Source organism: Meridianimarinicoccus zhengii, assembly GCF_003254465.1.
GTDB classification, from domain to species: Bacteria; Pseudomonadota; Alphaproteobacteria; order Rhodobacterales; family Rhodobacteraceae; genus Meridianimarinicoccus; species Meridianimarinicoccus zhengii.
Genome location: NZ_QDFI01000008.1, coordinates 53859 through 98060 on the forward strand (window position 1 = coordinate 53859; position 44202 = coordinate 98060).

Here is a 44202-nt window from a genome sequence, read left to right on the forward strand (position 1 = left end):
TGATCGCGATCACTTCGCCGACCGGCACGTCTTCGCCCTCGGCAGCGAGCACGGCGGCAAGGTAGCCGTCATGGCCTGCGGGCACCTCCATGGTGGACTTGTCCGTCTCGACCTCCAGCAGCACGTCGTCCGCGCCGACCTTGTCGCCGGGCTTGACCGACCAGCCCACGATCAGCGCGCTGTCCTGCGCCATGCCGAGCGCGGGCATGATGATCTGGCGGCCCTCTGGCAGCGACGCACAGTCGCCATCCGTCGCCCCGGTGCCCCGGCCTTGCGCCGGGGTCTCCCGTGGTGCGTTCCCGGAGCCTTCAGGCGTCTCGGAAATCAGCGCCACGACATTGCCCACGGGCACGGCCTCGCCCTCGGTCGCCTGAAGGTCGGTCAGGTACCCGTCATGGGCGGCTTCGACCTCCATCGTGGCCTTGTCGGTCTCCACTTCCATGAGCGCGTCGCCGGCCTTGACCGGGTCGCCCGGCGATTTCAGCCACGCCACCAGCACGCCGCTGTCCTGGGCCATGCCGAGCGCGGGCATGATGACCTCATGCGGCATGGAACAACTCCCCCCGCACGGCGGCGCGGGCGCGGTCGGCCACGCCTTCGGGTGTCGGCACGGTCAGGTCTTCGAGCGCGGGCGAGAACGGCACGGGCACGTCCATGGCGCCCATCCGCAGCACCGGCGCATCCAGATGGTAGAACGCCTTCTCGGTGATCCGCGAGGCGATCTCGCCGGTGATGCCATAGCTCTGGTGGCCTTCGTCGATGACGATGGCGCGGGATGTCTTGCGCACGGAGTTGAGGATCGTTTCCTCGTCCAGCGGCACGATGGTGCGCGGGTCGATCACCTCGGCCGAGATACCGTCCTTGGCCAGCAGGTCCGCGGCCTTTTCCGCCACCTGCACCATGGACGAGGTGGCGATCAGCGTGATGTCCGTGCCTTCGCGCTTGATGTTGGCCTTGCCGAAGGTGATCAGGAATTCCTCTTCCGGCACCGGGGCCTTGTCCTGGTACATCAGCTTGTCTTCGAAGATCACCACCGGGTTGTTGTCCCGGATCGCGGTCTTCATCAGGCCCTTGGCTTCGTAGGCCGAGGACGGCATTGCCACCTTCAGCCCCGGGATATGCGCCACCAGCGCATGCAGGGATTGCGAGTGCTGCGCCGCCGAGCGCCGGGTGGCGCCAAGGTTCGTGCGCAGCACCATCGGCACGTTCAGTTTGCCGCCGGACATGTAGCAGGCTTTCGCGGCCTGGTTGCACAACTGGTCCATCACCAGGAAAATGAAATCCCCGAACATCAGGTCCACGATGGGCCGCGATCCGGTCAGGGCCGCGCCGACGGCCATGCCGACGAAACCCGGCTCGGAAATGGGGGTGTCGATGACGCGTTCGGTGCCGAATTCGTCCACAAGCCCCGCCAGCACCTTGAACGGCGTTCCGGCCTCGGCCACATCCTCGCCGATCAGGAAGACGTTCGGGTCGCGGCGCATTTCCTCCGCGATGGCTTCGTTGACGGCCTTGGAAAGTGTGATCTCGCGCATGTCTGTCTCTCCTCAGGCGGCGGGCTGGCCGCGCAGGGCGGCGTTGAGTTCGGGGCTGTCCACATAGACATGCATGTCCACCTCGTTCTCGGGCGGATAGGCGGCGGCCTCGGCATAGGCGACAGCGGCTTCGGCGTCGGCCTTCACCTCGGCCCCGATGGCGGCCAGATCGTCCTCCGAGGCGACGCCCTGTTCTGTCAGCCACTTGCCGAAGTTCAGGATCGGGTCGCGGGTGGATTTCCACTCCGTCTCCTCGTCCTTGGCGCGATAGTATTCGCGGTTGATGTCACCGACATGGTGCCCGTGATAGCGGTAGGTGGCGAGTTCGATGAAGAACGGCCCTTCTCCCTTGCGGGCCCGTGCCACCAGCTTTTGGGTCAGTTCGTTGACCGCCAGCACATCCTGCCCGTCGACCTTGTGCGCTTCGATCCCGAAGGCTTCCGCGCGCGCGGTCAGCGACCCCGCGGCGATCTCGGCGGTCTTCGTGTATTCGGAATAGCCGTTGTTCTCGCAGGCATAGATGACCGGCAGCTTCCACAGTGCGGCCATGTTCATGACCTCGTACCACAGGCCCTGCGCGGTGGCGCCGTCACCGAAGAAGCAGACCGTCACCTCGTCCGTGCCGCGCAGCTTCGCGGACAGCGCGGCCCCGGTGGCGATGCCCATGGACCCGCCGACGATGGCGTTGGCGCCCAGGTTGCCGTGGCTCTGGTCGGCGATGTGCATCGATCCGCCCTTGCCCCGGCAATAGCCCTCGGCCTTGCCCAACAGCTCGCAGAACATCGCCTTGAATTCCGCGCCCTTGGCGACACAGTGCCCGTGACCGCGATGGGTCGATGTGATCTTGTCGTCGTCGGTCAGGGCTTCGCAGATGCCGACCGCGACGGCCTCCTGCCCGGAATACATATGGGTCAGGCCGGGCATCTTCGCGGACAGGTAGAGCTGGTTGGCCTGGTCCTCGAAGGCGCGGATGCGCACCATCTGGCGATACATCCGCAAGTAGTCTTCGGCATTGCCCTTGGGCTTAGCGCCCGTCTTGGCTGCGGCTTTGGCGGCCATGGTGTCCTCCCGATGGGGGCCTGACCCCCGTGCATCTTCTGTCCGGAAAATATACCCGCCGGAGGCATGGCCCCCGGCTGGGCGTGTTCAGTAGCGGTTGGCGATCGGCAGATCTTCGGCGGGAAAGAGGCTGATCACCTCGCACCCGGTCTCGGTCACCACGACTTCTTCCTCGATCCGTGCGGCCGAGTAGCCGTCGGTCGCCGGGCAATAGGTTTCCAGCGCGAAGACCATGCCGGTCTTGATCTCCATCGGGTGATCGAGGCTGACCGCGCGGGAGATGATCGGACGCTCGTGCAGGGCAAGGCCCAGCCCGTGACCGAACTGCAATCCGAAGGCCGCGTCCTCGTTCGGGAAGCCAAGGCTTTCGGCGGTCGGCCAGACCTCGGCCACCTTGTCCGTGGTCACGCCCGGCTTGATCATCGCGATGGATGCGTCGATCCATTCCCGCGCCTTGACGTAGGCATCATTCTGCGAGGGCGTCGCCCGTCCGACGTTGAAGGTGCGATAATAGCAGGTCCGGTAGCCCTGGTAGGACTGCAGGATGTCGAAGAAACACTGGTCGCCCGGCCGGATCAGTCGGTCGGTGAAGTTGTGCGGATGCGGGTTGCACCGCTCGCCCGAGATCGCGTTGATCGCCTCGACATCGTCCGAACCCATCTCGTAGAGCAGCTTGTTCGACAGCGCCACGATGTCGTTCTCGCGCACGCCCGGCTTCAGCTCCTCGTAGATCATGTGGTAGACGCCATCGACCATCGCGGCCGCCTGCGTCAGAAGCTGGATTTCGTCCCAGTTCTTGATCTCGCGCGCCGCCAGCATGATCTGCTGGCCATCGACGACCTTGATGCCCTCTTCCTGCAGCGCATGGAACATCGCGGTCTCGGCATAGTCCACACCCACCGGCATGTCGCCCATGCCTGCATCCTTGATCAGTTGCGCGATCATCTTGGCGTATTTGCGCATCAGGCCGAATTCGGGCGGGATGGTGCCGCGCATGCCGACGACGCCCGCAAGACAATGGTCGGGCTCCAGCCAGTCGGAATACTTCTGGTGATGCACCGCCGCGCTGCCGAAGTCCCAGACATACGGGGAATCGTCGCCGGTCAGCAGGCAGAAGCGGCACATCTTGTCCCGTTCCCATTCCCCGATCTTGGTGGCGGACACGTACCGGATGTTGTTCACGTCGAAGAGCAGCAGCGATCCGGCGTTCGAGGCCTGCAGGGATTGCCGCGTGCGCGCGAGACGGTAACGGCGCAGGCGATCATGATCGATGCGGCGTTCGAAATCCACCGACATGTGGCCGGGTGATGGCAGCTTCGCTTCCCATTGCCAGTTGGGTTTGAGATCCTGCGGCGTCAGCAGGTTCGGCATCAGGGCACGTGACATGTGTGTTTCCTCCGGGGGCGGCCCGGTCGGGCCGCCGTTTTCATGGGTGATGTGTCTTGAACAGGTCGGGGCCGCTACTGGATGCACCAGCCGCCGTCGATATGGATCATCTGGCCGGTCATGTAGTCGCTGTCGGAGCTGCACAGGAACGCGGCGGTGCCCATCACGTCCTTGGGATAGGACACGCGCTTGATGTGCAGCTCGTTGTTCACGATGTCCTCGTAGGCTTGGCCTTCGCGTTCCTTGAACCCGATGTCGATCAGGTCCTTGTCGAGCTGTTCCCACAGCGGCGTCACCACGACGCCCGGCGCGTAGCCGTTCACGGTGATGCCGTGTTCCGCCAGCGCGATGGCGCCGCAATGGGTCAGCGCCAGACAGCCGTATTTCGAGGTGCAATAGACCGTCACGTCGATCAGCGGCTTGCGCGACGCGATCGAGCCCACGCAGATCAGCTTGTAGGGGTAGTCCTGCTTGCCCTGCTTGATCATCTGCTTGGCCACCGTCTGCATGCCAAGCCACATGCCCTTGGTGTTCACGTTCATGATCATGTCCCAGTTGTCTTCATCGATATCCATGAAGAACCGGGGCTTGTTCAGGCCTGCGTTGAACAGGCCGACATTGATCGACCCGAACGCCTCGACGCAGGCGGCGACGGCGGCCTCGTTGTCCTCGCGGCTGGTCACGTTCATCTTGACGGCGACGGCCTTGCCGTTTCCGGCCGCGTTGATCTTGTCGGCGAGCTGTTGCGCAAGATCGAGATCGAGATCGCCGAGGCAGACGTTCGCGCCCTGCGCGGCAAAATGTTCGGCATTGCATGCCCCCATGCCCTGCGCGCCGCCGGTGATGAGAATGTTCTTGCCCTTGAGGCGTTCGGTATCCATGGGTTCCTCCCTGTCGGTCTTCCGTGGTCTCTGGTGTCAGTCGTCGGTGCGCCCGAGCGCCCGTTCGGCGCGGGCCTGGGCACGTTGCAAGGCGGCGCGCGGCGGGCGCAGGCCGCGCAGCATGTCGTGCAGCTCCTCGCCGCAGATCGCGATGATGTCCGAGATCTTCGGGATCGGCGGCCGCGGCCAGAATTGCAGTTCGTCGCGCCAGGACATGGCGTCCACTGCTTCGAAGACGGGCGACAGGCGCCGCACGTCCGGGTCTGCGCCCACGGAATAGCGCGGCGCCGTGCGCGAGCCGTTCTGGGCGTAGAGCTTCTGCGCCTCGGGGGAGGTGAAGGCCACGAGCGCTTCGGCCGCCGCGGCCTGCCGGTCCGGCGCGAGGTTCGCCGGGATGCCCAGCACGTAGCCGCCCACGGGCGCGATGGGCACGCCCTGCGGCCCTGCGGGGTGGGGCAGGTAGCCCGTGTTGCCATGGGCGGGGCTTTTCGGGTCCAGCTCGAAATACGGCGCCAGCAGCGTGTAGCCGTAAGCCATCGCCACGCGCCCCGCCGCATAGGGGCGGATGCGTTCGTACCATGACATCGACAGGATGTTGGGCGGCGAGTAATCCATCAGCGCCAGCAGGTATTCGGCGGCCTCCAGCGCGCGGTCGGTGTCGATCAGGATCTCGGCGTCGCCGCGATGAAGCGCGGAGGCATCGAACCCGCCCGCGATACGCGGCATGGACACGATGGGCTGGCCGAAATCGGCGCAGGTCATGATGAAGGTATGCCCCAGCGCCGTGCCGCGCGCGGCGTTCCACGCGATGCCGTGGAAATCGCGGCCCGGACGGTGCAGGGCGCGGGCGCAATCCAGCAGGTCGCGCGTGCTGCGCGGCGGGGTCAGCCCGGCCTCGGCGAAGATGTCGGTGCGGTAGAACAGCAGCTCTGGCGTCGTCTGCGACGGCACGCCATAGGGCCGCCCGCCCCAATGCGCACCCTGCCAGCCCGCGGTGTGAAAATCGCCGGGATCGAGCCGGTTGACGTCGAGCAGCGTGTCGAGCGGCGCGAGGATCCCTTTTTCGGCGAATTCGCCGATCCAGGGCAGGTCCACCGCGATGATGTCGTAGCGCGAGGTGCGGCGCGCGGCGTTGCGCAGCGCTTCGTCCCGCAGCCGGTCGATGGAAAAGGCGCGCTGGTGGATGTCGGTGCCCAGCATCTGTTCGAACTGGCGCTTGAGATCCTTCATCACCATGAAGGTCGGATCGCCATGCACCAGACCACGCAGCCCCCCCGGCAGGGCCAGCGGTTCGGGCAGCACCTGCGGCGGCTGGATCGCCTGCGCCTCCATGTAGCTGCCGCCGAAGTAGTATTCGGAAAGGCTGTCGCCGCCATTTCCGAACCTTTCGAGGCTTAGCCGCCGGACCCGATCCGCGAGCCGGTCGAACTGGTCGAGCATGTCCGCCGAGGGATGCAGCGAGAAGGTCTTGCCTGACCGGGTGCGCGGGCGCTGTTCGATCAGCCCGGCGTCGAGCATGTCGCGCAGCTTGCGCATGCCGGTCGCGTAGGGCACCCCGGAGGCCGCCACGAGCGACGACCCGGTCACGAGCCGCCCTTGGATGTGGTGCTTGACGAGGTGATTGGCCATGTTGAGATAGGGGTTCGCCACGGACAGGTCGAACGCGGTGTCGATTTCCAGACGCAACTGGTCAAGATACTCGGTCAGCTCCAGCAGGACATCGGGGCGTGCCCGCCCGGCCGGGACTGGACGAGCGGTCCTGGGCCTGCCGGGATCGGGCAGTACCTGCGGTATGTCGAGCGTGTCTTTCAAACTGGACCTTCTTGTCCCGGCGGGCTGCGATCTGTCCGGAATGGATGTTCGGGGCATGGCTTTGCACCTCGTGTGCGATCAATGCTTGATTTGCAGGCTGCAGGGCACCGTCTATATGTCCATAATGGATACAGAAGTATCCAAAGTGAACTTTTTCGCGGTGCCGGAAAAATCGGCAATCGCGGATGGTCAAGTCGTCGCGGTGGGCGGATTCGCAAGATATCCGTTCCGGGCAAACGCCACGCGAAACCAATGATCCTCGGGAGGACGACCGACATGACCACGACGCTGAAGGCCCTTGTGGCCGGGACGACCGCGATGGCAGCCACCTGCGCCCTGGCGCTGGCTGCACAGGCGCAGGAATACAAGATCGGCATCACGCAGAACAACGTGGGTGTCGACAGCTACCAGACGACCTATGAGCAGGCGTTCATCGCCGCCGCCGAGGCGAACGAGAATGTCGAGGCCGTGGTGCTGGATGCGGGCGGCGATGTGGCCCGCCAGATCGCGCAGATCCAGGATCTGATCCAGCAGCAGGTGGATGCGATCATCATCTGGCCGACCAACGGGCAGGCCGTCGTCCCCGCCGTGCGGCAGGCGAAGAACGCGGGCATCCCGGTGATCGTGACCAATTCGAACATCGCCGAAGAAGGGTTCGATTTCATCGCGTCCTTCTCGGGGCCGAACAACATCCAGCAGGGTGCCAGCTCGGCCGAGCTGATGTGCGAGGCGCTGGATGGTGAAGGCAACATCGTGCAGATCAGCGGCCAGCCCGGCTACACGACCGCGATCGAACGCCAGCAGGGGTTCGAGGACCGCCTGGCCGAAGCCTGCCCCGGTGTCACGATCATGGAAACCCAGCCCGGCGACTGGAACCGCGAGAAGTCGCAGCGCGTGATGGAAGCGTTCCTCGTCAAGTATGACAACATCGATGGTGTCTATGCGGGTGACGACAACATGGGCGTCGGCGCGCTGAACGCCGCCAAGGCCGCGGGCCGCGAGGGCATCGCGTTCATCGGCGCCACCAACTTCTCGGTCGGCTACGAGGCGATGGAGCGGGGCGAGTACTATGGCTCGATCTACCAGTCGCCGGTGGACGATGCCGAGGCCGCGCTGCAGACGGCGATCGACATCCTGGACGGCAAGGACGTGCCCTTCCTCAACTACTTCGAGACGCCGAAGATCACGCAGGACAACATGGGCGAGTTCACCAAGCCGGTGTTCTGATCCCGAACGGCTGACAGCGGGGCGCGGCGGTGCGGAAACGCCGCCGCGCCCTTTGTGGCACGTGCAAGGCAAGTGCTGCGGAACGGCGCGCGGGGAGCGCGTGACACCGAAGCGGCGCGCGGTGCGCGCAGGCGGGCAGGACCGGAACCGGGGGGAGGAGTGACGCCATGGCGTCGGCACGATTGAAGGGCATCGGAAGCTTACTGGCGCGGCAGGGGATTCTCATCGCCTTCGCGCTGTTCCTGCTGGGGTTCGCGGCGTTCTCGGACAGTTTCAGCGATGCCGACAACCTGATGCAGGTGGTGCGCCAGTCGGCCATCATCGGGGTTATCGCCATCGGCGTGACGGTGGTCGTCATCAGCGGCAATCTCGACCTTTCGGTGGGGTCTATGCTGTCCTTCGCCACGGTGATGGTGGTGGACCTGCACGACAAGATCGGCCCGGTCCCCGCCATCGCGGTCATGCTGGTGGCCGTGCTGGTGCTGGGATGCATCAACGGGTTTCTCGTAGGGGTGCTGAAGCTCAACTCGCTGATCGTCACGCTAGGGATGCTTTCGGCCATCCAGGGTCTGACGCTGATCTATTCCGGCGGGCAGAACGTGGATATCGCGGACCAGGAGGCGACGTGGTTTTCCCTGATCGGGCGGGGTTCGTTCCTCGGGATCGCGCTGCCCATCTGGATATTCGGAACCCTCGCCATCTTCATGCATGTCGTCATGTCCACCACCGCCTTCGGGCGGCGCGTCTATGCGGTGGGCGGCAATCCCACGGCGTCGGTCTTTTCCGGTATCCGGCGCACCCATGTCGTGTTCGCCGCCTACATGATTTCCGCGCTTTGCGTGGGCATTGCGGCGTTGATCCTTGGCAGCCGCGTGGGCGGGTCGCAGAACAACGTGGGGCAGGGCTATGAATTGCAGGTGCTTGCCGGTGTGATCCTGGGCGGCACGTCGCTTCTGGGCGGGTCGGGCACGATCCTGAAGACGGTGATCGGGGTTCTGATCCTCGGCTTCATCCAGAACGGGCTGCTGCTGCTGGGCTTCGCCTATTACGTGCAGTGGCTGGTGACCTGGGTGGTCATCATCCTGGCTGTCTGGCTCGACATCGCGGCCAAGCGCGGCCGGCTTCTTTCCCCCATCGCCTGAGGACGCATCACCATGGCCACACTCAAGCAGAACGCGGCGTTGCGCTGGCTGACGGAGAACCCGATCTGGGGCTTCGTCGTGCTGATCTTCGTCTTCTTCAGCCTGTCGAACGAGTTCTTCTTCGACATGAACAATTTCCAGAACATCCTCGTGCAGACGTCCACTATCGGGCTGATCGCGCTTGGCATGACGCTGGTGATGATCAACGGCAATATCGACCTGAGCGTGGGCGCGGTCGTGGCGCTGGCCGCGTCGCTCATGGTGGACATACAAAGCTGGGACGCGTTTTCCGGCTGGGGCAACTGGCAGATGCTGCCCGCGCTGATCGCGGCGCTCGGGGTCGGCACGGCGCTGGGGGCGCTCAACGGGATCATCGTGTGGAAGACCGGCGTCGATGCCTTCATCGTCACGCTGGGTGCCATGCTGGGCGTGCGGGGGCTGGTGTTCGTCTACACCAAGGAGCAGTCTTTCTTCGCCATGAACTTCACCTTTTCCGACCTGGGCATGTCCACGGTCGGGCCGGTGCCGTCGCTTGCGGTGCTGTTCCTGATCGCGACGGTTCTTGTGCATATCCTTCTGTCCCGCACGGTCCATGGGCGCAATACCTATGCCGTGGGCGGCAACCGCGAGGCGGCGGTGAACGCCGGGATCCGCGTCGGGCCGCACATGGTCGTCAATTTCATGATCGTGGGATTCATGGCGGCGCTGGCGGGGGTCACGCTGTCGTCGCAGATGGGGGCGGCGACCCCGAACCTGGGCCGCGACTATGAATTGTGGGTCATCACCGCGGTCGTGCTGGGCGGCACAAAGCTGACCGGCGGGGCGGGCAGCATCATCGGCACATTCGGCGGAGTGCTCGCCATCGGCATCCTGCGCAACGGGATGAACCTGATGCAGGTGCCCGCGTTCTACGTGCTCGTGATCCTCGGCTCGATCCTGATCGCGGTGCTGATCCTCGACAAGCAACTGACGCGCAAGGGCGTGGAGGCGCTGAAAACATGACCGAACACAGCGAAACCCCGGCCCTGCGGCTGGAAGGCATCGTCAAGACATTCCCCGGGGTGCGCGCGCTTGACGGAGTGGATCTGGAGGTCCGCGCGGGCGAGGTTCACGCGCTTCTGGGCGAGAACGGCGCGGGCAAGTCCACGCTGATGAAGGTTCTGGCCGGCATGCATCAGCCCAACGAGGGGCGCATCATCCTCGAAGGGCGCGAGGTCCGCATGGCCAACCCGATGGACGCCAAGGCGCAGGGCGTCGTGCTGATCCACCAGGAACTGAGCCTGTGCGACGGGCTGAGCGTGGCCGAGAACGTCTATCTGGGCGAGCTGCCCCATACCAAGTGGGGCTTCGTGGACTGGTCCACGCTGCACGCCCGGACCGACGAGATCCTGAAGAAACTGAACTGCAATTTCGACGCGCGCACGCGGGTGTCGGACCTGTCCATCGCGCGCCAGCAGATGGTGGAGATTGCCCGCGCGCTGACGGTCGATGCCAAGGTGGTCGTGTTCGACGAACCGACCGCGTCACTGACCGACGCCGAAAAGGTCGTGCTGTTCGACGTGATCAAGGATCTGCGCGCGCGGGGCGTGGGCATCGTCTATATCTCGCACCGGATGGACGAGATCTTTTCGCTGTCCGACCGGCTGTCGGTACTGCGCGACGGCAGCTATCGCGGCACCAAGGTCACCGCCGAGACCGACGAGGACGAGGTGACGCGCATGATGATCGGGCGCAGCCTGACCCATGAGAAGAACACCGACACGGTGGAACCGGGCGCCGTGGCGCTGGAGGTCCGGGGCCTGTCCTGCGGCAAGCTGTTCCGCGATGTCAGCTTCGAGGTCCGGCGGGGCGAGGTCGTGGGGTTCTACGGGCTCGTGGGTGCGGGGCGCACGGAGATCGCCGAAACGCTGTTCGGCCTGCGCACGCCCACGGCCGGAACCATCCTGCTCGATGGCGAAGAGGTGCGGATCAGCGGTCCGCTCGACGCGATCTCGCGGGGGATTTCGCTGGTGCCAGAGAGCCGTAAGGAACAGGGGCTCGTGCTCGGCATGTCGTGCCGGGACAACATGACCCTGCCGCAGATAGGCGACCTGACCACGGGGCCGTTCGTGTCCAACGGGGCGGAGATCGCGATCTATGACCAGTACCGCGACCGGCTCGACATTCGGTCGCCGTCGTGGCGGCAGGCGGTGGGCAACCTGTCGGGCGGCAACCAGCAGAAGATCGTGATCGGCAAGTGGCTGGCGATGAAACCGCAGGTATTGATCGTGGACGAACCCACGCGCGGGATCGACGTGGGCGCCAAGGGCGAGATCCACAAGCTGATCCGGACCCTTGCATCACAGGGTTATGCGGTCATCGTCATCAGTTCGGAAATGCCCGAGGTGCTGCATGTGTCCGACCGCGTGATCGCCATGTATAGCGGCGAGGTGATCCGCAGCTTCGGCGTGGGCGAGGTCACCGAGGACAGCCTTGTGCAGGCGATCTCCGGTATCCGGCCGGACCGGGCCGCGTAATGCGGGTCGGCTTCGCCGGGCTGGGCCGGATGGGCGCGCATATGGCCGCCAATCTCGTGGCGGCCGGGCACGGGGTGAAGGTCTGGAACCGCTCGCCGCTGGCGGCGGCGCAGTTCGCGGCCCGCACGGGTGTCGCCGTGGCTGAGACCCCGCGCGATCTGGCGGCGGGGGCAGAGGTCGTCGTGACCATGCTGGCCGACGACGCGGCATCGGACGCTGTGCATCGCGGGCCGGACGGGCTGTTCGCCGCCGGGGGGCCGCGTGTGCTGCTGGAGATGGGCACGATGAGCCCCGGCCATATCCGCGCGCTGGCCGCCGACGCGCCGGTGGGCATGGAGGTGATCGACGGGCCCGTGTCGGGCGCTACGCAGGCGGCGGCGGAGGCGACGCTGCTGATTCTGCTGGGCGCTGACGGCGCGATGGCCGAACGGCTCGCCCCGGTGCTTGACGCGATGGGGCGGCAGACCATTCCGCTGGGGTCGGTGGGTGCGGGGTCGGTGATGAAACTGGCGATCAACGCGATGATCCATTCCATGAACCAGTCCGTGTCCGAGGCGCTGGTGCTGGCGGAGGCCGCGGGCATCGCCCCGGTCGCGGCCTATGACGCGATCGAGGCATCGGCGGCTGCGGCGCCCATGCTGCGCTATCGGCGCGATCTCTATCTCGACGAGGCGGGGCAGGACGTGAGCTTCACGCTCGACCTGGCGGCGAAGGACATGCGCGTGACCTGCGCTCTGGCGGAGGAATATGGCCTGTCGCTTCCGCAGGCCGCGCTGAATCTCGCCCGGCTGGACGCAGCGCGCGCCGACGGGTTCGGTGCCCGCGACATGGCGTCCCTGCTGGGCCATCTTCGAAAGGAAAACACATGAAGGCCGTTCTGTTTGCCGGGGGCTGGGAAGGTCACGACCCCAGCGCATTCGCCGACTGGTGCCGCGACCTGCTGGAGCGCGAAGGCTTCGACGTGACGGTGCACGACACGCTGGGGCCACTGGCAGACCCGGACAGCATGGCCGACACCGACCTGATCGTGCCGATCTGGTCGTCGGCCCGGTCGGGGCACCGGGAGGAGTTCGGCAACATGACCAAGCCGCAGGAAGACGGTCTTCTGAAGCTGGTGGGCAACGGCTGCGGCCTGGCGGGCTGGCACGGGCACATGGGCGACGCGTTCCGCGACAGGCCGACCTATCATTTCCTGATCGGGGGGCAGTTCGTGGCCCACCCGCCGGGCTGGCCCGACAATCTGCAACCGCGCGAGGATTACATTGACTACGACGTGACGATCACGCGGCCCGCAGACCCGATCGTCGCGGGGATCAAGAGCTTTCGGCTGCGGTCCGAGCAGTATTTCATGCTGACCGATGCCAGCAACGAGGTGCTGGCCACGACGACCTTCAGCGGCGACCACCTCTGGTGGATCGAGGGCACCGTCATTCCGGTCGTGTGGAAACGCCGCTGGGACAAGGGGCGGGTGTTCTACTGTTCCATCGGGCACGAGCTGGCCGACCTGAAGGTGCCGCAGGTCACCGAGATCCTGCGCCGCGGGATGCGGTGGGCTGCCGAGGGCAGCGCCGCCGCGACGGGCCGCGACGAGGCGGCCTGAGGCGCAGCGCGGGCCGGATCGGGCAGGATCGCCCGCCCATCCCGGTTCGTTGTGTCGGAGGTCGCGGTTCGGTCGGAAAAAAGGGGCGGGTGCATCGCTGCAACCGCCCCATTCTTCTGTCCGGTCCGATCACCAGGTCGGGCGGTCGAATTCCGTCACGTTGTCGGGCGTCACCTTCGGCGTTTCGATGCCCTGCAGGTCGGGCACGTCGATACCGTTGGCGACCTTGACAGCCGTCTGGATCGCGAGGATCGCGTCGTCTATGGGCGATTGCTTGTTCGACCCGCTGTGCCAGCCCGCCTGCATCGCATCCCAGCCTTCGCCGAACTGGTTGCAGGTCACGACCTTCACCTCGCCCGGTTCCTTGCCCGCGCCCTGAAGCGCCGAGATCACGCCCAGCCCCATGCCGTCGTCGAAGGCATAGACCCCGTCGATATCGTCGCCGTAACGGGTCAGGAAGGTTTCCATCACGGTCTGGGCCTTTTCGCGGTTCCATTCCGCCGTCTGGCTGTCGAGGATCGTGACCCCCGGATAGCCGTCCGCGATCTTGTCGAGAAAGCAGTTCTTGCGCAGGATCGACACGCTGTAGCCCGGCGTGCCCTCGACCACCACGATATTGCCGGACCCGTCCAGCGAGTCGCCCAGCATTTCGGCGGCCTGTTCGGCCTGCGCGCAGTCGTCGGGGCCGGTATGACCTTCGATGTAGCGCCGCCCGGCTTCGCCGATGGGCGAATTCGAGGTCACCACCGGGATGCCCGACCGCGATGCGGCCCTGATCGCCGGGATCAGCGCGTTCTGCGAGGTCGGCCAGACCACGATGGCATCCATGTTCTGGGACACCATGTCCTGGATCTGGTTGAACTGGGTCGCCGGGTCGCCCTGCGGGTCCATCACGGTCGCGTCGAGCCCAAGCTCGGCCGAATAGGCTTCGGCGGTTTCGGCATATTTCGCCTGATAGGCGTTGGAGCCGGGATAGAGCACGGTGATCCCGATCCGGGTTTCCGACAGCGGCTTCTGCAGCGGTCCGCCCAGCCAGTCCGGCGCATCCTGCGCCGCGGCAGCCGTGCCCAGTGCCATCAGCGCGCAGGCCAGCGTCGCCATCGGCGTTATTGGTCGTGTCATGTGAGTATCCTCCCGTTTTCTGGCGGTGTCCCGGCCGTTCGTGCCGGGTTCGCCACCTGTGTCCCATCATTCCGCTGCGGCACGGGGGAACAACGGCGATGATGTCCAGATCTGATTTTCGGGCAACCCGCCTGCTCGCGCGGCGGGGGTCGGTCCGTTCGGTGGCCCTTTGCGACCGGATCGCGGCGCGTTCGTCCATTCTGGATGCAATGCGGCTCGCACCCGGGCACGGACCCCCGTTAGCGTGGCGAAGGGGAGGACACGACATGACGATTGACTGGCAACAGGCGTTGCGGCGGCACGGGCTGATCGCGGCCTTCGGGCTGTTTCTCGCCGCGGTCGCGGTCGGGGCAGAGGGGTTCCTGACGCTCGGCAACATCCTCGACGTGCTCCGTCAGGTGTCGATTACCGGGACCATCGCGCTTGGCGTGACCTTCGTGGTGGTGACCGGGCGGCTCGACCTGTCGGTCGGATCCATGCTGACGCTGCTGACCGTGATCGTCGTGGACCAGCACAACGCGGTGGGACCCTTCGGCGCGATCGCGCTGACGCTGCTCGCGGGGCTGGGGATCGGCGCGGTGAACGGTGTGCTTGTGGGGCTGTTCCGGCTCAACGCGCTGATCGTGACGCTGGCGATGCTGTCACTGCTGCAAGGCGTGACGCTCTGGTATTCCGGCGGGTCCAACGTGAACGTCGCGGGGGCGGGCGAGACATGGTTCGCCGTCTTTGGGCGTGGCAGCCTGCTGGGCGTGCCGGTGCCGGTGCTGATTTTCCTCGGCGGGGCCGTCGTGGCGAGTTTCTTTCTCAAGCGCACGACGTTCGGGCGGGCGGTCCACGCGGTCGGCGGCAACGAGACCGCGAGCCGATTTTCCGGCATCGCCACCGCGCGCACGGTCGCCGCGGCCTATGTCGTGTCGGGGCTGGCCACGGCCATCGCCGCGATCATCATGGGCAGCCGGGTGATGGGCGCGCAGAACACCATCGGGCAGGGCTATGAATTGACGGTGCTGGCGGGGATCATCCTGGGCGGCACGTCGCTGATGGGCGGTTCGGGCAGTATCTGGCGCACGGTCATCGGCATCACCATGCTCGGGTTCATCCAGAACGGATTGCTGCTGCTGGGCTTCGAATACTATGTGCAATGGCTTGTCAGTTGGGTCGTCATCATCGCGGCGGTCTGGCTCGATCTCGCGGCCAAGCGCGGGCGGGTGCTGGCATGACCGCGCTGACATCCCGCATGCGCGGCACCACGGCGGACTGGCTGCTGCGCAACCATATCTGGCTGTTCCTCGCGCTGGCCGTGGCGGTGTTTTCCATGGCGAGCCCGTATTTCCTGACGGTGAACAACCTCGGCAACGTGCTGACGCAGGCGGCGTTCATCGGCATCCTCGCGGTGGGCATGACCATGGTCATGATCAACGGCGAGATTGACCTGTCCGTGGGTGCGACCCTCGCGCTTGCCTCGGCCCTCGCGATCGGGCTGCAACCGGCCATCGGTGTCTGGCCCGCCGTCTTTGTGGGCTTTCTGTCGGGTGTGGCGCTTGGCGCGCTGAACGGCACGCTGGTGGCGCTGTCGGGGATGCATTCCTTCATCGTCACGCTGGGTGGGCTGATCGGCATCCGCGGGCTGGTGTTCGTCTACACGGGCGAAGAGGCGCTGATGGTCGAGGATTTCGCCTATACCGACATCCCCGAGGTCTATCTCGGGCCGCTTTCGCTGACGGCGATGATCTTCCTCGCGCTCGCGGCGCTGTTCCAGTGGGTGCTGACAAGCACCCGGCATGGGCGCGAAACCTACGCCGTGGGCGACAACATCGCCGCCGCCCATGACGCTGGCATCCGCATTAAGCGGCACAAGATCATCAATTTCACCATCTGCGGCGCGCTCGCGGCCATCGCGGGGATCCTGCTGTCCATGCGGCTCGGTACTGCCGAACCCAACGCGGGCCGGATATGGGAGCTGTGGACGATCATCGCCGTGGTGCTTGGCGGCACGCGGCTGGCGGGCGGCTATGGCAGCATGTGGATGACCGTCGGTGGTATCCTGACGCTGGCCGTGCTGCGCAACGGACTGCGGCTGCTGAACACTCCGAATTACGTGGAACTGATGGTGATGGGATCGGTGCTGATCCTTGCCCTCGGGCTGGATCGCGTGCTCGCCGCGCGCAAGGGGGCCGCATGACCGACGTGATCCTGTCCGTTGCGGGCATCACCAAGACATTCCCCGGCGTGCGCGCGCTCGCCGATGTCAGCTTCGACGTGCGCGCGGGCGAGGTCCACGCGCTGATGGGCGAGAACGGCGCGGGCAAGTCCACCCTGATGAAGGTGCTCGCGGGGCTCTACAAGCCGGACGCGGGAACGATCACCCTGCGTGACGAACCCGTCACGATCACCTCGCCGCTCGTGGCGCGGGAAAAGGGCATCCTGCTGATACACCAGGAACTGTCGCTCTCGCCCGAACTGTCGGTGGCCGAGAACATCTATCTTGGCGCGTGGCCCACCAACGCGCTGGGGATGCTGAACAAGCGCAAGCTGCGTGCCGATGCGAAGGCGGCGCTTGACGCGCTGGGATGCGATTTCGGCCCCGATGTGCGGGTCGGCACGCTATCCATCGCGCGCCAGCAGATGGTGGAGATCGCCCGCGCGCAGGCGTTCAACGCCGACGTGGTGATCTTCGATGAACCGACCGCATCGCTGACGGATGGGGAGCGGCGGCAATTGTTCGCCACGATCGCGCGGCTGAAATCCGCCGGGGTCGGGATCGTCTATATCAGCCACAAGATGGACGAGATCTTCGAGATCACGGACCGCATCACCGTGCTGCGCGACGGGCAGGTGCAGGGCACCCGCATCACCGCCGACACCGATCTGGCGGGCATCACGCGCATGATGATCGGGCGGGATCTGGCCAGCTATTTCCATCGCGCGCGCGAAGATTTCCGCGACGAGGTGCTGCGGGTGGAGGGGCTGACCCATGCAAGTCTGTTCTCGGGCGTGGACCTGTCGGTGCGCGCGGGCGAGGTTCTGGGGCTTTACGGGCTTGTCGGCGCGGGGCGCTCGGAACTGGTGGAAACGATCTTCGGTCTGCGCCATGCCGATGCCGGGCGGCTGATCTGGAAGGGGCAGGAGATCCCGTTCCCGACACCCCGGCAGGCCGTGGACCTTGGCATGGCGCTGGTGCCGGAATCGCGCAAGGAACAGGGGCTTGTGCTGGGCATGGGCGGGCGTGAGAACGTCACGCTGCCGCATCTCGCGATGTTCTCAAGCGCGGGTGTCATGGACCGGGGGCGGGAGCGCGAGGTGTTCGACACATACCGCGATATTCTCGACATCAAGACGACCGGGCCGGAACAGCCCGTGGAAAAGCTGTCGGGGGGCAACCAGCAGAAATTCGTGCTCGCCAAGTGGCTGTGTGCCGCGCCATCGCTCATCATCCTCGATGAACCCACGCGCGGGATCGACGTGGGGTCGAAATCGGCCATTCACGAACTGATCGCGAAACTGGCCGAGGATGGGCTGGCGGTGATCGTCATCAGCTCGGAAATGCCCGAGGTGCTGGGCGTCAGCCACCGCATCCTGACCATGACCGAAGGCCGCATCAGCGGCAGCTTCACCGGCGACGGGATGACCGAACAGGCCCTTATCGACGCCGTATCGCAACCGGCCAATCGCGCCGTTCAGGAGGACATCGCATGACCAGCAAACCCGAAATCGGCATCGGCCTTGTCGGGGCCGGGTTCATGGGGCGCTGCCACGCCAACGCGTTCCGCAGCGTCGGCGGGCTGTTCGACGTGCCGATCCTGCCGCGCGCCGAGATGCTGGCGGACGTGTCCGAGGACGCTGCGCGCCGCAATGCCGCCGCGCTCGGGTTCGCGCGGCACACGTCGGACTGGCGCGATCTCGTGGCCGATCCGGGCGTGGGGATCGTGGCCGTCACGGCCCCCAACGTGCTGCACGAACCCATCGTGCTGGCCGCCGTGGACGCGGGCAAGGCCGTCTATTGCGAAAAGCCGCTGTCGGTCACGGCGCAATCGGCCCGGCGCATGATGGATGCGGCCGAGGGCGCGGGCGTCACGACGCTCGTGGGGTTCAACTTCCTGCGCAACCCGATGATCCGGCTGGCGCGCGACATGATCGCGGGCGGCGAGATCGGGCGCATCACCGGCTTTCGCGGGCGGCACGCGGAAAACTACATGGCCGATCCGGCGGCACCCCATTCGTTCCGCACCGACCCGCAGGGCGGGGGCGCGCTCGCGGATATCGGCAGCCATATCATTTCGCTCGCCCGGTTCCTGCTCGGGCCGATCACCGAGGTGAGCGCCGATTGCCAGACCCTGCATCCCATGCGTCCGGTCCGGGCTGGCGAGACCGAGACCGCGCCGGTGGAGGTGGATGACATGACCCATGCGCTGGTGCGCTTCGACAGCGGCGCGGCAGGCAGCCTGGAGGCGAACTGGGCCGCCACGGGCCGCACGATGGAATTGTCCTTCGAGATCTCGGGCGAGAAAGGCGCGATTGCCTTCACGCAGGAGCGGATGAACGAACTGCATGTGTGGTCCGGTGTGCCGGGGCGGCAGGGCTTCACCAAGATCGAGGCAGGACCCGCGCATCCGCCCTATGGCGCGTTCTGCCCGGCCCCCGGTCACGGGCTGGGGTTCAACGACCTGAAGGTGATCGAGGTCGCGGAACTGCTGAATGCGGTGGGCGGCGGCCCCGCCGTCTTCCCCGATTTCCGTGAGGCCGTCGCGGTGCAGGAAACCGTGGAGGCCATGCAGCGGTCGTCGGCAGAGCGGTCCTGGATGCGGGTCGACCTGCCCTGACACGGCCGCGGCTGGCCCGGCTTGACCGGGCCGCCGCGTGCGTGGGCAACGGCCGGATCGAGGGCAGGCGGTTGGCGCGGGCGGGCGGTTCAGTACCGCCCCGCCGCGCGCATCAGGGCATCCACCCGGTTCTGCGCCGCGGCGAGCGCATCGGGGATGGTGGCGTCGCCCGTCAGCATCCGGTGGATCTCCACCCCCAGCACGTCGAGGATGCCCTGGAATTCCGGCACCGGCGGCCGTGGCCAGATCTGCAACTCGCCGCGTTTCTCCATCGCGTCCACCCGGCTGATGACGCGGCTCATGGCCTGCACCTCCGGGTCGGCGGAGGTGGAAAAGCGCGGGCTCGTCAGGTTGCCGTTCTGGACATACCATTTCATCATCTCGGGACGGTTCAGGTATTCCATCACCTTCCACGCCCGCGCCGTGCGCGGCGTATCGAGCCCCGCAGGCAGTGCCAGCGAGAAACCCCCGATGGGCGACACGGGCCGCGCGCCCGCCCCCGACGGATGCGCCACGCAATCCACCCGGCCATGGGCGCGTGCCGTTTCGTCCAGCTCGAACGCCGCCGCGCGGATCGTCCAGCCATAGCACATGGCGGCCTGACCCGCGGCGAAGACGGCGATCTGCCGATCCCAGTTGCATTTCAGGCTGTCGCGGTGGCTGTAATCCAGCAATTCGCGCAGGAAATGCGCGCAGGCATGCCCGGCCTCGGTATCGATCATGGGGCGGAAATGCGCGCCCTCGATCCTGTCGGTGTCGAAATCCGGGCCCAGCGGTGCCAGGTCGATGACCGGCTGGCCGAAATCCGCCAGCGTCTGCACGAAGGTATGGGCGACCGGGATGCCGCGCCCGTAATTCATCACGATCCCCGACAGGTCGCGGGCCGACCGGTGCAGGGTGCGCGCCGCGAACAGCACGTCATCGGTGGAGGTTGGCTGGCCCAGCCCGGCCTCGGCGAACAGATCGGTGCGATAGAACAACACCTCGGGCGTGGGCTGCACGGGCAGGCCGAACTGCCGCCCGCCATAGGCCGATCCTTTCCACGCCGCCGAATGGAAATCCGAACTGGCATAGCGTTCGGCGGCGATGATGTCGTCGAGTGGCTGGATGATCCCTTCGCTTGCGAGTTGCCCGATCCACGGAAGGTCCACCGCGATCAGGTCATAGGCGGAATTGCTGCGCGCATGGTTGTCCATGATTTCGCGGTGCAGCGCGTCGAGCGGCAGGGTCACGACCTCGACATGGGTGCCGCACAGCTCGTTCAGGTTGGACGAGAAATCGCTGAGCGTCTTGAAGGTCGGGTCCACCGGCGACAGGATGCGTACCCGTTTGTCGAAGCCGACGCCCACCCGCATCGCCGCCGGGTAGGACAGGATGCGCGAGGCCATGTAGTAGCCGCCGAAATAGAAATCGTCCATCCCGTCGCCGCCCGACGAGAAGCCGAAGGTCTGGCCGACCAGTGCCTTGAGTTGCAGCGCGTAGGCTTCGAACTCGGCCACCAGCTTGCGCGTGGGGTGCAGCGAGAACGACTTGCCCGACACCGACCTTGGCCGCCGCAGCAGGTAGCCTTCGTCGATCAGGTCGGTGATCCGCCGCATCGCGGTGCCATACGGCACGCCCGCGGCACTGGCCGCCGACGTGATCGTCAGCAGCCGCCCGTCGAGATGCCGTTGCATCGCATAGGAGATGATGTTCCAGCGTGCATCCGTTCTGGACAGGGCGGTGCGGCTTTCGGCGATGCCGCGCGCCTTGTCCACGAAACTCAGGATACGCAGCATTTCCTCGCGTGTCATGATGTGCCTCCCCCTGCGCGGCGTTCAGCGATACCCGGACCCGTGGCCCGGGTGAAACCGAAACCTGTCCAGATCTGACATTTCCGCCGTTATGGCGGGGCGCCGGGTGTGAAACCCTGCCATCAAGGCGGTGCGCAGGCCGGGTGCAGACCCGGCGCTACAAGACGCCGCGAAGGGAGGACCGGAATGAGCGAGACCTACGATTTCGTCGTGATCGGGGCCGGGTCGGCGGGCTGCGTGGTGGCGGGTCGGCTGTCCGACGCCGGGCACCGCGTACTGTTGCTGGAGGCAGGCGGGCCGGATCGCAATCCGTGGATTCACATCCCCCTCGGGTATGCGCGGCTCTATGCCAATCCGAGCGTCAACTGGTGCTACACCTCGGAACCCGAACCCAACCTGAACGGGCGGCGGCTGTTCCAGCCGCGGGGCAAGGTGCTGGGCGGCACCGGGTCGATCAATGGCATGATCTACATGCGCGGCCAGCCCGAGGATTTCGACGGCTGGGTCGCCATGGGCTGCCCGGGCTGGAGTTGGCCCGAGGTGCTGCCCTATTTCCGAAAATGCGAGGACCAGGAACGCGGCGCGGACCAGTTCCACGGTGCGGGCGGCCCGGTGTCGGTGTCCGACTTGCCCACGCCCCACAAGCTGGGGGAGGCGTTCCACGCGGCATCCGAAAAACTCGGCAGCCCGCGCAACGACGATTTCAACGGCGCGGCCCAGCTTGGCACCGGCTATGTCCAGACGACCACGCGCAAGGCGCGGCGCTGGTCCACCGCGCAGGGTTATCTGCGGGGGCGCATGGCGCGCAATATCGACGTGAAGACCCGCGCGCTGGTGGAACGCATCAACGTCGAGAACGGGCAGGCCGTGTCGGTGACGTGGAAGGGCCCCGAAGGCCGCCGCACAACCGCGCCCGCGCGCGAGATCATCCTGTGCGGCGGGGTCTACAACTCGCCCCAGGTCCTCATGCGGTCGGGGATCGGGCCTGCCGACCACCTCAAGGCCCACGGGGTCGATGTGATCCACGACCTGCCCGACGTGGGCGACCATCTTCAGGACCATTTCGGCATCGGTGCGGAATACGAAAGCCGCGAGAAGAGCACGGTCAACGATATCTACAACAACCCGCTGAAGGGCGGGCGGGAACTGCTGCGCTATCTTCTGTTCCGCACCGGGCCGTTCGCGGACAATGGCAACTATTCCAACACCTTCATCCACACGCACCCGGACATCCCCACGCCCGACATGATGGTGACCTTCATGGCGTGGTGCACCGGCGAGGATCTGAAGCCGCGCCCGTTTTCCGGCTTCACGATCCTGGCCGAACATATCCGCCCCAATGCGCGCGGGCACGTCCGGCTGACCGGACCGCGCCCGACCGATCCGCCGTCGATCCGGTTCAACTTCCTCGAAACCGAAGCGGACCAAGAAGCCGCGATCGCGGGCCTGAAATTCGCCCGCGCCATCGCCCGAACGAACCCGATGGCCGCTTGCGTGAAGCGCGAACTGACACCGGGGCCGGAGGCCGAAACCGACGCCGATCTGCTGGCGCATTGCCGCGCGAACGGGCTGTCGCTGCTGCATGGCGTGGGCACCTGCCGCATGGGTCCGGCGGGGGCGGCGGTTGTCGATCCGCGGCTTCGGGTGCACGGTGTCGGCGGGCTGCGCGTGGTCGATGCGGCGATCATGCCGCGGATCGTGTCGGGCAATACCAACGCCGCGTCCATCATGATCGGGGAAAAGGGGGCGGACATGATCCTTGAGGATGCAAAGACAGGGGTGGCGGCGCAATGACCAAGACACTCGGGCTGGCGCTTCTGGGCGCGGGGCGCATGGCCCATGTCTATGGCCCCAAGATCGCGGCCCATCCCGACCTGCGGCTGGTGCGCGTCTACAATCACCGGATGGCGGGGGCGCAGGCGGCGTGCGACGCCTATGGCGGCTCGCCGTCCGACGACCTCGCGGTGACGCTTGCCGATCCGGGCGTTGATGCCGTGGTCATTGCCACGCCCTCGAACACCCATCTTGAATACATCACAGCGGCGGCGGAAGCGGGCAAGCCGATCTATTGCGAAAAGCCGCTGGAACTCACGATGGACCGCACGCGGGCCAGCCTCGACGTGTTGGCGCGCCATCCGGTGCCCTTCATGCTGGGGTTCAACCGCCGGTTCGACCCGGACAACGCGGCGCTGCGCGCGGCGGTGCAGGCGGGTGAGATCGGCAAGCTGACCTTCCTGATGAGCTGGAGCCGCGAACCAAGCCCCCCGCCCATCGACTACGTGCGCGGGTCGGGCGGGTATTTCATCGACGCCACGATCCACGACATCGATCTTCTGTGCTGGATCGCGGGCGAACGTCCGGTGGAGGTTCAGGCCGCCGCGTCGTGCCTGTTCGACCCGCAGATCGGGGCGGAGGGCGACGCGGACGCGACCATGACGACACTGAAATTCCCCTCGAGTGCCCTCGCGCATGTGAACAACTCCCGCCAATGCGCCTATGGCTTCGACCAGCGGCTGGAGGCGTTCGGGACGCGCGGCATGGTGCAGACCGGCAACCACCGCGACGATCCGCTGGTGCGCTGGACCGGCGATGTGACCGAAGCGCGGGCGCCGTTGAAGCATTTCTTCCTTGAACGCTATGACGCGAGTTTCCATCACGCGCTCGATGCGTTCCGCGCGGCGCTGGAGGGCGGCACCGCCCCCGAACCCTCCGCCGATGACGGGCGCGCGGCGCTGGCCATCGCGCTGGCTGCGGCAGAGTCGTCGCGCACCGGGCAGGCCTTGCGGCCAGATTACGGTTGAGGACCTGCGACTCGGCACGCCTGCCCACTACCGCAAGCCGCCGTGTCTTGATCTCGGTCAAGGCATGGCGCAGCATTCACATTCATCAGGCGTGATGTGACTTGCAGAGGACAACCATGAAACAGACCGCTTTCACGCGGCCCCACCCGGCCGCAGGGATGCGCGCGGCACTGCCGGGGCGCGGCAGCGCATGACCCTTCCCGACGCGCAGGACCGGCTGGAACATTTCCCGATATCGTTCTTCGCTGCCGTGCTGGGGCTGGCGGGGCTGACGCTCGCGCTGCACGCCGCGTCGGCCTTGCTACCCTTGGCGGGGGCGGCGTCCAGCGTGATGCTGGGTGTCACGGTGATCGCGTTCCTCGCCATCGGGGCCGTCTATGCCCGCAAGGCGCTGCGGCACCCGGCGGCGGTGGCTGCGGAATGGCAGCACCCGGTGAAGCTGGCGTTCTTTCCGGCGATCTCGATCTCGCTCATGCTGATCGCCACGGCGCTGGCGCCGGACCGGCCGGATATCGCCCGTCCGCTCTGGCTGCTGGGCGCGGTGCTTCAGGCCGGGCTGACGCTGGCGGTGGTGTCGTGCTGGATCGGACACCGTCCGTTCCAGCCGATGCACATATCGCCCGCATGGTTCATTCCGGCGGTGGGCAACGTGGTCGTGCCGGTGGCGGGGCCCTCGCTGGGCTTCGTGGAACTGTCCTGGCTGTTCTTCTCGGCGGGGCTGATGTTCTGGGCCGTGCTGCTGACGCTGGTGATGAACCGGCTGATCTTTCACGATCCGCTGCCGGGACGGCTGCTGCCCACGCTGGCCATCCTGATCGCACCCCCCGCGGTGGGATTCCTGTCGTGGCTGTCGCTCAATGGCGGGCAGGTCGATGCGGGCGGGCGGCTGCTTCTGAACCTCGCCTATGTCTTCGCGGCCATCGTGGCGATGCAGGCGCCGAAATTCCTCAACCTGCCTTTCGCGCTGTCATGGTGGGCGCTCAGCTTTCCGGTTGCGGCGCTGACCATCGCCAGCCTGCGCTTCGGTGCGCTCGCGGGATCGGCGTTCCATACCGGGCTCGGGCTGGCTTTGCTGGCGCTTCTGGTCGTGATCGTGGCCGCGCTGATGCTGCGCACCGGCCGCGCCATCGCCGCGCGCCAGATCTGCCTGCCCGAGTGATGGCGGCCTGAACCGGTACCCCGGCCCGGCGCCGGGGGCACCGGACGGGGTTGCCTGTCACGCCGCCGTCACGGAAAAGGTGTTGAACGCCGGGAATGCTGCCACGCGGCATGGCGCAGTGACGAACAGGCAAGAAGGACAAGACAGGCATGAAGGTCATCATTCTGGGCGGCGACGGGTTCTGCGGCTGGCCCACGGCATTGCATCTGTCGAAGCGCGGCCACGAGGTCATCATCGTGGACAACCTGTCGCGCCGGAAGATCGACGTGGAGCTTGAGGTCACCTCGCTCACCCCGATCCGCCCGCTGGGTGAGCGTCTGCGCGCGTGGCACGAGTTGACCAACCACACGATCCGGGCAGAAAGCTTCACGGTGGGCGAACATTATCACCGGCTCCTGACGCTCCTGCGCGAGGAAAAGCCGGACGCCATCGTGCATTTTGCCGAACAGCGCGCGGCCCCCTATTCGATGAAATCGTCTGCTCACAAGCGCTACACCGTGTCCAACAACCTGAACGCCACGAACGACGTGCTGGCCGCGATCGTCGAGAGCGGGCAGGACATACACCTTGTCCATCTTGGAACCATGGGCGTCTATGGCTACGGCACGGCGGGCATGAAGATCCCCGAAGGCTACCTGCAGGTGCAGGTCGCCACGGAGCACGGGCCACACACGCAGGATATCCTCTATCCCGCCAACCCCGGTTCCATCTACCACATGACCAAGACGCAGGATCAGCTGTTCTTCTTCTTCTATAACAAGAACGATGGCGTGCGGATCACCGACCTGCACCAGGGGATCGTCTGGGGCACCCAAACCGAAGAGACGCAGATGGACGAGCGGCTCATCAACCGCTTTGATTATGACGGCGATTACGGCACGGTGCTCAACCGGTTCCTGATGCAGGCGGCGGTCGGCTATCCGCTGACCGTGCACGGCACGGGCGGGCAGACGCGGGCCTTCATCCATATCCAGGACACCTGCCGCTGCGTGGAACTGGCGCTGACGAACCCGCCCGCGCAGGGCGACAGGGTCAACATCCTCAACCAGATGACCGAAACCCACCGGGTGCGGGATCTGGCGGCGATGATCGCGGACCAGACCGGGGCCGAGGTGGCGATGGTCGAAAACCCCCGGAACGAGGCGGCCGAAAACGACCTGCACGTCACGAACGACACGTTCCTCGAACTGGGCCTGAACCCGATCACGCTGGAGGCCGGTCTTCTGGCCGAGGTCACGGACATCGCTCGCCGCTACGCGGACAATTGCGACCGGACCAAGATCCCCTGCGTGTCGCGCTGGCGCTGACGGTCGCCGCATTGCCGTGATGCTGGCCGGGGTCTTGCGGGTGACAGTGACCGGGCGCGGGTAAATGACCCGCGCCGCATCCCACAGCGATATGGTCAGAGCCGCGAGGTGACGATCCGTCCGTCCTTGACGATCATCGCCAGCGACTCGTGGGGCGTGTCCAGCCAATCGAGCCCCGTTTCCGGGTCCGCATCCACCACCAGCAGGTCTGCCAGCGCGCCGGGCGCGATCACGCCCAGCGGCCCGTCATAAGGCGCGCGCCCGCCCGACATGGCCAGCAGGTCGCCGGCGGCGCCCGTGGCCATGCGCAGCGCCGCGAGCGGTGCCATGAAGCGCGTCAGCTTGGCCAGTTGCCGCCCCTGCGTCGCGGCCCCCGCGGGATTCATCAGAACGTCCGTGCCGAAGGCCATGTTCACGCCTTCCGCCTGTCCCATCTCGAACGCCTGCACGGTGCCGCGCGCCACTTCGTCGCCCTTGGCCTGTTGCGCCGGGTTGCTGCGCGGGTTCGCGTCGGCGTCGCCGAGGAACGGCTGGATCGACCACCACGCCCCTTCGTCGCGCATCATCCGGACGGTGTCGAGATCGGCCAGTTGTCCGTGTTCGATGGACCGCACGCCCGCGCGCAGGCAGCGCTGGATGCCCGCCGGGGTATAGACATGGGCGCAGACATAGGTGCCCCAGTCCGACGCCGCCTGCACCGCCGCCTGCATCTCGTCCTCGGTGAATTGCAGGCTTTCGAGCGGGTCGTAGACCGAGGTGACGCCGCCCCCCGCCATGATCTTGATCTGCGACGCGCCCTTCATCAGTTGCTCGCGCGTGCGCCGCAGCACCTCGGCCCGTCCGTCTGCGATGGCGGCGACACCCGCGCGTTCGGCGTAGGACAGGTCGTCGGGGCGGCGGGGCAGGTCGCTGAGAAACCGGAAATCCCCGTGCCCCGATGTCTGCGAGATCATGGCGCCCGACGGAAATATCCGTGGCCCCGGCAGGGCGCCCGCATCGATCGCCTGTTTCAGCCCGAAGGCCGGACCGCCCGTGTCGCGCACGGTGGTGAAGCCGCGCCGCAGGGTCGCAGCGGCCTCGCGCCCCGCCATCAGGTGCACGAACCCGATATCGGCGGCCATGGCCTGTCGCTGGGTGACGCCCGCCAGCGTCGTGTGCCAATGGGCATCGATCAGCCCCGGAATTACCGCGCGCCCGCCGCAATCGATCACGCGGGCATCCTCTGGCCCGTCGTCATCCGCGCGGGGCAGGCCGGCGATCCGGTTCCCCTGCACAAGGATGTCGCGCCCGGCCTGCATCTCCAGCTGCTGCCCGTCGAAGAACCGCAGGTTGCGCAGGCGGACTGGCTGGCCCTGAGGTTGCGCATGGGCATCGTCGGCGCCCAGTCCGAAACCCGCGAACATGCCCACGACCGCGGCGGCACCGCCCATCATCCGGCGCCGGTCCAGGTCGGCGGCGATGCGGGCAAAGGCGGCCTGTGTCGCCGGTGCGCCGCACAGGCAGGGATCGATCCCGACGGCGCGTCCCGTGACGGGATCGTGGCAGACCTGGCACATGGGCTATCCCCTCTCGACTTGGCCTGCGCGCAACACAGCATGCCCGTCCCGGGCGCGCAACCGTGCGGGCGCCCGGTCCCGGCGCCATGCCGCGGCGATGGCGGCCCCATGTGCAACCGGAACGCCACTGTGCTAGGCGATGCGCGCCCGATACCCGGCCCCGGGGCCGGGGACGGTTCGGGGCGGGTGGTGCAGGTCGGGGTTGTCAAGACGCTGTCATGCGCGCTTGCCATGACGCGGCCGGTGGCACGAGGGGAGAAGGCATGGCGATCGAACTGGACGGCGTGGCGAAGGCCTTCGGCACCCATGCGGCCGTGCGGGGCGTGTCGCTTGCGATGGCGCCGGGGGAATTCGTGGCGGTGGTCGGCGCGTCCGGCTGCGGCAAGAGCACGCTGCTGCGGCTTATCGCGGGGCTGGAACGGTGCGATGCCGGGCGCATCGCCGTCAACGGGCGCGTGCTGTCCGATGCCACACGGCATCTTCCGCCCGAGGCGCGGGGCGTGGGCGTGGTGTTCCAGTCCTACGCGCTCTGGCCGCACATGAACGTCACCGACAACGTGGCCTTTCCCGTGCAGGCGGCAGGGCAGGGCCGGGCGGCGGCGCGCGCAGCGGCCGCGGACCATCTGGCGACCGTCGGCCTGACGGAATTCGCCGGGCGCCGCCCTGCGGACCTGTCGGGCGGACAGCGGCAACGGGTGGCGCTGGCGCGCTGCCTTGCGCAGGGGGCGGACACGATCCTGATGGATGAGCCGCTGGCCAATCTCGATCCCCATCTGCGCGCCGCGATGGAAGAGGAACTGGCCGGTTTCCACGCGCGGACGGGGGCGAGCGTGGTCTACATCACCCATGACCAGCGGGAGGCGTTCGCCGTGGCCGACCGGATCGCCGTGATGGCCGACGGGCGTATCCTGCAATGCGCCCCGCCCGAGGACATCTATGCCCGCCCCGACAGCGTCGCGGTGGCGCGGTTCATCGGGCGCGGGGCGATCCTGCGCGCGCGCCGGTCGGGAGACCGCGCCGATCTGGGGCCTGTGCAGGTGCCGGTCGCGGGTCCCGGTCAGGGCGGCGACGTGCCCGTGCTGATCCGGCCTGATGACGTGGTGCTGGCGCCGGGCGCGCCGGTCGCGGGGCAGGTCATGGCGGCGCTCTATCGTGGCGGCGCGTGGGAGGCACGGGTCGCGGTCGCAGGTCTGGCCGAGCCGCTGGTCGTGACCGCCCGCACCCGTATCGCAGCGGGGGAGGAGGTCGCGCTGGCGATCACCGGCAGCTGGGCGATGGCGGGCTGACCGCGCTCCGCCGCAGCGGGGCGCCGCGGTTTGCCTTCTTTCCCGACAGCCGGGGATGGACCGGGTAGGACCCATTCCACGGTGTCCCGGACAGGGTACATCGGAACACCCGCGCGCCGCCGTCGAGGCGACAGCCGTTACATCCGCCAGGGGATGACGCCGGGCGGTAGCCAGCGCCCCGCCCGGTCGAGAAGCCCCATCAGCACCGCCGTCGCCGCCACCGTCACCACCGCCATCGCTGCCGCAATGGTCGTGTAGCCGCCGTTTTCATAGTTGAAGATCGTGGTCCCAATGGTCTCGTTGCCGGTGGACCACAGAAGCGCGGACACCGTGATCTCGTTATACGCGGTCAGGAACACGAGTATCGCGCCAGAGGCGGCGGCGGGTGCCACCAGCGGTGCGAAGATCCGCCCCATGCGCCGCCCGAAGCCCGCGCCGGACACGCGCGCGGCATCGTCGAGTGCGGGGTCGAGCTGCGCATAGGCTGCCAGAACCGGCTTCAGCGCTATGGCGGCGAAGGCCGCGAGATACGCCAGCGCGATGATCCACAGCGTGTTGTAGAGTGACACGCCCAGCACCGGCAGCGGCCGCAGGAAGGCAAGGATGAAGGCGATGGACAGCACGATCCCCGGCACCGCGTAGCTGAGTTCAGCCGCCGTGGCGAAGGCGCCGCCCGCGCGCCGCGCCACCCGTACTCGCGCCGTGACGAAATACCCGGCGAGCACGGCGAGCCCCGCCAGCGCCACCCCCGCGCCCCCCGCGGTCAGGGTGGAATTGCCGAAGGCCCGCAGCGTCGCCTGCTGCCGAACCAGCACTTCGCGGAAATTGTCGAGCGTGACCGTGTCCACATTTAGCGGCACGCCGAAGGCGGGGACCAGCGCCGTGGCGGTCAGCGCGCTCAGCGGCAGGACCAGCACCGCGAAGACATAGGCGGCCAGCGCCGCCTCGGCCCATGGCCGCGCGCGCCCGAGCGCGAAGGTGAGCGGCGCCTGCGCCGTGCCGATCAGCCGCGTGCCCGCCCGCCGCATCAGCGCCATCTGCGCCGCGACGGCGGCCAGTGCCACGGCGGCCATCAATGCGGACAGCACGGCGATTGCGGGCAGCATGCCTGGCCCGAAGGATGCGAGCCGCTGCCAGATCAGCACAGGCAGCGTGGTGTAGCGCCCCGGGATGCCCAGCAGCGCCGGGATGCCGAAATTGCCGAGTGCGGCGACGAAGGCCAGCGCCCCGGCGGCCAGCAGCGTGGGCGCCAGCAGCGGCAGGATCACCCGGCCCAGCGTCCGCCCCGGTCCCGCTCCGGCGACCCGCGCGGCATCCACCACCTCGCGCGGGAGCACGCGCAGGCCGGTCAGCACCAGCAGGAAAGTCAGCGGCGTGTGTTGCAGCGCCAGAAGCGCGATCACCCCGCCGCGGGAATAAAGCGGGTTGGGACTGCCCGGCGCGGGCGCGATCCCCAGCACGCCTAGCAGCGGGCTGGTGGGGCCGGTGGTCTGGGTCCAGGCGATGGCGGTTACATGGGGCGGCACCATCATCGGCAGCAGGATCGCGAAGACCAGAAGCCCCTTGGCGCGGATGTCGCTGACCGCAACGGCCAGCGCGAGCGCGGTGCCGATACACAGCGCGGCGATAGCGGATACCGCCGCGCTGTCCAGCGAATTGACCAGGGCTGCGCGCACCGCCCGGCTGCCGAGCGCGTCGGCCAGCGGTGCAAGGCTTGCCCCCTCGGGGCCGGTCAGGGCCTGCCGGAACAGCAGGCCCATGGGCAGCACGAACAGGCACGCGCCAAGCGCAAGAAGGGCGGCGAGGGTTGCCGCCTCGCCGCCCGTCATGCTGTCGCGCCGTGCGGCCAAGTCAGCCGCCGAACATCTCGGTGAATCGCAGCTTGTTCGCCTGATCCTCGGCCAGCGCGCGCGCCGGGTCGAAATCCAGCAGCCGGATCTCGGACCGCGGCGGGAAGCCTTCGGGCGGGGTCACGTCCGGGTGCGCGGGCAGATAGCCCTGCGCTGCGGCGAGTTCCTGCCCCTCGCGCGACAGGATGAAATCGACGAAGGCCTTCGCGGCCTCAGGGTTGGCGGCAGAGGACAGGATCGCGACGGGTTCGGTGACGTAGCTCACGCCCTCCTCGGGGAAGACGAAGCCCACCGGCGCCCCGGCGGCCGCGGCCCGGATCGGCAGGAAATCCACGACCATGCCATAAAGCTTCTCGCCGCCCGCGACGGCCTGCTGCACGCCGCCATTGCCGCCCTGCGCAAGCGCGCCCTGATCGGCCAGCGATTCGTAGTATTCCCAGCCGAGATCGGGATGACCCGTCAGCGACACCATGTGGATCGTGGCCGCCCCCGATGTCAGCGGCGACGGCATCGCGATCTGGTTCTCGGCCTCCGGCGCCAGCAGGTCCGCCCAGGAGGTCGGGACCATGTCCGCCGCGGTGTTGTAGACGATGCCGGTGGTGATGAGCTTGGTGGAGAACCAGAATTTCTCTGGGTCCATCGTGCCGGGATCGTAGGCCGAGATATCCGCGTCGGGATGCGCCATCAGGCGGCCCTGCGACTTCATGCCCTCCATCGTCACCGAATCCGCGATCAGCAGCACGTCGGGTTGCGGCGCTCCCGCGGCGAATTCGGCCTCCAGCTTGGCGAGCACGTTGGTCGTACCGTCGCGGAACCATTCCACCTCCACGCCCGGATGGGCGGCGGTGAAGGCATCGACGGTCTGCTGCGCGTCCGCGTTGGGCTGCGACGTGTAGAGCACGAGCGTGCCAGACGGGTCGGCCTGCGCGCCCGTTGCCATGGCGGCCAGAAGCGCCGCCCCGATAATCCGTGCCTGTGTCATCCGTGTCATCCTTTTCTCCGGTGGTGGATCACGCGGGGCATAGCAGCGGTTTGTGACGCTTTCTTACAGCTTCCGTCGGGAATATCCGCTCAGACGCCGTCGGCGACCTGGGCGACCTGGTTGAACAGCGACGGGATGAACTGCGACACGACGCGGTTCCACTTGGTGATCGGCTGTTCCTCGATGAAGATGAAGTCGTTGGGCCGCAACTGCATCTGCGTGGCAAGGATCAGGTTGCCGGGGTTGCGGGCGTCGAGATGATAGGCCCGCACGGCGCCGCCGGTGCCGAAGCCGCGCAGAAGATAGATCTGGGACGGGTTGCCCTGCGATGTGCGGAACCCGCCCTCGGCATAGATCGCGTCCGCCAGCGTGCCGACCCGTTCATAGGGCAGCGGGATACGCCCCTGCTGGACGACTTCGCCCACGCGGTAGACATAGTCGCGCTCCAATGCGTCAAGCTCGGTCAGCGCCGCGAAATTGTCGCGCTCTTCCTGAAGCCGGGCGCGGCGGATGGTGAATTCGGTCTCCAGTTGGTCCAGCACGTTGGCGCGCGCCTGGTTCTCGGCGGTCACGAGCGCAAGCTGATCGCGAAAATACTGCTGCGCGCGGTCCAGTTCGTATTCGGTGTCCACGAAGACCGCGTCGCCATCCGTCAGCACGATCTGCTGCAACCGCGCTTCCCTCAGGAATTGCGACAGCGGGATCTGGTAAAGCGTGCCGTCCCGGAACAGCCGGATCGAGGCATAATCCTGATCCGGTGCCACGATCCCGCCCGCGATCTGCAGCGCCTCGCGCAGGCGCAGGGGTTGCAGCGTGATCGGGACTAGCGCGGGCTGGCCCACGGCGCCGCCCACGGACACGCGCTTGGAATTGAACTCGGCGATCTCGAGGCTGAAGCTGGGATCGAGCCCTGCCGCCACGAGCGCCTGGAACACGGACGCCTCGGCGTCCTCGACGGTCAGGCCCGCGACCTGCACGCGGCCTGCTTCGGGGATGGCGATGGTGCCGTCGTCCTGCACGGTGTAACCCTGCCGCCGGCTTTGGGCGGCAAGAATGCCGGTCAGCGCCTCGGATTCGGTCGCGGGTGCCGTGGTGGCCAGCAGCAGCACGTCCGCGATCCCGATGCGGTAGGGGCCGGAGGATACCGGGGGTGGCACGCGCAGTTCCAGCGCCGGGGGCTGCTGGTCGGCGCGCCCGGGTGCGGCGGGCAGGTCGAGCAGTTCGCTGCGGTCCGGCGCGTTGGCCGTCTGCCGGAACGCTGCGGGCACCCGGCGCGGTGCATAGGGCGACGCGTTGGCCGCCGCGATGGCATCGGGGGTCATCGAAACCACCACCACATCGACAGGTGCCGCCGCATTGCGCGACGCGGGCGCGACCGATGGCGCGATATAGGCGGCCCCGCAGCCCGACAGGCAAAGCGCGAGGCACATCAGGATACGGGGCATGGTCAAAATCTTTCCGGCGGGACGCGTCTATCGCAGGTGGTAAAGCACAGCCGGGACCGCACAGGCAACCTGCCGCGCGCCTGTTGTTGACCCGGCGTGCCCGATCGCCACACCTTTGCAAGCCGGGGCTTGTCTCGTCCGGTGTGGGGGCGATAAATGCGAAACGGCACCACCATGACGGGACAAGGCCGATGTCAGCGGATCATGACGGGATGTGCCGCGACGCTGTCGCGGGTCGGCTGGACCCGGACAACTGGTTCGCGGCGCAGCTCAAGCCGAATGCGCTGCGGATCGCACTGCGCAATCTCGGCAGGCAGGGCTTCGCGGCCTTCGCACCGCGCATGATCGCCGTGCGGCGCCAGGCGGGGCGCGTGACCCGGCGGGCGGAGCCTGTCTTTCCTGGTTACGTCTTCGTGCAGTTCGACCCGGCTCGGCCCGGCTGGCGTTCGGTGAACGCCACGCAGGGGATCACCCGGCTGGTGACGGGCGACCCGCGCGCACCGCGCCCGCTGCCACGCGGGTTCATGGCCGCAATGATGGACCGCTGCAACGCCGCGGGCCTGTTCGTGCCCGAACCTGCGCTGGCGGTCGGCGACCGGGTGGAAATGACCGACGGCCCCTTCACCGCGTTGGTCGGGCGGGTCGTGGAACTCGACCGCGACGGGCGCGTGCGGGTGATGATGGAGATCCTTGGCGGGGAAACGCCGGTCTCGACGACGGACGCGCATCTGCGCCGGGTCGGCTGACGGTCGGGCCGGGCGGGGTCAGGCCGGTGCGGGGTCCGGCCCGGTATCCTGCGCGGCAATGTCCTCGGTGACCATGGCGGCGGTTTCGGGCGTCATCGCGCGGACGGGCGGGGTCACCATGAAGGCGCCCTTGTCCGCCTCGGGTACGGCGGCGCGCAAGGCCATCCGCGCCAGCGTGAACAGCACCAGCGCCAGATGCGCGCCTAGCGAGGTCATGAAAAGCCCCGTCTCGCCCAGTCGTCCCATGGCGATGCCCGCGACCATCGGGCCGATGATCGACCCCAAGCCGAACACCAGCAAGAGCCCGCCGGAGGTCTGGATGAACTGTCCTTCCACCGCGTGGTCGTTCGCATGGGCCAGGATCACGGGGTACATCGCGAAAACCGATGCGCCGAAGACCGCGGCGAGCGCGAGGTTCATCCCGCGCGTGTCGGGGGCGAGCAGAATGAAAGCCAGGTCCGCCGCCATCGCGACGACGGCCAGCCCCAACAGCACCCGGCGCCGGTCCATCCGGTCCGACAGCCACCCTACGGGCACCTGCGAGGCCGCCCCCGCCAGGATCGGGATGCTGGCAAAGAGCGCGATGGTGGTCAGCACCAGCCCGACCCGGTCGGCATAGACCGCCGCCAGCGTGCCGAAGGCACTGTTGGATATCCCCACGAGAAAAACGCCCGCCACGGCCACCGGCGAATTGCGCCACAGCCGCGGCAGGTCCAGCCGCACGCTGACCAGCGGGTTCGGTGCCGCCGTGGACGAGATTGCCGTAGGCACGAGCGCGGCGCAATAGACCACTGCGGCCAGCACGAAGAACGCGTACCCCGCCGTGCTGCCCAGCGTCAGCACCATCTGCCCCGCCGTGGTCGCGGCAAGGTTCACCATCGTGTAGATGCCGAAGACGCGGCCGCGTGCCGATGCCTCGCTGCGTTCGCTGAGCCAGCTTTCCACGATCATCGCCGCCCCTGCGAAACAGAAGCCCGACACCGCGCGCAGCGGCAGCCACGCCATCGGGTGCAGGATCATCAGCGACAGCAGCACGGCGATGGCCGCAAGTGCGCACATCACCGAAAAGGACCGGATATGCCCGACGCGCCCTACCAGCCGCGGGGTCAGGATGCAGCCCGACACGTAGCCGATGGCCCAGCCCGTGCCCAGAAGCCCCAGCGACGTGGCGCTGAACCCTTCCGCCGACCCGCGCACGGGCAGCAGAAGCGCATTCATGCCGCCCGCGAACAGCAGCAGCGCCGAGCCGAGCAGCAGGGCGGCGATCGAGAACAATTGCCGAGTCATGGCGCGACGCTAGCCGAGCCGCCGCCCGGACGGAACCCCGCCGGACCGGTCGAGCGCACCACGGGGGCGCGGCAATGCGTCGGTTCGGCATGACCCAGCGGCATGGTAACGGAGGCCGCAAGGGGTGCGGTGATTGCCCGCGCCTGCACTTCGACGGAAACGGTGGCGCAGGCCATCATTGTGTACTACGGTATGCCGCAGAATAACCAAGGCTGGGATCCCATGACCACAGACGCAACACCCGACATCATCTACACCAAGGTTGACGAAGCGCCCGAACTGGCCTCGGCCTCGCTTCTGCCGATCATCCGCAGCTTCGCCAGCGCGGCGGGCGTCAGCGTGGGCACGAAGGACATCTCGCTCGCCGGGCGTATCCTCGCGGCATTCCCCGAGAAGCTGACGGATGCACAGCGCCAGTCCGACGATCTTGCGGAACTGGGTGAACTGGTGAAGACGCCCGGCGCGAATGTCATCAAGCTGCCGAACATCTCGGCATCCGGCCCGCAGCTCAATGCCGCCATCCGCGAATTGCAGGGGCAGGGCCATGCCATCCCCGACTACCCCGACAATCCCGCAACGGAAGAGGAAAAGGCCGCCCGCGCGAAATACGATGCGATCAAGGGCTCGGCCGTGAACCCGGTCCTGCGCGAGGGCAATTCCGACCGCCGCGCGGCCACCGCCGTGAAGAAATTCGCACAGGCCAACCCGCACCGCATGGGCGACTGGACCGCGGACAGCAAGACGCGCGTGGCCTCCATGTCGGGGGGCGATTTCTTCTCGAACGAAAGCTCGGCCACATTGGACAAGGCCGTGACGGTGAAGATCGTCCTGACCGCCGCGGACGGGACCGAGACGGTGCTGAAAGACGGGCTGAGCTATCCGGCGGGCACGGTCGTCGATGCCACCTTCATGTCGGCTGCCGCGCTCGATGCGTTCCTGGCGGACGAGATCGAGAAGACCAAGGCCGAGGGCGTGCTGTTCTCCATCCACCTCAAGGCCACGATGATGAAGGTCTCGGACCCGATCATCTTTGGCCATGCGGTCAAGACGTTCCTGAAGCCGGTGTTCGAGACATTCGGCGACGATCTTGCATCCCTTGGCGTCAACCCGAATTACGGGCTTGGCGACCTGCTGGCGAAGGTGAAGGACCGCACTGACATCCTGTCGGCCATCGAGGCCTGCATGGCCGACCGTCCGCCGATGTACATGGTCGACAGCGACCGGGGCATCACCAACCTGCATGTGCCGTCGGACGTCATCATCGACGCGTCCATGCCAGCGCTGATCCGCGCGGGCGGCAAGGGCTGGGGCCCGGACAACACCGAACACGACGCGGTCTGCGTGATCCCCGACAGCAGCTATGCGCCCGTCTATGACGAGACGATCCGCTTCTTCAAGGAACACGGCAAGCTGAACCCGGCCACCGCCGGGACGGTCCAGAACATCGGCCTGATGGCGCAGAAGGCCGAGGAATACGGCAGCCATCCGACCACCTTCGAGATCCCCGCCGACGGCGTGGTGCGGATGGTGCTGGAGGACGGCACGGTCCTGCACGAACACACCGTCGCGGCAGGTGACATCTGGCGGTCGGCCAGCGCGCGCAAGGCGCCCATCGAAGACTGGGTGAAACTGGCCATCGACCGCCAGAAGGCCGAAGGCTGCCGGGCAATCTTCTGGCTGGACGAAAACCGCGCCCATGACGCGGAGTTGATCGCCTATGTGAAGCCGATCCTCGAAGCCCATGGCGTTTCCGACAAGTTCGAGATCATGGCCCCCCGCGAAGCGACCCGCGCCAGCTTCGAGACGATCACGAAGGGCGAGACCTGCATCGCGATCACCGGCAACGTGCTGCGCGACTACCTGACCGACCTGTTCCCGATCCTGGAACTGGCGACCTCGGCCAAGATGCTGTCCATCGTCAAGCTGATGCAGGGCGGCGGGCTGTTCGAAACCGGCGCCGGCGGGTCGGCCCCCAAGCATGTCCAGCAATTGCACGCGGAAAACCACCTGCGCTGGGACAGCCTTGGCGAGTTCTGCGCGCTCGGCGAGAGCTTCAAGTTCCTTGCCGACCAGACGGACAATGCCAAGGCGCGGGTGCTGGGGGAGGCTGTGGAGATCGCCACGCAGGGCGTGCTCGACCATGACCGCAGCCCGGGCCGCAAGGTCGGCCAGCCCGACAACCGCGACAGCCATTACTGGTTCGCCCGCTACTGGGCCGAGGCACTGGCCGCGCAGTCAGACGACGCGGATCTCGCGGCGCATTTCGCCCCGGTGGCCAAGGCGCTGGCCGATGGCGAGGCGGCGATCCTGTCGGAACTGCACGCGGGCCGCGGGCAACCGGTCGATCTTGGGGGCTACTACCACGGCGACGCGGACAAGACGGCAGCGGTGATGCGCCCCTCGGCGACGCTGAACGCGATCATCGGCTGACCGAAAACGCGTGCCGCCGGGTCCTTTATCGCAGGCCCGGCGGCATGTCCTGAATTCTGCGCCCGCGCGCTGCGATGATGGCGCGCAGGTGGGCCAATGGGGCGGCCCGGCTATCCGCCGGTCGCCGCGCGATACCACGCCGCGATTTCCTGCCGCGCCTCCGGGTCCATCTCGAACGCGTTCGGCGGGGGCATGGCATGGCTGCGCCCGGCCTGCATATAAACCTGCCGCGCGTGGCGGGCGACATCCGCCTCGGTCTCCAGTACCACGCCCTTGGGCGGCCAGTGCATCCCGGCCCAGCCCGGTTCGCGGGCGTGGCACATGGAACAGTTCCCGATCACGGCGAAATAGGCGTCGTCGAACCCGTCCGCTTCGACGAAGCGCCGCTCCTGCGGGGTCAGGTCGCGCGCCTGGGCCTCGGCCACGTCCGCGGGCGTGCCCAGCGACGACAGCCACGCGATCGCCACCATGATGAGCGCGGTGGCGGCCCAGGTCCAGTTCGGCCCCTTGCCCGTCGCGTGCATCGTGTTGAAATAGTGCCGGATGGTGACGCCGGTCAAGAAGATCAGCGACGCGATGATCCACGCATATTGCGTGCCGAACGAGAGTGGGTAGTGGTTCGACAGCATCAGGAAGATGACCGGCAGGGTCAGGTAATTGTTGTGCGTCGACCGCAGCTTGGCGATCTTGCCGTATTTCGCATCCGGCGTGCGCCCGGCCTTCAGGTCCGCCACCACGATCCGCTGGTTCGGCATGATCTGGAAGAACACGTTGCCGGTCATGATCGTGGCGGTGAACGCGCCCAGATGCAGCAGCGCCGCGCGCCCCGTGAAGACCTGATTGTAACCCCATGACATCGCCACGAGGATGACGAACAGGATCAGCATCAGCAGCGTGGGGTTTTCCCCCAGCTTCGACTTGCACAGCGCGTCATAGGCCAGCCAGCCCACGGTCAGCGAGGCGGCAGAGATCGCGATGCCCTGCCACAGCGCAAGGTCCGCCTTGGTCGGGTCGAGCAGGAACAACTCGCCCCCGACCCAGTAGACGATCATCAGCAGCGCCGCGCCCGAGACCCACGTGATGTAGCTTTGCCATTTGTGCCAGATCAGGTGCTCCGGCATGTTCTCGGGCGCCACCAGGTATTTCTGGATGTGGTAGAACCCGCCGCCATGGACCTGCCATTCCTCGCCATGGGCGCCTTTCGGCATGTTGGGCGCGGGCTTCAGGCCCAGATCGAGCGCGATGAAGAAGAACGAGGCCCCGATCCACGCCATCGCGGTGATGACATGGAGCCAGCGGACGGAAAAGGCGATCCAGTCCCAGATGACGGCAAGATCGAACATGGCGTGACACTCCCATATGCTTTGCCGGGACCGTAGCCGAGCGGGGTTTCTTCTGCTATTTGCGCCGTAAACCAAGCAGCATCAAAAAAATCCGAAGAATGTCCTATCTCGCCAATATCAGAACCTTCGTGCGTGTCTACGAACTGGGCAGCATGTCGGCCGCGGGACGGGATCTGCGCATTTCCTCGGCGGTGACCTCGGCCCGGATTTCACAGCTGGAGGATCATCTGGGTGTGCGGCTGTTCCAGCGCACCACGCGCAGCCTGACTCCGACGGAACAGGGGCGGGCGTTCTATCGGGGGGCGACGGCGATCCTCGACGCTGTGCAGGATGCCGAAGCGCAGATCGCGAGCATCACGGAACACCCGCGCGGGGCGCTTTACGTAGCGGCGCCGCTGGGGGTGGGGCGGCGGCTGATCGCGCCGCAGGTGCCCGCGTTTCTTGAGGAATACCCGGAGGTCAGTCTGCGCCTGCGCCTGACCGACCGCAGGATCGACCTGACGACCGAGGGGTTGGACCTGGCTTTTTTCCTCGGCCAGCCCGAGGACAGCACGCTGCGCATCCGCAAGATCGCCGATGTGCCGCGGGTGCTATGTGCTTCACCGGCCTACATCGCCGCGCGGGGGATGCCGCGGGACGGCGATGCGCTGGTGGCCGAGCGGCACGAATGCCTGAACCTGCGCTTTCCGGGTGCGACCGAATTCCAGTGGCCGCTCGTCACGCCCACGGGCCCGCGCCGCTTTCCGGTCGCCGGACGGTTCGAATGTGACGATGGCGACGTGCTGACCGCCTGGGCGCTGGACGGGCAGGGGATCGCGCTGAAGCCCGTGTTCGAGGTCGCCGAACATCTTGCCACCGGGGCGCTGGTGCCCGTGGCCCGCGACACGCCGCCCGAGCCGATCCAGATGGCGTGCCTTTATACCCACCGCCGCCAGCAGGATCCGAAGACGCGGCTCTTCATGGAATTCGTGATCGCGCGGATCGCCGGGGCGGTGCAGGCGGCGGCGTGACGGATCAGCTTCCGCGATAGGTGGCGTAGCCGAAGGGCTGCAACAGCAGCGGCACATGGTAGTGCGATGCCTCGGACATCCCGAAGCGGATCGGAATCACGTCGAGAAATCGCGGCTCTTCCGGCGGCAGGCCGACCGCATCCAGATACGCACCCGCATGGAAAACCAACTCATAGGTGCCGGGTTCGAACTCCTCCGCCGGCAGGATATGGCTGTCGGTGCGCCCGTCGGCATTGGTATGCAGGGTCCGCAGATGCACAGGCGTTCCGCTTTCCATACGGAAAAGCTCGATCTTCAGGCCCTGCGCGGGCAGGCCGCGCGCGGTGTCCAGAACATGGGTTGTCAGGTAGCCGGTCATGGTGCCCCCTTGGCTGGTGTCTACCTGTACTATCCGCGTCCTGCGGCCAAGGGCAAAGCCCCCGGCACTTGACGCTCCTTTCGGGTTTTTTTGAAAGTGGCGCGGCATCTTTCGGGATATGAACATATGAAAATCGGAGGCACATCATGGCACCACGTTATCCCCGCGACCTGGCCGGTTACGGCGCGACCCCCCCCGGCGCGGCATGGCCCAACGGCGCTGCGATCGCCGTGCAGATCGTGCTGAACTTTGAGGAAGGCGGCGAGAACAACATCCTGCACGGCGACCCGGCGTCCGAGGCGTTCCTGTCGGAAATCACCGGCGCCGCGGCCTGGCCCGGCCAACGCCACTGGAACATGGAATCGATCTACGAATACGGCAGCCGCGCCGGTTTCTGGCGGCTGCACCGGATGATGGGCGACCTGCCGGTGACGGTCTATGGCGTGGCGACCGCGCTGGCGCGGGCACCCGAACAGGTGGCGGCGATGCAGGCCGCCGGGTGGGAGATCGCCAGCCACGGGCTGAAATGGATCGAACACAAGGACATGCCCCCCGAGGGCGAGCGCGCCCAGATCCGCGAGGCGATCCGGCTGCACGCGGAGGTGACGGGCAGTGCGCCGCGCGGCTGGTATACCGGGCGCTGTTCCATGAACACGGTCGATCTGGCCGCGGAGGAAGGTGATTTCGCCTATATCGCGGACAGTTACGCGGACGACCTACCCTATTGGGTCACCGCCGGGGGCAAGGACCAGCTTATTGTGCCCTACACGCTCGACTGCAACGACATGCGCTTCGCCATCCAGGCCGGCTTCACCCATGGCGCGGATTTCGAGGCGTATCTGAAAGACAGCTTCGACCTGCTTTATGCGGAGGGGCAGTCGGGTGCGCCGAAGATGCTGTCCATCGGGCTGCATTGCCGTCTGGCCGGTCGGCCGGGGCGGGCCATCGCGCTGAAACGCGCACTCGACCACATGAAGTCCCATGACGGTGTCTGGTTCGCCACCCGCGAACAGATCGCGGATCACTGGGCCGCGACGCACCCGCCCGCACACGGCGACCGCCCGTCGCAGATGGATCGCGACAGCTTCGTCGCGGCCTTCGGCGGTATCTTCGAGCATAGCCCCTGGGTCGCCGAGCGCGCGCACGAGATGGAGCTTGGCCCCCACAGCGACCGTGCCGCGGGGCTGCACGCCGCGATGGTGCGGGCCTTCCGAGCTGCCAGCCCGGACGAACGGCTGGGCGTGCTGACGGCGCATCCCGACCTTGCGGGCAAGCTGGCCGCGGCGAAGCGCCTGACGGCCGAGTCGACGGCCGAACAGGCCAGCGCCGGTCTCGACGCGCTGACCGACGCCGAGCGGGCGGAATTCACCGCGCTGAACGATAGCTACACGGCGAAGTTCGGGTTCCCCTTCATCATCGCCGTGCGTGACAACACCAAAGCGTCGATCATGGCCGCCTTCCGCGCGCGGCTGGACAACGACCGCGACACGGAACTGGCCACAGCCTGCGCCCAGGTCGAACGCATCGCCGAACTGCGCCTGATCGAGAAGCTTGGCGCATGAGCGGGACGATCCGGATCGAACCCTTGACCGCCGCGGCCTTCGCGCCGTTCGGCGACGTGCTCGACGCGTCGGGTACGCCGGACAAGATCATCAACCAGGGGATGTGCGACCGGCATCACGACCGTGCGCGACTTGATTTCGGGGACGGGCGGGCCGGGATCAGCGTCTTCGACGCGGTGCCGCGCAGCCTGCCCCATACGCTCGACATGGTGGAACGGCACCCGGAGGGAAGCCAGGCGTTCCTGCCCATGACCGCCGCGCCTTTCCTCGTGATCGTGGCGCCGGACGACAATGGCACCCCCGGCACGCCGCGCGCGTTCCTCAGCGCAGCGGGGCAGGGGTTCAACCTGCATCGCGGGGTCTGGCACGGCGTGCTGACCCCGCTCGGCGCGCCCGGCCTCTGCGCGGTCGTGGACCGCATCGGTTCCGGCCCGAACCTTGAGGAACACTGGTTCGCCACGCCCTGGACCATCACGGACTGACACCAGCGCGCGGCAGGAGGAGCCGCGCGCATAACGGGAGGAGACCCCCAGAATGGCCGATACATCCATAGGAACGCCGGAACAGCTCCGCGATCCGAACTACACCCCGCCGCTGGTCAAGGCCGTGCCGCTGGGCATCCAGCACGTCATGGCGATGTTCGTGTCGAACGTGACGCCCGCGATCATCGTCTGCGGTGCCGCGGGCTTCGGCTTCGGGTCGAACTCGCCCGACTTCCCGCAGATGATCTACATGATCCAGATGTCGATGTTCTTCGCCGGCATCGCGACCCTGTTCCAGAGCATCGGGGTCGGCCCGGTGGGCGCGCGGCTGCCCATCGTGCAGGGCACGTCCTTCGCCTTCATCCCGATCATGATTCCGATCGTGGCAGGCAAGGGCGTGGATGCCATCGCGGTGCTGATGGGCGGCGTGTTCGTGGGCGGGCTGTTCCACGCGGTGCTCGGGCTGTTCATCGGGCGCATCCGTTTCGCGCTGCCGCCGCTGGTGACCGGACTCGTCGTGACGATGATCGGGCTCGCGCTCGTGCAGGTCGGCATCCAGTATGCGGCGGGCGGCGTGCCGGCCATCGGGACCGAGGCGTATGGCTCGGCCATCAACTGGCTGATGGCGGGCACGGTGATCGTGGTCACGCTGGGGCTGAAGTTCTTTGCCCGCGGGATGCTGTCGGTCTCCGCCGTTCTGGTGGGGCTGCTTGCGGGCTATGCGCTGGCCTTCGTGCTGGGGCAGGTCAACCTGTCGAACGTGGGCAATGCCGCGTCCTTCGCCCTGCCCAACCCGCTGCATTTCGGGCTGGAATTCTCGGTCGCGGCGATCGTCGGCTTCTGCCTGATGGCCTTCGTGTCGGCGGTGGAAACCGTGGGCGACGTGTCGGGGATCACCAAGGGCGGCGCGGGCCGCGAGGCGACGGATGACGAGATCCGCGGCGCCACCTTCGCCGACGGGATCGGCACCGCGGTCTCAGGCCTGTTCGGCGCGCTGCCCAACACGTCGTTTTCGCAGAACGTGGGCCTGATCGCCATGACCGGCGTCATGAGCCGCCATGTCGTGACCATCGGTGCGCTGTTCCTGATCCTGTGCGGGCTCGTGCCCAAGATCGGGGCCGTGATCTCTTCGGTGCCGATCGAGGTGCTGGGCGGTGGTGTGATCGTGATGTTCGGCATGGTGGTCGCGGCGGGGATTTCCATGCTGTCGGACGTGCACTGGAACCGGCGCAACATGGTGATCTTCGCCATCGCCCTGTCGCTGGGTCTGGGGCTGCAACTCGAACCGGGTGCGCTGCAGCATCTGCCGGGCACGGTGCAGGTGCTGGCAACCTCGGGCATCCTGCCCGCGGCGGTGATCGCCATCGTGCTGAACCTTTTGTTGCCCGAGGAACTGGCCGCGGAAGCCACCGAGGAAGTGTCCGGCGGCATGTCCGGCCACAACCGCGGCTCGCTGGGTGAGACGCGCTCGCACTGAGCCCCGCGCCGATACCCTGACGCGGCATCTGGCGGCGCCCCCCTTGCCGGGGCGCCGTTTTCGCTGATCAGGAGGGCTTGCGCCGTGATGGGCGCGGCGTTCCCGTGCGGGCCTTCGTCGGTAGAAGGTCCCGGCGGGTCGCCCTGATGTCGCCCAAAGCCCTAGGCCGTGTCTGCAATCAAGGGATTCCCGTTTGGTCTCATTTCTGATTCAAGATCGAAAACGGAG

The 44202-nt window shown here is 67.1% G+C and carries 36 protein-coding genes (1 of these 36 cut by a window edge); 21 read left to right on the forward strand and 15 right to left on the reverse strand.

Annotated elements, in window-relative coordinates; genetic code table 11:
- The 6 genes from DDE13_RS04230 to DDE13_RS04255 form a co-directional block, all read right to left on the reverse strand.
- Positions 1-550, reverse strand: partial view of a biotin/lipoyl-containing protein gene (locus tag DDE13_RS04230; RefSeq protein WP_111401787.1) — the beginning only. The gene continues 785 nt to the left of window position 1, outside the view; the window shows 550 of its 1335 coding nt (coding positions 1-550); its start codon is at positions 548-550; its stop codon lies beyond the left edge, outside the window.
- Positions 540-1535 (reverse strand): alpha-ketoacid dehydrogenase subunit beta, encoded by a 996-nt coding sequence (locus tag DDE13_RS04235; RefSeq protein ID WP_111401789.1) that lies wholly within the window; start codon positions 1533-1535, stop codon positions 540-542. Before DDE13_RS04235 ends, DDE13_RS04230 begins: the two co-directional genes overlap by 11 nt.
- A gap of 12 nt (positions 1536-1547) precedes the next feature.
- Positions 1548-2594 carry a thiamine pyrophosphate-dependent dehydrogenase E1 component subunit alpha gene (locus DDE13_RS04240; protein WP_111401791.1) on the reverse strand — a complete coding sequence of 349 codons (1047 nt, stop codon included), beginning with the start codon at positions 2592-2594 and terminating at the stop codon, positions 1548-1550.
- Between the two features lie 87 nt (positions 2595-2681).
- Positions 2682-3980, reverse strand: a complete 1299-nt coding sequence (locus DDE13_RS04245; RefSeq protein WP_111401793.1) for a M24 family metallopeptidase — start codon at positions 3978-3980, stop codon at positions 2682-2684.
- Positions 3981-4054: 74 nt separating this feature from the next.
- Entirely contained in the window at positions 4055-4861 is an 807-nt protein-coding gene (locus tag DDE13_RS04250; RefSeq protein ID WP_111401795.1) for an SDR family NAD(P)-dependent oxidoreductase, read from the reverse strand.
- A 36-nt stretch (positions 4862-4897) separates the two neighbouring features.
- Positions 4898-6730: an ABC transporter substrate-binding protein gene (locus DDE13_RS04255; RefSeq protein ID WP_111401797.1), complete on the reverse strand. Its 1833-nt coding sequence runs from the start codon at positions 6728-6730 to the stop codon at positions 4898-4900.
- 219 nt (positions 6731-6949) lie between these two features.
- On the opposite strand from DDE13_RS04255, the gene DDE13_RS04260 reads away from it, so the two are divergent.
- The 6 genes from DDE13_RS04260 to DDE13_RS04285 all read left to right on the forward strand — a co-directional run bounded on the left by DDE13_RS04260 (position 6950) and on the right by DDE13_RS04285 (position 13158).
- Entirely contained in the window at positions 6950-7900 is a 951-nt protein-coding gene (locus DDE13_RS04260) for a sugar ABC transporter substrate-binding protein (RefSeq protein ID WP_111401799.1), read from the forward strand.
- Between the two features lie 167 nt (positions 7901-8067).
- Positions 8068-9042, forward strand: coding sequence for an ABC transporter permease (locus tag DDE13_RS04265; RefSeq protein ID WP_111401800.1), 975 nt, complete (start codon positions 8068-8070; stop codon positions 9040-9042).
- Positions 9043-9054: 12 nt separating this feature from the next.
- The gene (locus DDE13_RS04270) at positions 9055-10044 is read left to right on the forward strand and encodes an ABC transporter permease (protein WP_111401802.1); all 990 of its coding nucleotides are present in this window, start codon (positions 9055-9057) and stop codon (positions 10042-10044) included.
- Positions 10041-11558 (forward strand): sugar ABC transporter ATP-binding protein, encoded by a 1518-nt coding sequence (locus DDE13_RS04275; protein ID WP_111401804.1) that lies wholly within the window; start codon positions 10041-10043, stop codon positions 11556-11558. Before DDE13_RS04270 ends, DDE13_RS04275 begins: the two co-directional genes overlap by 4 nt.
- Positions 11558-12427, forward strand: a complete 870-nt coding sequence (locus tag DDE13_RS04280) for an NAD(P)-dependent oxidoreductase (RefSeq protein ID WP_111401806.1) — start codon at positions 11558-11560, stop codon at positions 12425-12427. Before DDE13_RS04275 ends, DDE13_RS04280 begins: the two co-directional genes overlap by 1 nt.
- Positions 12424-13158: a ThuA domain-containing protein gene (locus DDE13_RS04285; protein ID WP_111401808.1), complete on the forward strand. Its 735-nt coding sequence runs from the start codon at positions 12424-12426 to the stop codon at positions 13156-13158. The genes DDE13_RS04280 and DDE13_RS04285 overlap by 4 nt, the downstream gene beginning before the upstream one ends.
- 129 nt (positions 13159-13287) lie before the next feature.
- Here the strand turns inward: DDE13_RS04285 and DDE13_RS04290 are convergent, their stop codons facing one another.
- Complete coding sequence (locus DDE13_RS04290; RefSeq protein ID WP_235868580.1) at positions 13288-14280, reverse strand: sugar ABC transporter substrate-binding protein; 993 nt, start codon at positions 14278-14280, stop codon at positions 13288-13290.
- A 266-nt stretch (positions 14281-14546) separates the two neighbouring features.
- On the opposite strand from DDE13_RS04290, the gene DDE13_RS04295 reads away from it, so the two are divergent.
- The 4 genes from DDE13_RS04295 to DDE13_RS04310 are packed head-to-tail and all read left to right on the forward strand — an operon-like array spanning position 14547 to position 19100.
- Positions 14547-15500 carry an ABC transporter permease gene (locus DDE13_RS04295; RefSeq protein WP_111401812.1) on the forward strand — a complete coding sequence of 318 codons (954 nt, stop codon included), beginning with the start codon at positions 14547-14549 and terminating at the stop codon, positions 15498-15500.
- Positions 15497-16462 carry an ABC transporter permease gene (locus tag DDE13_RS04300; RefSeq protein WP_111401814.1) on the forward strand — a complete coding sequence of 322 codons (966 nt, stop codon included), beginning with the start codon at positions 15497-15499 and terminating at the stop codon, positions 16460-16462. Before DDE13_RS04295 ends, DDE13_RS04300 begins: the two co-directional genes overlap by 4 nt.
- Positions 16459-17976: a sugar ABC transporter ATP-binding protein gene (locus tag DDE13_RS04305; protein ID WP_111401816.1), complete on the forward strand. Its 1518-nt coding sequence runs from the start codon at positions 16459-16461 to the stop codon at positions 17974-17976. Before DDE13_RS04300 ends, DDE13_RS04305 begins: the two co-directional genes overlap by 4 nt.
- A complete protein-coding gene (locus DDE13_RS04310) occupies positions 17973-19100 on the forward strand; it encodes a Gfo/Idh/MocA family protein (RefSeq protein ID WP_111401818.1) in 1128 nt (375 codons plus the stop codon). Before DDE13_RS04305 ends, DDE13_RS04310 begins: the two co-directional genes overlap by 4 nt.
- A gap of 89 nt (positions 19101-19189) precedes the next feature.
- Here DDE13_RS04310 and DDE13_RS04315 read toward each other — a convergent pair whose 3' ends face one another.
- Positions 19190-20893, reverse strand: a complete 1704-nt coding sequence (locus tag DDE13_RS04315; RefSeq protein ID WP_111401820.1) for an ABC transporter substrate-binding protein — start codon at positions 20891-20893, stop codon at positions 19190-19192.
- 186 nt (positions 20894-21079) lie between these two features.
- On the opposite strand from DDE13_RS04315, the gene DDE13_RS04320 reads away from it, so the two are divergent.
- From DDE13_RS04320 to DDE13_RS04335, 4 genes are all read left to right on the forward strand, one after another.
- Positions 21080-22687 (forward strand): GMC family oxidoreductase, encoded by a 1608-nt coding sequence (locus tag DDE13_RS04320; protein WP_111401822.1) that lies wholly within the window; start codon positions 21080-21082, stop codon positions 22685-22687.
- Positions 22684-23694, forward strand: a complete 1011-nt coding sequence (locus DDE13_RS04325) for a Gfo/Idh/MocA family protein (RefSeq protein WP_111401824.1) — start codon at positions 22684-22686, stop codon at positions 23692-23694. The genes DDE13_RS04320 and DDE13_RS04325 overlap by 4 nt, the downstream gene beginning before the upstream one ends.
- 190 nt (positions 23695-23884) lie before the next feature.
- Positions 23885-24853, forward strand: coding sequence for an SLAC1 anion channel family protein (locus tag DDE13_RS04330; protein WP_111401826.1), 969 nt, complete (start codon positions 23885-23887; stop codon positions 24851-24853).
- Between the two features lie 149 nt (positions 24854-25002).
- The gene (locus DDE13_RS04335) at positions 25003-26160 is read left to right on the forward strand and encodes an NAD-dependent epimerase/dehydratase family protein (RefSeq protein WP_111401828.1); all 1158 of its coding nucleotides are present in this window, start codon (positions 25003-25005) and stop codon (positions 26158-26160) included.
- Positions 26161-26255: 95 nt separating this feature from the next.
- Here the strand turns inward: DDE13_RS04335 and DDE13_RS04340 are convergent, their stop codons facing one another.
- Positions 26256-27716, reverse strand: coding sequence for a metal-dependent hydrolase family protein (locus tag DDE13_RS04340; protein WP_222626028.1), 1461 nt, complete (start codon positions 27714-27716; stop codon positions 26256-26258).
- 263 nt (positions 27717-27979) lie between these two features.
- Between DDE13_RS04340 and DDE13_RS23545 the strand changes: the two genes are divergently transcribed.
- Complete coding sequence (locus tag DDE13_RS23545; protein WP_111401830.1) at positions 27980-29002, forward strand: ABC transporter ATP-binding protein; 1023 nt, start codon at positions 27980-27982, stop codon at positions 29000-29002.
- A 137-nt stretch (positions 29003-29139) separates the two neighbouring features.
- Here DDE13_RS23545 and DDE13_RS04350 read toward each other — a convergent pair whose 3' ends face one another.
- The 3 genes from DDE13_RS04350 to DDE13_RS04360 form a co-directional block, all read right to left on the reverse strand.
- A complete protein-coding gene (locus DDE13_RS04350; RefSeq protein ID WP_235868581.1) occupies positions 29140-30852 on the reverse strand; it encodes an ABC transporter permease in 1713 nt (570 codons plus the stop codon).
- 1 nt (position 30853) lies between these two features.
- Positions 30854-31834, reverse strand: a complete 981-nt coding sequence (locus DDE13_RS04355) for an ABC transporter substrate-binding protein (RefSeq protein WP_111401870.1) — start codon at positions 31832-31834, stop codon at positions 30854-30856.
- A gap of 89 nt (positions 31835-31923) precedes the next feature.
- A complete protein-coding gene (locus DDE13_RS04360; RefSeq protein WP_222626029.1) occupies positions 31924-33279 on the reverse strand; it encodes a polysaccharide biosynthesis/export family protein in 1356 nt (451 codons plus the stop codon).
- Between the two features lie 191 nt (positions 33280-33470).
- Here DDE13_RS04360 and nusG point away from each other — a divergent pair, with 191 nt between their 5' ends.
- The gene (gene nusG / locus DDE13_RS04365) at positions 33471-34025 is read left to right on the forward strand and encodes a transcription termination/antitermination protein NusG (protein ID WP_162630849.1); all 555 of its coding nucleotides are present in this window, start codon (positions 33471-33473) and stop codon (positions 34023-34025) included.
- An 18-nt stretch (positions 34026-34043) separates the two neighbouring features.
- Here nusG and DDE13_RS04370 read toward each other — a convergent pair whose 3' ends face one another.
- Positions 34044-35312, reverse strand: a complete 1269-nt coding sequence (locus DDE13_RS04370; RefSeq protein ID WP_111401832.1) for an MFS transporter — start codon at positions 35310-35312, stop codon at positions 34044-34046.
- 222 nt (positions 35313-35534) lie between these two features.
- Between DDE13_RS04370 and DDE13_RS04375 the strand changes: the two genes are divergently transcribed.
- Complete coding sequence (locus DDE13_RS04375; protein WP_111401876.1) at positions 35535-37742, forward strand: NADP-dependent isocitrate dehydrogenase; 2208 nt, start codon at positions 35535-35537, stop codon at positions 37740-37742.
- Positions 37743-37852: 110 nt separating this feature from the next.
- Here the strand turns inward: DDE13_RS04375 and DDE13_RS04380 are convergent, their stop codons facing one another.
- The gene (locus tag DDE13_RS04380) at positions 37853-39085 is read right to left on the reverse strand and encodes a urate hydroxylase PuuD (RefSeq protein WP_111401834.1); all 1233 of its coding nucleotides are present in this window, start codon (positions 39083-39085) and stop codon (positions 37853-37855) included.
- 98 nt (positions 39086-39183) lie between these two features.
- Here DDE13_RS04380 and DDE13_RS04385 point away from each other — a divergent pair, with 98 nt between their 5' ends.
- Positions 39184-40095: a LysR family transcriptional regulator gene (locus DDE13_RS04385; protein WP_111401836.1), complete on the forward strand. Its 912-nt coding sequence runs from the start codon at positions 39184-39186 to the stop codon at positions 40093-40095.
- A gap of 4 nt (positions 40096-40099) precedes the next feature.
- On the opposite strand, the gene uraH is transcribed toward DDE13_RS04385, so the two are convergent.
- On the reverse strand, positions 40100-40453 hold the full coding sequence (uraH, locus tag DDE13_RS04390; protein ID WP_111401838.1) for a hydroxyisourate hydrolase: 354 nt from the start codon (positions 40451-40453) through the stop codon (positions 40100-40102).
- A 146-nt stretch (positions 40454-40599) separates the two neighbouring features.
- On the opposite strand from uraH, the gene puuE reads away from it, so the two are divergent.
- Genes puuE through DDE13_RS04405 form a run of 3 tightly spaced genes read left to right on the forward strand, consistent with a single transcriptional unit; the run spans position 40600 to position 43974 of the window.
- Positions 40600-42015, forward strand: a complete 1416-nt coding sequence (gene puuE, locus DDE13_RS04395; RefSeq protein WP_111401840.1) for an allantoinase PuuE — start codon at positions 40600-40602, stop codon at positions 42013-42015.
- A complete protein-coding gene (locus DDE13_RS04400) occupies positions 42012-42497 on the forward strand; it encodes an ureidoglycolate lyase (protein WP_111401842.1) in 486 nt (161 codons plus the stop codon). The genes puuE and DDE13_RS04400 overlap by 4 nt, the downstream gene beginning before the upstream one ends.
- 52 nt (positions 42498-42549) lie before the next feature.
- Positions 42550-43974, forward strand: coding sequence for a uracil-xanthine permease family protein (locus tag DDE13_RS04405; protein WP_111401844.1), 1425 nt, complete (start codon positions 42550-42552; stop codon positions 43972-43974).
- Positions 43975-44202 lie beyond the last annotated feature (228 nt).

Excerpts from the sequence above, each read along its gene's own strand:
- DDE13_RS04400 (WP_111401842.1), top strand. The coding sequence starts at position 42,012 with ATGAGCGGGACGATCCGGATCGAACCCTTGACCGCCGCGGCCTTCGCG.
- DDE13_RS04325 (WP_111401824.1), top strand. The coding sequence starts at position 22,684 with ATGACCAAGACACTCGGGCTGGCGCTTCTGGGCGCGGGGCGCATGGCC.
- DDE13_RS04295 (WP_111401812.1), top strand. The coding sequence starts at position 14,547 with ATGACGATTGACTGGCAACAGGCGTTGCGGCGGCACGGGCTGATCGCG.
- DDE13_RS04340 (WP_222626028.1), bottom strand. The coding sequence starts at position 27,716 with ATGTGCCAGGTCTGCCACGATCCCGTCACGGGACGCGCCGTCGGGATC.
- DDE13_RS23545 (WP_111401830.1), top strand. The coding sequence starts at position 27,980 with ATGGCGATCGAACTGGACGGCGTGGCGAAGGCCTTCGGCACCCATGCG.
- DDE13_RS04375 (WP_111401876.1), top strand. The coding sequence starts at position 35,535 with ATGACCACAGACGCAACACCCGACATCATCTACACCAAGGTTGACGAA.
- DDE13_RS04275 (WP_111401804.1), top strand. The coding sequence starts at position 10,041 with ATGACCGAACACAGCGAAACCCCGGCCCTGCGGCTGGAAGGCATCGTC.
- DDE13_RS04305 (WP_111401816.1), top strand. The coding sequence starts at position 16,459 with ATGACCGACGTGATCCTGTCCGTTGCGGGCATCACCAAGACATTCCCC.
- DDE13_RS04280 (WP_111401806.1), top strand. The coding sequence starts at position 11,558 with ATGCGGGTCGGCTTCGCCGGGCTGGGCCGGATGGGCGCGCATATGGCC.
- DDE13_RS04330 (WP_111401826.1), top strand. The coding sequence starts at position 23,885 with ATGACCCTTCCCGACGCGCAGGACCGGCTGGAACATTTCCCGATATCG.
- DDE13_RS04315 (WP_111401820.1), bottom strand. The coding sequence starts at position 20,893 with ATGACACGCGAGGAAATGCTGCGTATCCTGAGTTTCGTGGACAAGGCG.
- DDE13_RS04380 (WP_111401834.1), bottom strand. The coding sequence starts at position 39,085 with ATGTTCGATCTTGCCGTCATCTGGGACTGGATCGCCTTTTCCGTCCGC.
- DDE13_RS04335 (WP_111401828.1), top strand. The coding sequence starts at position 25,003 with ATGAAGGTCATCATTCTGGGCGGCGACGGGTTCTGCGGCTGGCCCACG.
- nusG (WP_162630849.1), top strand. The coding sequence starts at position 33,471 with ATGTCAGCGGATCATGACGGGATGTGCCGCGACGCTGTCGCGGGTCGG.
- DDE13_RS04270 (WP_111401802.1), top strand. The coding sequence starts at position 9,055 with ATGGCCACACTCAAGCAGAACGCGGCGTTGCGCTGGCTGACGGAGAAC.
- DDE13_RS04285 (WP_111401808.1), top strand. The coding sequence starts at position 12,424 with ATGAAGGCCGTTCTGTTTGCCGGGGGCTGGGAAGGTCACGACCCCAGC.
- DDE13_RS04250 (WP_111401795.1), bottom strand. The coding sequence starts at position 4,861 with ATGGATACCGAACGCCTCAAGGGCAAGAACATTCTCATCACCGGCGGC.
- DDE13_RS04355 (WP_111401870.1), bottom strand. The coding sequence starts at position 31,834 with ATGACACAGGCACGGATTATCGGGGCGGCGCTTCTGGCCGCCATGGCA.
- DDE13_RS04245 (WP_111401793.1), bottom strand. The coding sequence starts at position 3,980 with ATGTCACGTGCCCTGATGCCGAACCTGCTGACGCCGCAGGATCTCAAA.
- DDE13_RS04370 (WP_111401832.1), bottom strand. The coding sequence starts at position 35,312 with ATGACTCGGCAATTGTTCTCGATCGCCGCCCTGCTGCTCGGCTCGGCG.
- uraH (WP_111401838.1), bottom strand. The coding sequence starts at position 40,453 with ATGACCGGCTACCTGACAACCCATGTTCTGGACACCGCGCGCGGCCTG.
- DDE13_RS04240 (WP_111401791.1), bottom strand. The coding sequence starts at position 2,594 with ATGGCCGCCAAAGCCGCAGCCAAGACGGGCGCTAAGCCCAAGGGCAAT.
- DDE13_RS04405 (WP_111401844.1), top strand. The coding sequence starts at position 42,550 with ATGGCCGATACATCCATAGGAACGCCGGAACAGCTCCGCGATCCGAAC.
- DDE13_RS04300 (WP_111401814.1), top strand. The coding sequence starts at position 15,497 with ATGACCGCGCTGACATCCCGCATGCGCGGCACCACGGCGGACTGGCTG.
- DDE13_RS04235 (WP_111401789.1), bottom strand. The coding sequence starts at position 1,535 with ATGCGCGAGATCACACTTTCCAAGGCCGTCAACGAAGCCATCGCGGAG.
- DDE13_RS04385 (WP_111401836.1), top strand. The coding sequence starts at position 39,184 with ATGTCCTATCTCGCCAATATCAGAACCTTCGTGCGTGTCTACGAACTG.
- DDE13_RS04265 (WP_111401800.1), top strand. The coding sequence starts at position 8,068 with ATGGCGTCGGCACGATTGAAGGGCATCGGAAGCTTACTGGCGCGGCAG.
- DDE13_RS04320 (WP_111401822.1), top strand. The coding sequence starts at position 21,080 with ATGAGCGAGACCTACGATTTCGTCGTGATCGGGGCCGGGTCGGCGGGC.
- DDE13_RS04290 (WP_235868580.1), bottom strand. The coding sequence starts at position 14,280 with ATGACACGACCAATAACGCCGATGGCGACGCTGGCCTGCGCGCTGATG.
- DDE13_RS04260 (WP_111401799.1), top strand. The coding sequence starts at position 6,950 with ATGACCACGACGCTGAAGGCCCTTGTGGCCGGGACGACCGCGATGGCA.
- DDE13_RS04255 (WP_111401797.1), bottom strand. The coding sequence starts at position 6,730 with ATGCCCCGAACATCCATTCCGGACAGATCGCAGCCCGCCGGGACAAGA.
- DDE13_RS04360 (WP_222626029.1), bottom strand. The coding sequence starts at position 33,279 with ATGCCCCGTATCCTGATGTGCCTCGCGCTTTGCCTGTCGGGCTGCGGG.
- DDE13_RS04310 (WP_111401818.1), top strand. The coding sequence starts at position 17,973 with ATGACCAGCAAACCCGAAATCGGCATCGGCCTTGTCGGGGCCGGGTTC.
- puuE (WP_111401840.1), top strand. The coding sequence starts at position 40,600 with ATGGCACCACGTTATCCCCGCGACCTGGCCGGTTACGGCGCGACCCCC.